Annotated in this window: 46 protein-coding genes and 3 pseudogenes; 22 read left to right on the top strand and 27 right to left on the bottom strand. The window is 65.5% G+C overall.

All coding sequences use genetic code 11. From position 1 onward, the window contains the following. The 4 genes and pseudogenes from VNW74_RS09215 to VNW74_RS09200 all read left to right on the top strand — a co-directional run. Positions 1-452, top strand: a pseudogene (locus VNW74_RS09215) (amino acid permease); the annotation flags it as partial. Between the two features lie 306 nt (positions 453-758). Then, positions 759-1,154 carry an STAS domain-containing protein gene (locus VNW74_RS09210; protein ID WP_325676288.1) on the top strand — a complete coding sequence of 132 codons (396 nt, stop codon included), beginning with the start codon at positions 759-761 and terminating at the stop codon, positions 1,152-1,154. 271 nt (positions 1,155-1,425) lie between these two features. Then, positions 1,426-1,830: a heme-binding protein gene (locus VNW74_RS09205; protein ID WP_325676287.1), complete on the top strand. Its 405-nt coding sequence runs from the start codon at positions 1,426-1,428 to the stop codon at positions 1,828-1,830. Positions 1,831-1,906: 76 nt separating this feature from the next. Beyond that, entirely contained in the window at positions 1,907-2,203 is a 297-nt protein-coding gene (locus tag VNW74_RS09200; RefSeq protein WP_325676286.1) for a hypothetical protein, read from the top strand. Here VNW74_RS09200 and VNW74_RS09195 read toward each other — a convergent pair. Together VNW74_RS09195 and VNW74_RS09190 are read right to left on the bottom strand one after the other, a co-directional pair. Next, positions 2,200-2,469, bottom strand: a pseudogene (locus VNW74_RS09195) (GMC oxidoreductase); the annotation flags it as partial. The gene VNW74_RS09200 and the pseudogene VNW74_RS09195 overlap by 4 nt on opposite strands. 15 nt (positions 2,470-2,484) lie before the next feature. Continuing rightward, entirely contained in the window at positions 2,485-5,463 is a 2,979-nt protein-coding gene (locus tag VNW74_RS09190) for an AMP-binding protein (protein WP_325676294.1), read from the bottom strand. Between the two features lie 196 nt (positions 5,464-5,659). Here VNW74_RS09190 and VNW74_RS09185 point away from each other — a divergent pair, with 196 nt between their 5' ends. The 4 genes from VNW74_RS09185 (at position 5,660) to VNW74_RS09170 (ending at position 9,367) form a co-directional block, all read left to right on the top strand. Beyond that, positions 5,660-6,553, top strand: coding sequence for an alpha/beta hydrolase (locus tag VNW74_RS09185; RefSeq protein ID WP_325676285.1), 894 nt, complete (start codon positions 5,660-5,662; stop codon positions 6,551-6,553). Between the two features lie 9 nt (positions 6,554-6,562). Next, positions 6,563-7,687 carry an acyl-CoA dehydrogenase family protein gene (locus tag VNW74_RS09180; RefSeq protein ID WP_325676284.1) on the top strand — a complete coding sequence of 375 codons (1,125 nt, stop codon included), beginning with the start codon at positions 6,563-6,565 and terminating at the stop codon, positions 7,685-7,687. Positions 7,688-7,690: 3 nt separating this feature from the next. Then, positions 7,691-8,851: an acyl-CoA dehydrogenase family protein gene (locus VNW74_RS09175; protein ID WP_325676283.1), complete on the top strand. Its 1,161-nt coding sequence runs from the start codon at positions 7,691-7,693 to the stop codon at positions 8,849-8,851. A gap of 66 nt (positions 8,852-8,917) precedes the next feature. Further along, complete coding sequence (locus tag VNW74_RS09170) at positions 8,918-9,367, top strand: hypothetical protein (RefSeq protein WP_325676282.1); 450 nt, start codon at positions 8,918-8,920, stop codon at positions 9,365-9,367. Between the two features lies 1 nt (position 9,368). Here the strand turns inward: VNW74_RS09170 and VNW74_RS09165 are convergent, their stop codons facing one another. Genes VNW74_RS09165 through VNW74_RS09155 form a run of 3 tightly spaced genes read right to left on the bottom strand, consistent with a single transcriptional unit; the run spans position 9,369 to position 12,864 of the window. Continuing rightward, entirely contained in the window at positions 9,369-10,670 is a 1,302-nt protein-coding gene (locus VNW74_RS09165; RefSeq protein WP_325676281.1) for an amidohydrolase family protein, read from the bottom strand. Then, a complete protein-coding gene (locus VNW74_RS09160) occupies positions 10,664-11,857 on the bottom strand; it encodes a CoA transferase (protein WP_325676280.1) in 1,194 nt (397 codons plus the stop codon). The genes VNW74_RS09165 and VNW74_RS09160 overlap by 7 nt, the downstream gene beginning before the upstream one ends. 23 nt (positions 11,858-11,880) lie before the next feature. Further along, positions 11,881-12,864, bottom strand: coding sequence for a MaoC family dehydratase (locus tag VNW74_RS09155; RefSeq protein WP_325676279.1), 984 nt, complete (start codon positions 12,862-12,864; stop codon positions 11,881-11,883). A 35-nt stretch (positions 12,865-12,899) separates the two neighbouring features. Here VNW74_RS09155 and VNW74_RS09150 point away from each other — a divergent pair. Then, positions 12,900-13,052: pseudogene (locus VNW74_RS09150) on the top strand (acyl-CoA dehydrogenase family protein); the annotation flags it as partial. A 25-nt stretch (positions 13,053-13,077) separates the two neighbouring features. Here the strand turns inward: VNW74_RS09150 and VNW74_RS09145 are convergent. Continuing rightward, positions 13,078-13,686, bottom strand: coding sequence for a hypothetical protein (locus tag VNW74_RS09145; protein ID WP_325676278.1), 609 nt, complete (start codon positions 13,684-13,686; stop codon positions 13,078-13,080). Then, a complete protein-coding gene (locus tag VNW74_RS09140) occupies positions 13,671-14,180 on the bottom strand; it encodes a DUF4352 domain-containing protein (protein ID WP_325676277.1) in 510 nt (169 codons plus the stop codon). Before VNW74_RS09140 ends, VNW74_RS09145 begins: the two co-directional genes overlap by 16 nt. Before the next feature lie 214 nt (positions 14,181-14,394). Between VNW74_RS09140 and VNW74_RS09135 the strand changes: the two genes are divergently transcribed. Both VNW74_RS09135 and VNW74_RS09130 read left to right on the top strand, forming a co-directional pair. Next, positions 14,395-14,823: an MmpS family transport accessory protein gene (locus VNW74_RS09135; protein ID WP_414686636.1), complete on the top strand. Its 429-nt coding sequence runs from the start codon at positions 14,395-14,397 to the stop codon at positions 14,821-14,823. Then, entirely contained in the window at positions 14,820-17,717 is a 2,898-nt protein-coding gene (locus tag VNW74_RS09130; RefSeq protein WP_325676275.1) for an MMPL family transporter, read from the top strand. Before VNW74_RS09135 ends, VNW74_RS09130 begins: the two co-directional genes overlap by 4 nt. A gap of 8 nt (positions 17,718-17,725) precedes the next feature. Here VNW74_RS09130 and VNW74_RS09125 read toward each other — a convergent pair whose 3' ends face one another. The 6 genes from VNW74_RS09125 to VNW74_RS09100 form a co-directional block, all read right to left on the bottom strand. After that, positions 17,726-18,673 carry an enoyl-CoA hydratase/isomerase family protein gene (locus VNW74_RS09125; protein ID WP_414686635.1) on the bottom strand — a complete coding sequence of 316 codons (948 nt, stop codon included), beginning with the start codon at positions 18,671-18,673 and terminating at the stop codon, positions 17,726-17,728. Next, positions 18,670-20,208: a fatty-acid--CoA ligase FadD4 gene (gene fadD4, locus VNW74_RS09120; protein WP_325676274.1), complete on the bottom strand. Its 1,539-nt coding sequence runs from the start codon at positions 20,206-20,208 to the stop codon at positions 18,670-18,672. The genes VNW74_RS09125 and fadD4 overlap by 4 nt, the downstream gene beginning before the upstream one ends. A 64-nt stretch (positions 20,209-20,272) precedes the next feature. Beyond that, positions 20,273-21,553 carry a sodium:proton exchanger gene (locus VNW74_RS09115; protein WP_325676273.1) on the bottom strand — a complete coding sequence of 427 codons (1,281 nt, stop codon included), beginning with the start codon at positions 21,551-21,553 and terminating at the stop codon, positions 20,273-20,275. Between the two features lie 214 nt (positions 21,554-21,767). Further along, entirely contained in the window at positions 21,768-23,597 is a 1,830-nt protein-coding gene (locus VNW74_RS09110) for a phosphoenolpyruvate carboxykinase (GTP) (protein WP_325676272.1), read from the bottom strand. A gap of 155 nt (positions 23,598-23,752) precedes the next feature. Continuing rightward, positions 23,753-25,429, bottom strand: coding sequence for a hypothetical protein (locus VNW74_RS09105; RefSeq protein WP_414686634.1), 1,677 nt, complete (start codon positions 25,427-25,429; stop codon positions 23,753-23,755). Continuing rightward, the gene (locus VNW74_RS09100) at positions 25,402-26,436 is read right to left on the bottom strand and encodes a hypothetical protein (protein WP_325676271.1); all 1,035 of its coding nucleotides are present in this window, start codon (positions 26,434-26,436) and stop codon (positions 25,402-25,404) included. Before VNW74_RS09100 ends, VNW74_RS09105 begins: the two co-directional genes overlap by 28 nt. 225 nt (positions 26,437-26,661) lie before the next feature. On the opposite strand from VNW74_RS09100, the gene trmB reads away from it, so the two are divergent. From trmB to VNW74_RS09085, 3 genes are read left to right on the top strand one after another with little or no spacing between them, the layout of a single operon-like run. Continuing rightward, complete coding sequence (gene trmB / locus VNW74_RS09095; protein ID WP_414686633.1) at positions 26,662-27,468, top strand: tRNA (guanosine(46)-N7)-methyltransferase TrmB; 807 nt, start codon at positions 26,662-26,664, stop codon at positions 27,466-27,468. Continuing rightward, on the top strand, positions 27,465-28,181 hold the full coding sequence (locus VNW74_RS09090; RefSeq protein WP_325676270.1) for an NYN domain-containing protein: 717 nt from the start codon (positions 27,465-27,467) through the stop codon (positions 28,179-28,181). Before trmB ends, VNW74_RS09090 begins: the two co-directional genes overlap by 4 nt. A gap of 48 nt (positions 28,182-28,229) precedes the next feature. Then, positions 28,230-31,226: an MMPL family transporter gene (locus VNW74_RS09085; protein ID WP_325676269.1), complete on the top strand. Its 2,997-nt coding sequence runs from the start codon at positions 28,230-28,232 to the stop codon at positions 31,224-31,226. Positions 31,227-31,253: 27 nt separating this feature from the next. Here VNW74_RS09085 and VNW74_RS09080 read toward each other — a convergent pair whose 3' ends face one another. Next, positions 31,254-32,408: an AI-2E family transporter gene (locus VNW74_RS09080; RefSeq protein ID WP_325676268.1), complete on the bottom strand. Its 1,155-nt coding sequence runs from the start codon at positions 32,406-32,408 to the stop codon at positions 31,254-31,256. Positions 32,409-32,511: 103 nt separating this feature from the next. On the opposite strand from VNW74_RS09080, the gene VNW74_RS09075 reads away from it, so the two are divergent. Continuing rightward, positions 32,512-33,783 (top strand): YbhN family protein, encoded by a 1,272-nt coding sequence (locus tag VNW74_RS09075; RefSeq protein WP_325676267.1) that lies wholly within the window; start codon positions 32,512-32,514, stop codon positions 33,781-33,783. An 8-nt stretch (positions 33,784-33,791) separates the two neighbouring features. On the opposite strand, the gene VNW74_RS09070 is transcribed toward VNW74_RS09075, so the two are convergent. Next, positions 33,792-34,319, bottom strand: a complete 528-nt coding sequence (locus tag VNW74_RS09070) for a hemophore (RefSeq protein ID WP_414686637.1) — start codon at positions 34,317-34,319, stop codon at positions 33,792-33,794. A gap of 312 nt (positions 34,320-34,631) precedes the next feature. Here VNW74_RS09070 and VNW74_RS09065 point away from each other — a divergent pair, with 312 nt between their 5' ends. Genes VNW74_RS09065 through VNW74_RS09055 form a run of 3 tightly spaced genes read left to right on the top strand, consistent with a single transcriptional unit; the run spans position 34,632 to position 38,580 of the window. Continuing rightward, positions 34,632-37,613, top strand: a complete 2,982-nt coding sequence (locus VNW74_RS09065) for an MMPL family transporter (RefSeq protein WP_325676265.1) — start codon at positions 34,632-34,634, stop codon at positions 37,611-37,613. Continuing rightward, complete coding sequence (locus VNW74_RS09060; RefSeq protein WP_325676264.1) at positions 37,610-38,161, top strand: XRE family transcriptional regulator; 552 nt, start codon at positions 37,610-37,612, stop codon at positions 38,159-38,161. The genes VNW74_RS09065 and VNW74_RS09060 overlap by 4 nt, the downstream gene beginning before the upstream one ends. Beyond that, on the top strand, positions 38,161-38,580 hold the full coding sequence (locus VNW74_RS09055; RefSeq protein ID WP_325676263.1) for a CoA-binding protein: 420 nt from the start codon (positions 38,161-38,163) through the stop codon (positions 38,578-38,580). The genes VNW74_RS09060 and VNW74_RS09055 overlap by 1 nt, the downstream gene beginning before the upstream one ends. 6 nt (positions 38,581-38,586) lie before the next feature. On the opposite strand, the gene VNW74_RS09050 is transcribed toward VNW74_RS09055, so the two are convergent. Next, entirely contained in the window at positions 38,587-39,276 is a 690-nt protein-coding gene (locus tag VNW74_RS09050) for a hypothetical protein (protein ID WP_325676262.1), read from the bottom strand. Continuing rightward, positions 39,273-39,899 carry a hypothetical protein gene (locus tag VNW74_RS09045; RefSeq protein ID WP_325676261.1) on the bottom strand — a complete coding sequence of 209 codons (627 nt, stop codon included), beginning with the start codon at positions 39,897-39,899 and terminating at the stop codon, positions 39,273-39,275. Before VNW74_RS09045 ends, VNW74_RS09050 begins: the two co-directional genes overlap by 4 nt. A 43-nt stretch (positions 39,900-39,942) precedes the next feature. Here VNW74_RS09045 and VNW74_RS09040 point away from each other — a divergent pair, with 43 nt between their 5' ends. Further along, complete coding sequence (locus VNW74_RS09040) at positions 39,943-41,937, top strand: M13 family metallopeptidase (RefSeq protein WP_325676260.1); 1,995 nt, start codon at positions 39,943-39,945, stop codon at positions 41,935-41,937. Positions 41,938-41,953: 16 nt separating this feature from the next. On the opposite strand, the gene VNW74_RS09035 is transcribed toward VNW74_RS09040, so the two are convergent. From VNW74_RS09035 to VNW74_RS09020, 4 genes are all read right to left on the bottom strand, one after another. Further along, positions 41,954-43,282 carry a hypothetical protein gene (locus tag VNW74_RS09035; RefSeq protein WP_325676259.1) on the bottom strand — a complete coding sequence of 443 codons (1,329 nt, stop codon included), beginning with the start codon at positions 43,280-43,282 and terminating at the stop codon, positions 41,954-41,956. Positions 43,283-43,379: 97 nt separating this feature from the next. Beyond that, a complete protein-coding gene (locus tag VNW74_RS09030) occupies positions 43,380-44,417 on the bottom strand; it encodes a L,D-transpeptidase (RefSeq protein ID WP_325676258.1) in 1,038 nt (345 codons plus the stop codon). Positions 44,418-44,556: 139 nt separating this feature from the next. Further along, positions 44,557-45,798: an MFS transporter gene (locus VNW74_RS09025; protein ID WP_325676290.1), complete on the bottom strand. Its 1,242-nt coding sequence runs from the start codon at positions 45,796-45,798 to the stop codon at positions 44,557-44,559. A gap of 98 nt (positions 45,799-45,896) precedes the next feature. After that, entirely contained in the window at positions 45,897-46,187 is a 291-nt protein-coding gene (locus VNW74_RS09020) for a metal-sensitive transcriptional regulator (protein ID WP_325676257.1), read from the bottom strand. Positions 46,188-46,433: 246 nt separating this feature from the next. On the opposite strand from VNW74_RS09020, the gene ilvD reads away from it, so the two are divergent. Beyond that, a complete protein-coding gene (gene ilvD / locus VNW74_RS09015) occupies positions 46,434-48,149 on the top strand; it encodes a dihydroxy-acid dehydratase (RefSeq protein WP_325676256.1) in 1,716 nt (571 codons plus the stop codon). A gap of 66 nt (positions 48,150-48,215) precedes the next feature. On the opposite strand, the gene VNW74_RS09010 is transcribed toward ilvD, so the two are convergent. Further along, positions 48,216-48,653: an SPW repeat protein gene (locus tag VNW74_RS09010; protein ID WP_325676255.1), complete on the bottom strand. Its 438-nt coding sequence runs from the start codon at positions 48,651-48,653 to the stop codon at positions 48,216-48,218. Positions 48,654-48,846: 193 nt separating this feature from the next. Further along, positions 48,847-49,503 (bottom strand): O-methyltransferase, encoded by a 657-nt coding sequence (locus VNW74_RS09005; RefSeq protein ID WP_325676254.1) that lies wholly within the window; start codon positions 49,501-49,503, stop codon positions 48,847-48,849. A 141-nt stretch (positions 49,504-49,644) separates the two neighbouring features. Between VNW74_RS09005 and VNW74_RS09000 the strand changes: the two genes are divergently transcribed. Beyond that, a complete protein-coding gene (locus VNW74_RS09000) occupies positions 49,645-49,785 on the top strand; it encodes a metallothionein (protein WP_325676253.1) in 141 nt (46 codons plus the stop codon). Positions 49,786-49,809: 24 nt separating this feature from the next. On the opposite strand, the gene VNW74_RS08995 is transcribed toward VNW74_RS09000, so the two are convergent. From VNW74_RS08995 to VNW74_RS08980, 4 genes are all read right to left on the bottom strand, one after another. Next, complete coding sequence (locus VNW74_RS08995) at positions 49,810-51,873, bottom strand: beta-glucosidase (RefSeq protein ID WP_325676289.1); 2,064 nt, start codon at positions 51,871-51,873, stop codon at positions 49,810-49,812. 117 nt (positions 51,874-51,990) lie between these two features. Next, positions 51,991-52,503 carry a TIGR04338 family metallohydrolase gene (locus VNW74_RS08990; protein WP_325676252.1) on the bottom strand — a complete coding sequence of 171 codons (513 nt, stop codon included), beginning with the start codon at positions 52,501-52,503 and terminating at the stop codon, positions 51,991-51,993. Beyond that, the gene (locus tag VNW74_RS08985) at positions 52,500-53,249 is read right to left on the bottom strand and encodes a DUF2786 domain-containing protein (RefSeq protein WP_325676251.1); all 750 of its coding nucleotides are present in this window, start codon (positions 53,247-53,249) and stop codon (positions 52,500-52,502) included. Before VNW74_RS08985 ends, VNW74_RS08990 begins: the two co-directional genes overlap by 4 nt. A 43-nt stretch (positions 53,250-53,292) precedes the next feature. Continuing rightward, positions 53,293-54,132 carry a lysophospholipase gene (locus VNW74_RS08980; protein WP_325676250.1) on the bottom strand — a complete coding sequence of 280 codons (840 nt, stop codon included), beginning with the start codon at positions 54,130-54,132 and terminating at the stop codon, positions 53,293-53,295. Between the two features lie 222 nt (positions 54,133-54,354). Here VNW74_RS08980 and VNW74_RS08975 point away from each other — a divergent pair. Further along, positions 54,355-54,788: SDR family oxidoreductase (locus VNW74_RS08975; protein ID WP_325676249.1), on the top strand; the 434-nt coding region annotated here is incomplete at its 3' end.

Here is a 54,788-nt window from a genome sequence, read left to right as displayed (position 1 = left end):
TCGCCGAACAGTTGGATCTGGGCCGGCTGCCACCCAAACCCGTTCCGGGGCCTTCCGGGGAAGCGATGGTCATTGTCCCGGTCGTCACGATCAGCAAGGTCGCCGGACATGCGTTGCAGGTCGCGATGCGGCTTGGCGGCGAAGTGGTCCCGGTGGCCGTCGACACCGACCCCAACGCCACCCACCGGCTCTGCGAGCTCTGGAAACAATGGGACCCCGGGGTTGACCTACGGGTCCTGCCCAGCCCGCACCGCACCCTGGTGGCACCCACCGTCGGTTTCGTCCGAACCCAAGTCGAACAGGGACGCTTCGTTATCGTCTTGCTCGCCTACATCGAACCGAGGCGCCGACGCTACCGAATCCTGCACAACCAACGAGGCCCGTTGCTCGCCACAACAATTCGCGCACGCACCGACGCTATCGTCGCCACGCTTCCGATTCGCTTGGACTGAGCATCTGCCCACCCGCTCCCAAGGCTGCAGATCTCCGATCGACGCACCCAAAGGTCTGATCCACAGGACTTGACAATTGCCCCCGCGCGGTGGAACGTCAACTGAGTTGAGACTCTCAACCAGTCCGGGATGAGGTCAGCCGTCCGCCGCTGTCCTCGCAGAGCGTTAGCTCGCGCCGAACACACCGGTGACAACCGCATGTCGGGGATCACCATGAATGCTCGTCCTACCACCTCCATGCCGCCGGTCGGCGGCTTTCTTTCCCAGCCAAGAGAGCGTCACACCACACGGTTAGCACATCGCCGGGTGACGTCGTCGGTAGCCGTCATCAGCGCCCACGGCCACATCGACGCATCCAACGGTGACATTGTGACCGAGTACACGCTGGGGCATCTGATGCGTTGCCGCGGGCTGATCCTTGATCTGCGCGGCCTGGATTTCTTTGGAACCGACGGTTTCTCGGCGCTGCACAGAGTCTCCGTCTGCTGCGCGCGCGCCGGCATAGCCTGGGCAGTAGTGTCCGGTGAGGCAGTCTCCCGGGTGCTGCGGATCGTTGACCCACAGGGCTTGCTACCCACTGCCAGCACCGTCGAGGCCGCGATAGCTATCGTCAAAGACCAGCCCCACCGTCCACCACGCCCATCGCGAGCCGCAGGGATCCCCGACAATCCTCGACGAGATGCGAACGCACGGTGTGCTTAGTGCAGACCCTGACACCAGCGATCGCCAAGCTCGATGGTCCTGCGTTGACGGTGGTTGACCCTGGAGTTTGAAGACGCGAAATCTGAGGTTGCGGAGTGCGGCGCCGGCAGGGAATGTCGAGACCGCGCCGACCCTGACGGTTAATGTGTTGCGAGGGTTGGTGGCTCGCGCGACGACGCCGCTGATTGTTGCTCGCCACAATGTCTTATTTTGTTGTGCTTAGCTAAGTGGTATCGATAGCCGCTCGGACACTGGATGAGAAGGAGCAAGCATGATGCTGTCAAGGCGTGCCATGCGTAGCGCACTGGTGGGAGCGATCGGCACTTCGGCGATGACCGGTGCAATGCTGTTTGGGGGCGCCTCGTTGGCGTCTGCTGAGCCCACGCCTGCACCGCCACCTCCGGCCCCTGCGGCCCCGGCGCCTGGGTGCACGGCCGCCGATTTGGCGCAGGCGTCGGGTACAGTCGGGACCGCGATGGCGGGCTATCTGTTTAGCCACCCGGACGTCAACAACTTCTTCACCGGCCTTCGTGGGCAGCCGAACGAGGAGATTCGCGGCGACGTCAAGAACTACATGGACGCCAACCCCCAGGTTGAGTCCGAAATCAACGGGATCCGCCAACCCCTCACCGACCTGAGCGATCGCTGCGATTACCATCCTAATTCGGCTCAATAGTCACCTAAGTGGTGTTATGCCCGACCATCACCTTCGACATAGATAGGCCAGTCACGCCGGTGAGGAGACAAGCAAGATGAGTCATTGGTTACGGTCAGGGACTATCACGGCGGCGACCGTCTTGGCGCTCGCGACCGTCCCCGGGGCGATCGTCACTATTCCCGCACCCGGCGTCGCTAACGCCGACGTCTGCGCAAGCGCCGGACGCCGGGTATCGGTCAGTGGCTGCGCGAACCTCGCCGACGCCGTTGCGCCGTACGTTCCGCCGCCGGCGTACTACGCTCCCATGCCGAACGATCCACCGCCGCCCCCGAACGTCACCGGATGTGTCGGCTACAACGGTCGGTGGGTCAACGCCTCCGGGTGCCATTAAGCCCTTCCCCTATCGCAACCAACCACATAGCCACCGGATCGCTTTGGCGTCCGGTGTGCAGCGCCGAGCGGGTCGGGGTGCGCACGCTCACACCGCTGCCGGTTTCGGGAGATAAATCTCGCGCGGGGGGTTGTCGTCTGGGTACCCGGCTCGACCGGGATGGCTGCCATTGCACGCTCGGCCATCGCCGTGATCGTGAGGCTCGGATTTACGCCGGGATTGGCCGGGATGACCGCACCATCGCAGACGAGGAGGTTCTGATAGCCGATGGGGTGGCCCGCCTAGAGGCTCAGCGGCTCACTGAGATTGGACGGTACTGACTTGCCGACGGCGGTGGACGTTTGTCGATAGTGACCGTCGGTGAGGTCCTGATACCAGGTCCTTTCCCCCGGAGCGGGCAGCCCGGCCTGTTGTAGTGCGGTCGACAGTGGGCGGTAGGAGGGTGTGAGCGGTATGCGGTCAACAACGTGGACCATGGCGGGACGCTGGTCCCGGGGGAGGCCGCCCAACGCGGTGGTCAGGCTAGCCGCGGTGAGGACGCCGCCTTTGCCAAGCGTCACGGCCGCGACCGCGACGTCGTGCGTGTCGGTCGCAACCGGATAGACCACGGCCAGGTCAATCACCGTGATGTCGCCAAGGGCGTCGCAAATCGGCTGGCAGAAGACCGGTCCGCACACCGACTGGATCACGGTGTTCCTGTTGTCGACGAACCAATAGTCGCCGTCGCTGTCGCGGCGAAACAGGTGGTCCGTGCTGATCCAGGTGTCTCCCTCGGCGAATACCCCGCGCATCGACACCCTCGCGGCATCGTGTCCGGAGCGCGGCTTTGCGAGCAGCACGCCCACCTCGCCGACCGCACAAGGACGCACGAAACCGTGGTCATCCTCGATGAATCGGCCCATCGTGGCGTCGTAGCCGCCGAGCCGAATCTCGGTGCTGCCCGGCAGCGGCCGACCCTTGGCCCCGATCTTCGTGCCGGCGACATTGGCCAGCACCGCGTCCCCCTCGGTGGATGCATAGAATTCCAGCACTCGGGCCGGGGCGAATCGGTCGGTGACCTTCTGCCATAGCCCGATCGGCATTCCGGCTCCGATGAACAGACGGATCGGATGATGTTCGGCAAGCTCGGGCGACGTCGCGTCCACCAATTCGAGCAGCATGGCCCAGGTGTAGGACACCACCGTGACCCCGTAACGGTGGACCTCGTCGGCGAACCGCATTGGGTCGACGCCACGGGTCAACGCGATGCGCGCCCCGCCGGCGACCGCGCCGCCGAGGCCGACCATCAGACCCGACGGATGGTGCAGCGGGGTCAGGCAATAGATCGTGTCACGGTGGCCTAGCGCGGCGGCAGTGGCCGTGCCGTAGGCCGACAGCGCCCACCGATGATTGGTGACCTCCTTGACCACTCGGCGCCCTCCCGTCGTGCTGAAGAACACGAAGGCGAGATCACTTGCCCGGCCCGGGTTCGGCCGATACCACTGCGGCAGCCGCTCCTCGGCCAGGTCGAGGCGGTCCAGCTCGACGACCCGGTCCGACTCGGTCCGGCCGAGGTCCGCGGTGCGGCCGTGACCGAGGACGAGCACCCTGGCGCCGATCGCGGCCGCCGCCGCCAGATGGTTTGGGTCCGTGACGATGTCGGCCACCTCGCACAGCCGGACGGCGGCGGCGAGGTCATCGTCCGGGGGTAGCAACACCGCCACCGCGCCGAGCCGCGACAGTGCCGCGATCGCGGCTACTGCGCTGGGGCTGGTATCCATCAACACACCGACGTGGGCTCCCTGACGGATACCGACGGCGATGAGGCCACGCACCACCTCGTCGATGCGGCAATCAACCACCGCGTTGGTGTGGACCCGATCCTCGAAGAGGAAGCATTCCTCTTCAGGCGCTCTGTTCGCCTGTTCGGCCATCAACCCGCCCAGCGACACCCGGGTATGGGGTTGCAGCCGACCGAGGCGGGCGAGCCGAGGCAGGGTACGCACGGCCTCCCCGGCGACCTCCCTGCCGCTGCGCGCCGCGCCCATCGCGGCGTCGGCCAACCCCAGGCTCACGCCGATGCCCAGCTCGGCCAGCGCACCCGCCGAGTGACCGATACGCGACGACAGCCCGACATCGCCATCGATCCTCACGCTGGGGTCGGCCTCCATCGCATGCACGCCTTCCGGCCTGGGCCCTTGACCGTCTCGCCACAGCACCCAATTACCGACGGTGGGCCACGTGTGCGTGGCGGCGGTCGATCCGACAACGAGCCCGAAATGACCTGCCCGCAATAGCACCTCGGACACCTCGGCGCGGGGGGCGGCCCGCCGGATTCCTCGCACGGACGCGGGTTGGCCGATGTTATCGATCTCGCCGACGAACGCAAGGACCGGACAGCTGATTTCCGCGAGCGTGATCAACGTGCCATCGATCACGGCGCCGCCGGCCATCATGCGGTTATGGACCACGAACTGCCGTAACAGTTCGGCGACCGCGGGACCCGACCATGCCACCCAGCCCTCCACTTCGAGGAAGCGGCGTTGCTGTTCCCTGGGCAGCAACGCCTCTCGGTCATGGAGTTGACGTAGAAAGTCCCACCGCGCCCGGACCGTTTTGATCGGGTCCAGAAGTTGAAACCCGGTACGGGCCATCCATCCGGACACCGAGAGGCGGTTAAAGACATGATCGGCGATCAGCTGGGCGCCGCGGCCCGCCAGGGCCGCGGAAATTCCGAACGGCAGACCGCTGAGCGAATCGACGGCGGCGCCGAATGTGATGACGCTGGCCAGGCCCTCGGAACGTCGGTAAGCCGCGGTTTGATAGCAGAACATGCCGCCCTGTGAGTAGCCCGCCAAATGCACCTCGCGGCCGGTGTGTGCCTGTACCGAGTCGATGACCCGGCTCAGCGCGACGACATGGTCGCTCAACGTGCGCTCGAGCCCACCGGTCTCCCGGTCCGGTGAGCCGAAGTCCACCACCCACGGGTCTACACCTAGATCATGCAGGACTCCGACCGCGCCCTGGTCTCTGGTGACGTCGAACACGTTGGCTGACATCATCATCGGCGGCACAAGTACTACCGGCGGCCGCGACGGGTCATTCGCGCCGTCGGGGAAGTAGCGTCGTAGCCGGTACATGTCGCATCGCTCCATGATCTGAAACGGCGACGGACGGGACCCAGTCTGAAGGCCACCGAACCGCAGCACCTCGACACCGGTCCGCGTGGTCGCGACGATCCGGTTCACGGGACCGGCGATCAGGTCGCTACCCCACGTCACCGGTACCACACGCCACACCGACGCTCGCGCTGATCACACAGCTGCCGAGGTCATAAATTCGACACTACGCGCAGCGAGGGTGCCGCGGCGGCAGGCCAACACCGGGAAACCCTTGTCATTCGGACACACGTATGTCTCGTCCGTCAACGGCGGAGCCCGGGACCTGGGGCCGGTTGCCGTTGGCGATACTGGACGAATGCCGAGCACCGATTTCCACCCCGATCTCCGCAGAGTCGCCCGCCTCGCCCCCCGGGGAATGATCGGTCCGCGGACGTTGCGGCTCATCCGGGCGCTGAGCGGCCTGCAACCCAGCAGGAGCCACGACGGCCTCGAGGTCCTCATCCTGAGCTCCGGTGTCGGTGTACGGCTGCACCGACCGATCGACGTCAGCCAACCCACACCCGCAATGCTGTGGATGCATGGCGGCGGTTATGTGATGGGGAACGCACAGCAGGACGACCGGCTGTGCCATCGCTTCTGTCGCGAGCTGGGTATAACCGTCGCGGCGGTGGACCATCGACTGGCGCCCGAGCATCCGTACCCCGCACCGTTGGAGGACTGCTACTCGGCGCTGACCTGGCTGGCCGCGCTGCCCGCGGTCGACCCCGCACGGGTGGCGATCGGCGGGGTCAGCGGGGGCGGCGGGCTGGCGGCTGCGCTGGCACTGCTGGCGCGCGACCGCGGCAAGGTGACGCCGGCGCTGCAGCTGCTGGCCTACCCGATGCTCGACGACCGCAGCGCGGCGGGGCCGAACAATCCGAACTACCGGCTGTGGGGCCCGAAAAGCAATCGCTTCGGCTGGGCGTCGTACCTCGGTAATGCCGACCCGCAGGTCGCGGTCCCGGCGCGCCGTGACGATCTGAGCGGACTGCCCCCGGCGTGGATCGGCGTCGGCACCAACGATCTGTTCCACGACGAGGACCTCGCCTACGCCGAACGCCTCACCGCGGCCGGTGTGCCGTGCCATGTCGAAGTGGTCCCCGGAGCTTTCCACGGTTTCGATCAGGTGGTACCGAAAGCTGCTGTGTCACAGTCGTTTTTCGCCAGCCAGTGCGCCAGCCTACGCACCGCCCTGGCTCAGAAGAGCTGATCGGCGACCATGCGCACCAGCGCACCGTTTGCGGTGAGCGACGAACAGCGGGCACTGCGCGGCGCGGTCGCCGACTTGATGACACGACACTCCAGCGAGGCGCAGGTGCGGACACTGATGGCCAGCGACACCGGTCTTGACCGCAAGGTGTGGCAGGACCTGGCGGCCATGGGGCTGACCGGATTACTGATCACCGAGGAGTACGGCGGCGCCGGTGCGAGCCCGGTGGAAATGGGCATCGCGATGGAAGAGATGGGCCGGGTGCTGCTGGTCAGCCCGTTCCTGTCGACAGCGGTGCTGGTGCCCAGCCTGCTGGCCGCAGCCGGCGACGCGACCGAATGCGCCGCGGTGCTGCCTCGGATCGCCGCAGGTGAGCTGGTCGCCAGTGTTGCCTTCGCCGAGGACGACTCGGCTCGGTTGCCGGCGACGATCGCCACGTCCGCGGGCGCCATCGGCAACGCCTGGCATGTCACCGGCTATAAGCACTTCGTGCTCGACGGGCAGTCGGCGGACCTGTTGTATGTGTTGGCCGGAACCGACGCGGGGCCAGCCGTATTCGCCGTCGACGCCGGTGCTGCCGGCTTGGACATGACACCGCTGACCACGGTGGACCCCACCCGAAAGCAATGCCGCCTGCAGTTCGTCGACACCCCGGCACGCCTGGTCGGGCGGCTGGGTGCCGGCGTCGAGGTCTTCACCGCAGCGCTGGACTGCTCGGCGGTGGCATTGGTCAGCGAGCAGGCCGGCGGTGCGCGGTACGCAGTCGAGATGGCCGCCGAGTACGCCAAGACCCGCTACCAGTTCGGCCGTGCGATCGGCAGCTTCCAGGCGGTCAAGCACATGTGCGCCGACATGCTGCTGGAGGCCGAATCGGCGGTGTCCGCGGCGCGCTTCGTCGCCGGATCATTCGCCGAGCAAGCGCCCTCGCGCATCGCGGATCTTGCACTGGCGCAGGCGTATTGCTCGGACGCATTCGTCTTCGTCGCTGCGACCAACATCCAGGTACACGGCGGCATCGGATTCACCTGGGAACATCCGGCGCACCTGTATTTGCGTCGGGCCCGCAGCGACGCCCAGCTGCTGGGCAGCCCGTCGTGGCACCGGGAACGCTACCTGCGGCAGATCGGGGCCTGAACGATGAAGGAAGATGAATTGCGCGACGAGGTCCGAGACTGGTTGGCGGCCAACTGGAATCCCGGAATCGATCGCTCCAGCTGGCACAAACTTGTCGTCGACGCCGGATGGGCGGTGCCCAGTTGGGAACCAGAGTGGTACGGCCGCGGTCTCTCGGAGATCCAATCGCGCCTCGTCGCAGCGGAATTCGCGGCTGCCGGTGCCTCCGGCTGCGGCCACGACCGCGCGAACCTGTTCGCCTGTATCCTGCACGACGCCGGAACCGACGAGCAGAAGCGACGGCTGATTCCGCCGTCAATACGTGGCGAGAGCAAGTGGTGCCTGCTTTACAGCGAGCCCGGTGCGGGATCGGATCTAGCCGGCCTGCGCACCCGCGCCGAACGCCACGGTGACGAGTGGGTGATCAATGGCCAGAAGGTGTGGACGTCGTTCGCCAAAACCGCCGACTACGGCATGCTGGTGGCGCGGACCAACTGGGACGTGCCTAAACACCAGGGCATCAGCTTCTTTATGTTGCCGATGCGTCAGTCCGGCGTGGAAATCCGGCCGATCCACCAGATCACCGACGAATCGGAGTTCAACGAGGTCTTCATCGAAGACGCCCGCGTTCCCGCCGAGAACTTGGTCGGCGAGCTGAACGCCGGCTGGTCGGTCCTGCAGATCGCGCTCGGGTATGAGCGCCGGTTCATGGGCGATCTGGCTCGCACCGCCAAGGACAGCACACGGCCCCAACCCGAAAAGGCCAACCTTCTGGTCGAATTGGCGCGGGAAGCCGCCCGGCTGGACGATCCATACATTCGTCAGCAGATTGCCCGGGTCGACGCGCTGGCCACGGTCAACCGCTGGAACACCCAGCGCTCGAAGGCCGCCGTCGATCGCGGCGAGGCGGCGACGCTGATGGCGCTCGGCAAGATCGCAATGTCGCGGATCCTGCACGAGACGGCCCGCGTCGAGACCGAAATCGTCGGCGCCGAAGCCATGCTGGCCGGACCGGAGAATCCCATCGGTGACGCGGTGACATTCCGGACGATGAACGCCTACTTCACCTCGATCGGTGGTGGGACCGATCAGATTCAACGCAACATCATCGGCGAGCGCGTACTCGGACTGCCCAAAGAACCTGAGCCGTACCGCAACACACCGTTCCGCGATCTACCGCACTGATTGGCCCCGCGGCGACGCGCCGGGTCGATGCTTGAAGTTCGTCGACGTTGCGGTCATCCTGGCAAGATGGTTCCTGGCGAAAAGGCTGTGCGCGGGATCCTCGACCCGGTGGCACGTAAGCTCCGGTTGCCATTCGGGACCCCGGACTTCATCGACCGGATCATCCGCGGAGGCGTGAACCAAGCCGGCCGTCGTACGCTGCAAATGCTGCTGACCACCTGGGATGCCACCGGTGGCGGGCCATTCGCGGCCAGTGCAATCGCCACGGCGGGACTGGCCAAGACGGTTGATATCGCCCAGGGTCTGTTCATCGGCCCGGTCTTCGACCCGCTGCTCAAGGCGCTGGGGGCCGACCAAGTAACCTTTCGCGCCTCGCTGTGCGCCTCTCAAGTCGTCGGTGTGAGCATCATGCGCTACGGGGTGCGGGTCGAGCCGATCGCCTCCATGGATGTCGACGCGTTGGTTGACGCGGTGGCGCCCACGTTGCAACGCTACCTTGTCGGAGAAATAGCCTGATTCACCCTGCTGCGTAGGCGATTTCGCCGCCGATGACCGTCGCGGCGACCATCCCGGCGTCCAGTTCGGCCAGTGCCGTTTCGGGCGATACGCTCAGCACGCAGAGGTCGCCTGGCTCTCCGGGTTGCAGAGTTCGCGCCCGGGTGGGTTGCTCCGGGAAACCGGAAAACATCGTCAAAGCGGTTCGCGCCGATATACGTTCGTCGTTCCCCAGCACGGCTCCGCTCGGTGTGGTGCGGTGCACCGCCGCCCGCATGGCTGCCCACGGGTCAGGCTGGCCGAACGGCATATCGGTGGACAAGGCGACCGGCACGCCGGCCCGAAGCAGCGACGCCACGCGCCAGAGTTGGTCGTGCTCGACGGCGGGAACCTCGTCGAGATACTGATCGCCGCGCTCGGCGACGAAGTTGGGCTGGGTTATCACGGTCACCGCGAGTTCGGCGAGATCGGTCAGGCAGTCCGGCGGCGCCACGGCGGCGTGTTCGATGCGGTCGCGCGGGTGTGTGCCGGCTTGGCGCAGCGCGGCGATCGTCACCAGCAGCTGGGCCGCGGTCACGCAGTGGATGGCGACCGGGGCGCCGCGGCGGTGCCGGTCGGCGATCCACGCGGCGAGGTGGTCGAGGTTCAGGTCGTCGTCGTGCAGGATGCGCTTGCCGGGCGCCAGGCAGTACACCTGTTGGCGCAGTTCGCCGCGCCGGTGCAGCTCGGCCAACCGCACCACATCGCCCACATCGAGATCCGGTGTGGCATCAGTGATTCCGGTGACTCCGTAGCAGCTCAGCCGATCACTGAGGCCGGCCAGGTTGGTTGCGCCGCGGGTCAGCGCAGCCGACCAGGAGTCGGCGCTGCGCAACCGCCCGTCGGGATGCCCGGCCAGACCGACCCGCACCAAACCCGCCGAGTTGAGGATCCACAGCACGCCGCTGCGGTGCTGCATGCGCAGCGGCACGGTCGGGACCATCGCGTCCAGCGCTGCCCGGTCCAGCGGTCCGGCGACCGAGTCGTGGTAGCCGACGGCGCGGATCCAGCCGTCGTCGCCGGGCTCGGCGCTGGCCAGCACGGTCGCCAGCGCGACACGGTCGCGTACCTGCGGCGGCCCGACCGGAACCGAGGTTTCGACGGCCGCCGCGGAGTGCAGGTGCACGTGGTGATCGTGCAGCCCGGGCAACACGGTTCCGCCGGCGGCGTCGAACACGTCCTCGCCGCTGCGCGGCGCCAATGTCTCGGCCACGTCGTCGATCTGTGTCCCCACCCGCAAGTCGACGATCGCGCCGTCCAGTGTCGTTGCACTCTGAATCAGCATGGTGCACAGAGTCTCTCGGACACAATGTGGCGCACTGCGGCGTTGTCGGCGCCCCGCGGCGACGCCGCCGGGCCGGGTGGTGGCGGCCGGGGCCGGTCGACAGGCAAAGCGGAGGTCTGGGACGTCCGCGGCAGCGCGGCATATCTCGCCGCGACCTGGGCCATCGACACGTCGATCACCTCGCCGCCGCCGCGGCGCACCGACTGTCCCACCGCTCGCGCCGCCTCCAATCCGGTCAACGGGTCGGCGATCGCGTCGGCGCAGAACACCGGTCCGTGCGTGCCGGTGCCGACCAGGCCACCCGCCACCGCGGCGTCGTCGCCGAATGCCGAGCGGTGCGGCTGACCGCGGTAACCCCTGATGCGCAACCAGATTCGTCCCGGTCGGCCGGGCACGTCGTCGGCGCTCAACTGGCGGCGCCGCAGTGCCGCGGGACGAGAGCCCTCGATAACGATGTCGGCAGCGGTGAGCAGCCGGCGCAGCGCGTCGGTGTCGTTGTCGAAATCGACCGCGTAGGAAAGCTTTCCAAAATTCATCCAATTGAAGAAGGCAGGCTCCCCGGCACGGGTGCCGTCGGGCCGGCTCGGGCTTTCCACCTTGACGACGACGGCGCCCGCGCGGGCAAGTAACTGCGCGCACAACGGTCCCGCCCACAACGCCGACAGGTCGGCCACCAGCAATCCGTCCACCCGCCGCGGCCCGACCTGGCTGCGACACCGTCGCAGCGTCGGCGGCTCCGCGCACGTTTCCCCTAGTCTCGCTATGGCGATATCCAGCAGTTGGCCGCGGGCAACCACGGCTTCGGTCGAACGCGTTGCTGCCCAACCAGAAAGCGCCATCCACGGGTCGCCGGGAACCGTGTCGGCTTCCAGCAGCGCCGGCACTGTCGCGATGTCATCCGCGCGCGGCAGCGCGATCGCACACCAACCGTCGGCGGTGGCCAGCAGTCGGGTAGCGCCGCCCGCCGAGACGCGGCCCCGACGGGTCAGGCCGAGGATCGCCGCACGGCCGGCCAGCGTGGTGGCGGCGTCCACCTCGACACCTAACAACCGGGCGATGTCGGCGGCCACCCGTCGGGCTTCGGTCAGCACTACCGCGCGTGAGAAGTCCGGCTGTCCGTCCGGCTCACCCGTCAAATAGGCCATTCCGGTGTCCGCCCAGTCCAACGCCGCGTCCACGCTCACCATTGTGCGCGCCGCCGGTCAGCGGCTTAGAACTGCAGGGCGGTAAAGCGCCAGTCCAGCACCTGGCGCGGTGGCTCCGGGTCAGATACCGCGTATACCAACGATCGCAGTCCCAACACCCCGCCGTTGTCAGTGGGCTCGGCGGAATCGATGCGCAACTCGCTGAAGAGGGTGTCGCCCTCATATACCGGCGCGGTGTGGTCGCAGGACTGCCAGCCCAGCACCGTCGCCACATTTGGCAGCAGCCGGGTGGCCTGCGCCAACGCCAGCCCGATGGTGTGCCCCCCGTAGACCAACCGACGACCACCGATACGTGAATCATGATGAACGGCAGCGATATTCAGCGTCAGGCGGGCCAGTTCTGGTGCGCTGCTGACCACATCGGCAGTGCTGTGCAACACCGTGTCCGCCAGATCGGTATCGAAATGCGGTCCGGGGATGCGCTGACGGAACACATCGCCGTTCCACTCGTCGACAGCCGACGGCGGCGGGGCCAGATCGGCACCGACTTTCGACAGGTCGTCTGCGTGATCCGCGTCGTTCGGATCGGCGCCGGGGCTTAGCGGCATCATCGCGCAACGGTAGAAGTCGAGGATCAACCGATCGGCCTGGTCGATGGTCGTCATCCGCAACGCGACCAGCCCGGTGGGCGCCCGGCCCGGCTTGGCCGAGTTCTTCTTCAAGCCCACTACCTCGGTGCGGGTAAAGAGGGTGTCGCCGATGGCCGGGAATCGATAGAACACCAGCCCGCGGTAGAACAGGTTGGCCTTGACGTGCTGGGTCACCAGCGTGGACTGGCCGATCGCCACGTCGCACACCAGGCCGGGATGGGCCAGCGGTGCGGTCGACCCGGTGACCGCCGCCGACAGCTCGGCGTCCAGCGGCAACCGCAACCGGTCGCCGAGGATGCTCTGGTGCACGGCGGCCAAACCCGCGGTCAGCGTCATCGCGGGCGCGCCGGCGAACACCTGGCCGGTGTGCAGCTCGTCGAAGTAGGGGCCGAAGGTCATCGTTGCCCTCTTTTCGGGCACGTCAACATGGCCGCATGACCATTCAGCTGAACGACGACGAGGCGATGTTGGTTGAGACGGTTCGCGGCTTCGTCGATAAAGAGGTCAAGCCGACGGTCCGTGAGCGAGAGCATGTCAATGAGTATCCCGAAGCGGGTATTGAGCAGATGCAGCGCATCGGTATCTATGCCAGGAGTCCGCATTAGGACACGATCAGCCGTGCGGGCAGACCAGCTCGAGCCGGTATTTGTGGCCGACTAGCGCACTTGGCAGAACGGCCCCGATCTCGAGCTCACCGATCACGTGATTCACTGCGGCAACGTAGTCGTCATGGCGCAATTTGATCACCCGCATGCTTGAATCCCGAACGGCGTTCTCCACAACGGGGTCCCCACCGGCGCTGTCGATCTCGCGGGTGCCGGCCTTCACCTGTTCCGTGATGTCCGACTGGGTTTGGATCAAGACAGCGCCGAGAAGTCGGAACCTGCCAAAGATGAACTCGTGCTCGCCGGTTGCGGTAACGCCAGCCAATCGCGAGGTGACATCGGCGATGTTCGGCCACATCCCATCGTCCACCAGGTGGTAAGGATCGGCGGGCACGTCGCTGACTCCTTGCGGATGGTCACACGGCGATGAATGCGTCTCCCACAGCCGTGCCAGCTCCGGTCCGGACACCGTCGGCGGGACTGGGAACACCGCGGTCGTGGGATGGCGCGTCGCCCCATGACCGTATTGCGCCCAACCCCCGCAGCCACTCACCAATGCCGCCGCCGCGGTTACGACGAAGGCCGCGGTGACGAGTCGTGCTACGGGTTCAGCCACTCGCCGACGTCATGGGAGATGCCCGACGACGGAACGTAATTGACCTTCACCGGCGTGACGCCCGGCGGAAATTTGAACACAACGCAGCCGGTGGTGGAGGCGCCCGCAGCGAGCAGGAACCACCCGTCGACAAAGTCCTTGCACTCGGTCACGGTCGCGAAATCGGCCCGGTAACTCTGGTTGTCCGATCCGACCACTGAAACATCGCTGTTGGTGTTGCCCACGATGGTCGACGTTCCGGCATTGGTGATCTTCAGCTTGGTTGCCATATAGGTTTTGCCGGCGTCGGCCCAGCCGTTCGGAACTGTCGCCGGGTTGATGATCTGCAGCAGCGTCACCGTGATCTTCTGCGCGCCGATGCGCATGAGGTTGAGCGTGTCGCCGACGTGCGCGACCGGTTTCGACGCGGGCGGCTGTTGCGTCGGCGGGGAAGCCGCGTGATCGCTCGCGGTGGACTTCTGCGTCGAACAGGACGCAGCCAGCAGGGCCAACATCGACAGTGTCACCACGGACCGTTTCATGTCGCCTACCTCGCAACCGAAAACCGCATGCCGTTCATAGAGTCCTCCACGTGCCCAGTCTGCCGCAACCAGAACCGAACCGACCGGACACCGACGGGAATGGTTTACGCACCTCTGGCGTTCTGTATACGCTGCTAGCGATCCACGGGTTCTGACGGCCGCGCAACGGCGAGTGCGGAGGATTCGAGTGACTAGGGTGCTCAGGCGACACTGGGTACCGCTGGTTTTTGTGGTGGTGCTTGCCGTATCGGGCGTGCTCATTGGACGGCTGCACAAGATGTTTGCGTCTGCGGACCTCAACGCCAACTCCGGCGCGGGGGTCGAGATTGTGCAGTTCAACCCGAAGTACATCGGCTATGAGGCCTTCGGCCCGCCGGGGACTACCGCCGATATCAACTATTGGGATGCCGAGGCGAACGTCCACCAACTCAACGACGTGCCGCTGCCCTGGTCATACACCGTCGTCACCGTCCTGCCGGCGGTCGAGGCCACCATGATCGTGCAGGGCAACAGCGGCCAAATCGGCTGTCGGATCAAAATCGACAATGAACTCCTCGACGAACGACGCGCCGTCGGCGGCAACGCCCAGACCTACTGCCTGGTGAAATCCGGATGACGGAAAACACCGACGCGCACGGCAAGCGACCGTTCGTCGCGCACGCGCTGCGAATTTTCGCGCTGCCGATCATCCTGTTCTGGGTGGCGCTCACCGTCATCGTGAACATCTTTGTCCCCCAATTGGAAGTGATTTCCGAGCAACACTCGGTACCACTGGCACCCATGGATGCGCCGTCGATGCAAGCGATGGCGCGTGTCGGTTCTAATTTCAAGGAATACAAATCCAACAGCACGGTGATGATGGTCGTGGAAGGCCAGCAACCGCTTGGCGAAGCCGCGCACCACTATTACGACGCGATAGTAAAGAAACTACTCAACGATCACGAGCATGTCGAGCACGTCCAGGATTTCTGGCGTGACCGATTGACTGCGGCGGGCGTCCAAAGTCCCGACTCCAAGGCCTCCTACGTCCTGCTGAATATCGTCGGCAACCAGGGCGAAACGTTCGCCAACGAATCCGTGAATGCGGTCCGGAAGGCGATCACCGACACACCGGCACCTCCCGGGGTGAAGGCGTATGTCGCAGGACCGGCGGCGCTCACCGCGGACCTGCGCGCAATTGGCGACGCGAGCCTGGTGAAGATCACCCTGTTTACGATCGGCGCGATCGCGATCATGTTGCTCATCGTCTACCGGTCGCTCGTCTCGATGCTGATACAGCTTTTCTTGACGCTGCTCGAATTGACTTGCGCTCGGGGAGTTGTCGCGTTCCTTGGGTATGTCAATATCATGGGGTTGACGACGTTCGCGGTCAATATCATGGTGATGCTGGCCATCGCAGCCGGCACCGACTACGGGATATTCCTCATAGGCCGCTACCGAGAGGCGCACCTGGCCGGTCAAGATCCGGTAACCGCCTACTACACAACCATTCGCAGTGTCACGCCCGTCATCGTGGGTTCGGGGTTGACCATTGCCGGCGCCTCGGCAACTCTCTACTTCACCCGGTTACCCTACTTCCACAGCATGGCGATACCCGTTGCAACAGGCATGATCGTCGTTGTCGCTGCCGCGCTCACCTTGGGACCCGCCGTGGTTGTGGTGGCCAGCCGTTTCGGGCTGCTGGTACCGAAAAACTTGAAGCCAGGGAGATTCTGGCGCCGGACCGGCATCGCTGTCGTGCGGTGGCCCGCGCCGATCATGGTGGGCAGCGGCGCGGTCATCCTGGTCGGTCTCGCCGCCCTGCCGGGGTTCAAGCCCGGTTACGACGACCGCCACTATCTGCCGAAAGATACCCCCGTCAATGTCGGCTACGCCGCCGCAGAAAGGCATTTCACGGCCGCAAGGATGGCCCCCGATATCACGATGGTCGAGGCCACCCATGACATGCGAAACCCGGCGGACATGTTGGTTCTGGATCGGGTTGCGAAGAATATTATGCGGGTTGTCGGTATCGGGATGATACAGGACATTACGCGGCCGTTGGGAATTCCACTTCAGCACAGCTCGGTACCGTTTCAACTCAGCGCGTCGAACCAGCTGATCATACAGAATATGAAGTCGTTGAAAGACCGCGTTAAAGATATCGACACCATATCGCTTCAGCTCGACAGGGATATTGGCCTGATAACGCAGATATATACCCATCTGGAGGAGGTCGACAAGACCACGCACGATCTCGCCGGCGTGACACAGGACACCACGGCTGTTACCGATGAGATCCGAGACCATTTCGCGGATTTTGACGATTTTTGGAGGCCGCTCCGCAGTTACTTCTACTGGGAAAAGCACTGCTTCGATGTCCCCATGTGCTGGTCATTCAGATCGTTATTTGAGTCGCTGGACGGCGTGGACAAGCTGAGCGAAAAACTGCACATGCTGTCGACCGACGTGAACCGCCTGGATTTTCTCCTACCGCAAGTAACCGAGCTGCTCCCAGCGGTAATCGACACCCTGAATATCATGCGGGGCCTAGTGGTAACTGTGCACAGCACGCTCGACGGATTCGTCAACCAATTGGAGGACCTGAGCGATACCCAGATCATGATGGGTCAAAGCTTTGACGACTCCAAGAACGACGATTTCTTCTACCTGCCGGCCGAGGCTTTCGACAACAAAGACTTCCAAACCGGGCTCAGGCTCTTCATGTCGCCGGACGGCAAGTCCGCCCGGTTCTTTGTCACCCAGCAGACGTACCCGGCCACGCTGGAGGGAATCAAGCGAGTCGAGCCCGAGCGAACGGCGGCGCAGGAGGCCGTCAAGCAGTCCTCCCTGTCCGACGCAAAGGTGTATGTGGGCGGTATGGCCGCCCTCTACGAGGACATGCAAGAAGGTGCCAAATACGACCTGATCATGGCGATCGTGGCATCGCTGACCTTGATCTTTTTGATCATGACCTTGATCACTCGAAGCTTTGTGGCCGCGGTGGTGATTGTCGGCACCGCGTCCAGCTCCATCGCATCGTCGTTCGGCATTTCGGTGCTCATCTGGCAGGACATACTCGGCCAGCACATCTACTGGGTGACGCTGGTGTTGTCAGTCATCGTGCTGTTGGCTGTCGGGTCCGACTACAACCTGTTGCTGGTATCCCGATTCGAAGAGGAAATCCACGTCGGACTCAAGACCGGGTATATCCGGGCGATGGGCGGCAGCGGTGGAGTGGTGACGTCGGCGGGCATGGTGTTCGCCTTCACGATGCTCGCGATGCTCGGCAGTGATCTGCGGGCGATCGGAATGTTCGGCTCCACCGTCTGTATCGGGCTGCTGCTCGATACTTTCGTGGTGCGCGCGCTGTTCATGCCGTCGATCGCGACCCTGCTGGGTCGCTGGTTCTGGTGGCCGCAGGTTGTCAACCCCCGTGGCCCCAACAAGGTGCGCGGGATCGCGGCCCATGCTCCGTCCGGAGACGAGGACACCGACAAGCTGGCGCTCGGATCGCCGTCGCAGCGATAACCGGCCGCTTACCGAATTTTCGCGTCTACCAGCCCCCACGCCAAAGCGATGTCGGCGTCGATCGTGCGACCGCTGAGCACCAAATACGCTGTGCGCCAGCGGCCTATCCGCCGTGTCACACTGACGGTGCCACCCGCTCCGGGGATGAGCCCCAGACTCAGCTCGGGCAGCCCGAATACCGCGTCGGGCCGACAGAGCACGCGCCCGCAAAACGCCGCCATCTCCAATCCGCTGCCCAGCACCTGACCCTGAACTTCGGCGCGGCACGCCTGCCCGAGCCGGGCGGTCAGCGCGTCGAGCACCAGCGCCGGGCTGTAGCGGGTGCGAGCCAAATGTGCGCTGGCGGGGTCGCTCAGCGTGCCGAACTCATCGAGGTCGCCGCCGCTACAAAACGACGGCCCGTTTCCGGTCAGCACCACCTCGTCGACCGACGGATCGAGTTGCGCGACCGCTAAGGCCTCGAGCAGCGCGGCGCGGGCATCGGTGGAAAACGCGTTGTGGCGTTGCGGTCGATTGAACGCGATCCGCAGCGTATTGCCGTCGCGGTGGGCCTGTACCGGATCGGCGATGTCGGGCTGGCGCGCCGGGCCGCGCTCGGCCAGCCATTGGGCGAACTCCGGACCGCCCTGCAGGGTGGAGTAGGCCAGCGACTCGGTCACCACGCCGACGAGCGTTGGGCCAGCTGGATCGACCGAGCGCAGCACGTCGTCACAGACCGCGGCGGCCAGCGGCCACCGGTCCGCCCGCGCGGCCAGTTGGGCAATTGCCGCGTCGATCGACGGCACGGTGATTGCCCGGCGGTCGTCGGTGTCGTCCTCGGTGAGGGTGAATGTCGCGTGCTGCAGCCAGAATTCAGATGCATGCGTGAGCGGCCCGACGGCCACAACCGGGACAACGAACGGTGCAGCGTCGACGTCGGAGACCGGCTCCGACACGTCGAGGATGCGCAGCGTCACACCGAATACTTCTTCACCAGTTCGTTTTTGTACAACTTGCCGGTATCGGTGCGCGGCAGCTGCGCTTCGAATGAGATCGATCGCGGACACTTGTAGTGCGCCAAGCGGTCTCGCAGCCATACCAGCAGGTCGTCGGAAAACTCATCGGTGGCATCCGCCGGGTCGACGGTCTGCACCACCGCCTTGACGCTTTGACCCATCTCGTCATCGGGAATGCCGAACACCGCCGCGTCCAGCACCTTCGGATGGGTGACCAGGAGGTTCTCGGCCTCCTGCGGGTAGATGTTGACGCCGCCGGAGATGATCATGTGGTGCCGGCGGTCGGTGAGGTAGAGGTAGCCGTCGTCGTCGATGTAGCCGACGTCGCCGACAGTCGTCCAGCCGTGACTGTCGCGAGAGTCCGCCGTCTTCTCCGCGTCGTTGAGGTACTCAAAAGAGAACCCGCCCTCGAAGTAGATCTCTCCCGCTTGGCCCGACGGCAACTCGTTGCCGTCGGGGTCGAGGATGTGAATCTGACACATCATCGGCTTGCCCACCGAGCCGGGATGCGCCAGCCACTCCTCGGCGCTGATCAACGTCGACCCGATCGCCTCGGAGGACGCGTAGTACTCGTCGACGATCGGCCCCCACCAGTCGATTATCTGCTTCTTGATCTCCACCGGGCACGGCGCGGCCGCGTGCATCACCCGCTCGAGGGTGGACAGGTCACACGAATTGCGAATGGAGTCAGGCAGTTTCAGCATCCGGGTAAACATGGCCGGTACAAATTGACCGTGCGTGATCCGGTAGCGCTGGATGGCCTCGAGACAGCCCTCGGGATCGAACTTCTCCAGGACGACGGTCGTGATGCCGCCGGCCTGCGCGCTCATCGACCACACGGACGGCGCAGTATGGTAGAGCGGCGCCGGGCTCAGATAGACCGCATCGGGGCGCATCCAGAATCCGACCAGCGCCGACATCATGCCGGGCGCCTCGGCCGGCGTGACGTGCGGCAACTCGCGCTTGATCCCCTTGGGCCGACCGGTGGTGCCCGACGAGTACTGGAGCAGATCGCCTTCGGATTCGTCGTCGATCGGCGTATCCGGTTGATCGGCAACGCATTCGGGGTAGCGCTGCCAGCCGTCGAGGTCTGCCTCTTCCTGCTCTTCCTGGTCTATGGCAATCAGCAACATTGCAGGCAGTCCGCCGGGGAGGTGCTCGCCGAGGTTTTCACAGGTCTTGCGCAGCGCGGCCGAGCCGATGATCGCCTTGGCCGCGCTGTTGTCGACGATGTAGGCGGCCTCCGGCGCGGTCAGGTGCGTGTTGATCGGCACGTAGTACAGGCCACTGCGCCGGGCCGCCCACATCACCGCGTGGATGTGCTCGTTGTTCTCCATCAGGATCGCGACGGCGTCGCCTTCGACCAGACCGGCGCGGCGAAAGTAGTGCGCCAGCCGGTTGGCGCGAGCTTCGAGTTCGTCGAAGGTGATGACGGTGCCGGACGGATGAAGGATGACAGCGGGCGTGTTGGTGCCCAGATGCTCGCGAATCTGCATGCGCAGACTGTACCGTCGCCAAACTTGACAGGTGTCAAGGGCCTGGGTTGAGCGTCGCGGATAGTTATTGCGCGGGCAGCTGTTCGGCCGGCTGATGCGGGTGTCCGCCATGCCGCTTGGCTCGACCGGCGAACGGCGCCAACAGCGTTGGGACCAACTGGCGTCGATTGACTATCAGCGCGACGGCGGCCACCACCGCATAGGCAGCGCTGAGCAGTAGCCGGCCCTCGGTCGAGGTGATCGGGAATTGCACGATGAACATGCCGAGTAGCGCCCAGGCGGCCCAGCGGCGGAACCGCAGGCCGAGGATCAGTGCCACACCCATCAAGGTCTGCGTGGCGGTCAGCACCATCTCCTCGATCTGGCGGCCGTCCAGTTGGATCGACGTGCCTCCGCCGCCGATCACGAACGCCACCGGCAATGACCCGACGAGCAGGGTCCATTGGTTGACCTTCGACGAGATCAACGTCGCGATCGCGATCGCGCCCTTACCCCTCGCCGCGAAGATGGTGGCGATGATGAATTCCGGCGCCTCCGAAGACAATGGCGCCAGCCACTGCACTAGCAGGAAGCGATCGATACCCAGCTGTGTGCCGGCGTCGATCAGGCCCTCGGCGAACGGTTTTGCACAGGTCACGATCACCGACGCGGCGAAAATGAACAGCACGGATACCGCGATGCGCCGTGCTCGGTCGGGAAGTGCGCCCAACGCCGCCGCGGTGCCGACCAGCTCAGGTTCCTCGACCTCGCCGCGGCTCAGCTTGTACAGGTAATAGCCGAACCAGCCGAGCAATATCACCCCGAACGCGATGTGGATGCGGCCGGTCGCGGGTACCAGGAAGGCGGCCACCCCGGCGAACATCAGGAAGCCGATCTCCACCCGGTTGCTGACGTCGAGATCCAGTTCGCCGACTTTGCGCCCGGTGGCCCGCCGGGCCACCAGCACGCTGACCAGAACGACGACCGGCCACCCAACACCCATCAGCAGCCGATTCGAGCCGGTCATGTTCGCCGCGGCGTATTGGGTGTACTCGGGCACATGGCCTGCCGTGTAGGCGTAATACAGGTCGACCGCGTACTCGGGCAGCACCGCGATGACCCCCAGCACCGCAACCGCCAGACCACCCGAGACGTCGATCTGGGCAGCTTCTGCGGCCCACGCCAGCAGGAAGCTGGCCGCGACCACAGCAGCGCCGTAGATGAGCAGCGCCAGGATCGGATTCGGGTGGATACCCGCGACGCGCACCACCAGGGCCGGGAGGATGAAGATGGCGACGGTCCCCAGTGAGCGGAACAACGGCCGCGACGGCGCGGTCGTAACGGGGCCGGTGGCCGCGGTGGTCATATGGACGTCGCCTGCATCGTCGAAGCTGGAAGGGCCTACCTTCACCCCCGTGAAAAGATACCGGCCGAGCGCTAATCCAGCAACATAGCCCGGCTACCGATCCATCCAGCGTCGTGACTTGAATTTGCCGGTCAGCCCGGTCACAACGGAGAGTTCGGGCGGCCGACACTTAGAATGTGGCTACCCTGCCGCAGTAGCGGCCGCGGTTAGGAAATCAGTCGGCTTCAGCCAGCCGCTGCTTGAGCGCCTCGAACTCGTCCTTGACGCCGGTCGGCAGCTTCTCGCCGACGAATTCGAACCACTCCTCGATCAGTGGCAGTTCCTTGCGCCATTCGCTCGCGTCGACCACGAGCGCTTTCTCCACATCGGCGACCTCGATGTCCAGCCCGTCCAAATCCAGATCGCTAGCGGAAGGCACGATGCCGATCGGGGTTTCCTGGCCGCTGCCCTTGTGCTCGATGCAATCGACGATCCACTTCAGCACCCGGCTGTTCTCGCCGAAACCCGGCCAGAGGAACTTGCCACCTTCGCCGCGGCGGAACCAGTTGACGAAGAACACCTTCGGCAGCTTGGACTCGTCGGAGTTCTTGCCCAGGTCGATCCAGTGCTGGAAGTAGTCGGCGACGTGGTAGCCCAGGAACGGCAGCATGGCCATCGGATCGCGGCGAACGGTGCCGACCTTGCCCTCGGCGGCCGCGGTCTGCTCGCTGCCCATGGTGGCGCCCATGAAGACGCCGTGCTGCCAGTCCCGCGCCTGCGTCACCAGCGGCACGGTGGTCTTGCGGCGCGCGCCGAACAGGATGCCGGAAATGGGCACACCCTGCGGGTCGTCCCACTCGGGAGCCAGCGTTGGGCACTGCGACATCGGCGTGCAGTACCGCGAATTCGGATGCGCCGCTTTGGTTTCCGTTTCGCGAAGCTCCCAGTCGTTGCCCTTCCAGTCGATCAGGTGATCCGGCTCGCCTTCCAGACCCTCCCACCACACGTCGTCGTCATCAGTGAGCGCGACGTTGGTGAAGACCGTGTTGCCACCGGCGATGGTGCGCATCGCGTTCGGGTTGGATTTCCAGTTGGTGCCCGGTGCAACCCCGAAGAAACCGAACTCCGGATTGACCGCGTAGAGCCGGCCGTCCTTGCCGAACCGCATCCAGGCGATGTCGTCGCCCAGCGTTTCGGCCCGCCAGCCGGGAATGGTCGGCTGCAGCATCGCGAGGTTGGTCTTGCCGCACGCCGACGGGAATGCCGCCGCGAAGTAGTAAGCCTTGTTCTCGGGGGAAATCAGCTTGAGGATCAGCATGTGCTCGGCCAGCCAGCCCTCGTCGTGAGCCATGGCCGAAGCGATTCGCAGCGAATAACACTTCTTGCCCAGTAGCGCGTTGCCGCCGTAACCCGAACCGTAACTCCAGATTTCGCGGGTCTCCGGGAAGTGGGTGATGTATTTGGTGTCGTTGCACGGCCACGGGACGTCCGTTTGCCCGTCCTCCAACGGAGCGCCGACGGAATGCAATGCCTTAACGAAGAACCCGTCGTCACCGATCTTCTCCAATGCGGCCTTGCCCATGCGAGTCATGGTGCGCATCGAGACGACGACGTATTCCGAGTCGGTGATCTCCACGCCCAGCTTGGGGTCGTCGGCACCAAGCGGACCCATGCAGAACGGCACCACCCACATGGTGCGGCCCCGCATGCAGCCGCGGTACAGATCGGTCATGGTCGAGCGCATCTCGCTCGGTTCCATCCAGTTATTGGTCGGACCGGCGTCGATCTGGCGCTCGGAACAGATGAAGGTCCGCGATTCGACGCGCGCCACGTCAGACGGGTCGGACAATGCCAGGTAGGAGTTCGGCTGCTTCTTCGGGTTCAGCGGCTTGAAGGTGCCCGCTTCCACCAACTGCTCGCACACGCGCCGCCACTCCTCTTCGGAACCGTCAGCGAAGACCACCCGGTCCGGCTGGGTGAGCTCGGCGACCTCCTCCACCCAGGACAGCAGGCCCTGATGGTTAGTCGGGGCGGTATCCAGACCTGGAACGGTCGCTGACGTCATCGAAATCTCCTGCACTCTTCTGCGTAGGCGGCTGCTCTAAGGCTCAGAGCGGACCATTTCGCCCGTGCGGCTTTGCGGTGGCCCGTTATACAGGTTATCGCGGGGAATATCGCCAGGGCAGGTCGGGCGGGTATTGAATCACTCACACGAACGATTCAGATGACGTTATCCGCGGTATTCGTCGACGGGGTTTCGTCAATTTCATCGGTGCCGGCATCGGTCGGGATGTCGGGGTCATCGGTCCCCGGTTCACTGGTCTCCGCCCCAGCCAACTGCTCGGTTCCTTCCCGGGTCGTCCCCTCGCTACGCTGCGGTACCCCCCCGGGGCCCGCATCGTCGCCGGGCGGAGCCGGTTCGCCAAGTTCCGCCCGAACCGCCTCGAGCGCGGCCTGTAGCGTCGGCATCTCCCGGCCTCGCAGCGCCGCCGCGCGCGCCCCGACGACGGCGTGCTCGCGCAGCTCGGTATCGATCACGCCGACCTGTTCGTTGACCCGCGCACTCTCGACCTCATCTTGCTCGCCCAGCGCCGTGGTCAGCGACGACTCAGCTCCCAGCACCCGAGTTGCGACCAACTGCTCGAGCGCGGACCGCAGCAGACCGGTCGCCTCGCCGGCCCAACGGTCCAGCAATGCGCGATCGCGCAGTAGGCCGCGAGTGCCGACCACCCAGACGGTGAGCGCAAGCCCGATCGCCGCACATGCGACGGCCCCGGCCACGGTCAGTCCCGGGGCCAGGTCGGCCAACAACCGACTGAGCGTCAACGCGACGCCCAACCCGAAACCGGCACCCACCAGCATCATCAACCGAGTCTCCAGTCGCCGGGACTTCAGCTGTGGCGGCGGTATCTCGATCGTCGGGAGCGCGGCCGGTGCCGGCGGGCCGGTCGGCAGCCCCAGACCGTTTGCCATCTCGGTTAAATGCTCGCTGGTGCCGCTGTCCACTTCGCCGACCACCGTGTCGATGCGCCCGCGGGCGTACGCCTCGAACTCCGGCAGTTTGCGTCGGGTGAGACTTCCCAGATCCTCCTGCAGCTCTGAACGCACCGTGGCGCAACGGTTGCGGGCGTAGTAAGACAGCTGGACCCGAGCCTGCTGGGTTTGGCTGCGCAGCGCGATCGTGCGCTCGGATTTCGACAGCCGTCGCTGCCGCAAGATAGCGGTGCGCTGCTCACGTAATGCCTCGACCCGCGCCCGCCGACCCGCGCCGTCGGCGTCACGATCGTACCGGTCAGCGACGGTCTGCAACCGGGATTCCCACGCGCGCAACCTGTTTCGTCGCGGAAGATCGTTAGCGGCGAGTTGTTCGCGTACCGCGACGACGAGGTCGTCAACGAGTGGTTCACCGCGCTCTGGCAGGGCAGCCACGCCGACCCAGGGCACGTCACGGTAGCGCGGCGCGTGGGCCGACAGCACCTCGCGGTCGGTGGCCAGCACATCGCGCCAGGCGCGATGCACGTCGATCTTCGACACCACGCCGATCACCGCGTCGGTATCGGCGCTCGCGGCGTCCAGCAGCGCGCAGTCGGATTCGGTCAACGCGGCCGCCGCCGAGACGACGAACACCACCGCCGTCGGCGCTTCGCCGGCCGCCAGTTCGGCCGACTCGATGAACGTGTGCGCGGGCAACCGCTCGCTCAGTGCCGCGACGACGCCACTGATCCCGGCCAGCCACGGCCCGGCCACCAGGACCACGTCGCGGCGCTGTGTAGTCGGTGCACCCAGCCGCGGCCCGATCGCCGCCACCATTGCATCGATCGCGTCTGTTGGGCCTTCTGCGGCGATTGCGCCGCTGCCTGCCTGCTCGGTCACGCTGAACTCCCGACCTTTGACCATAGCCGCAGCGAGCCCCTGACGATGTCCGCGCCACACGCGCGGTGCAGGCCCGCCACGGGCCCACGGCAGTAGCGTTGCCACCCCATGGCGCGGCGCAGATGTGCTGCGCCGCTATCGCAGCGATCGACCTGCATGCCGGCCGCCTCGACGACGTCTACGGCCGCCGCCATCCGGGCGATCACGGTCTCGTCGCAAGACAGGAATTCGCCGACCCGCAGGTCGGTGACGGCCAGCGTCTCCAACTCGGCGACGGCGTCCAGCACCCGGCGGTAGTGCACCGGTGCGCCTATCGACCCGATCGTGTCGACGACATCGTCAATGCAGCTCAGGCAGCGCAACCTGGCGCGGGTCTGGTCACGCGTAGCGCCATCCCGGATCGCTTCCAGTGCCTGCTCGACGCCGAACACGTCGAGGGTGTCGAGCAGCCGCCGCCGCAGCTCGACGGCCACCGGGTGCCCGCCGGTGAGAAAGCTGTCCGGCGAGCTCAGGTCGGCGGGCCGAGTGGCCAGCACCTGCAGCGCGGCCCACAGTTCGTCGTCCAGCACGTCGTCGAGCGCGGCAACCGCGAGCACTCCAACCACCGGCTGGATCGGCAGACCGGTGCGGGCGGAAAGCCGTGCGCAGCGGGTTCTCGCCGCGCTGGTCGGCCCGTTGCGGTGCAGGCCCGGTTGGCCGGTTGCGATCAGATCCGCCTTGTTCAGCAGCGCCACGACCGGCCGGTCGGCCGCCACGATCGCGTCACGATCCTCGGGTTTGACCACGTCGGCGACGACGTAGACGTCCACGTCGACTTCCGGCGACGCGGACACGGTGATCGTCCCGCGCACTTCGGCAGCGCGCGCCAGCGCGCGCGCGACAGTGCTGCGACCCACGCCCCGACGTCCGGACACCGCCACCCGAAGCGGGGCGGCGAGCCGATCAGCGATAGCGGCACAGCGCGAGTCAGCCACCTCGGTGGCAAATCGCTCCAGCTCATCGACGAAAATCTGACGCCCCTGTCCGATCATGTGTTCGCCTGTCAGGTCCAGCCCGGCAAATGCCAGTACTACTGTGACATCGCTCCATTGTGACCGAGCCCTTCTGGTCCTGTTGGCACCTACCGGGCTTACCGGCGAGCCGGCTCTACCGCTGGAATGGTGACATCTGAGTCGCCGCGATGCGAGCCACCCGCTAGCAGCGGAAAGCAACTGTTGGGTATCAATCTGGTCCGCGGGCGGCAACATCGTCGTTTCATGGGTAACGATGAACGGATGCGTGCGCAGCCATCGGTGGACGCGGTCACACCGCCGCCACCGCCAGACGCCCGGCCTGCGGCGCACACTGCCGGCCGGTATCGCCGGACCACCAGCTTCCGGTCGCGGCGATCGGCGTTGTCGCCCGCCCAGCAGCGAACCTGGGAGCGGTTGTGGCCCGAACTGGGCACCATAGCGACGCCGCAACATGGCCCCGACGCGCCGGACGAGCCACTGGATACCCGCGCCTGGTTTGGCCGAGATGCTCCGCTCGTACTCGAAATCGGTTGTGGCACAGGGACTTCTACGCTGGCGATGGCGCAAGACGAGCCAGAAGTCGACGTGATCGCCGTCGAGGTCTATCGGCGCGGGCTGGCGCAACTGCTCAGCGCCATCGATCGAGAAAGCGTCACCAATATCCGGTTGATCCGCGGGGATGCCGTCGACGTGCTGGAATCTCTGATCGTGCCGGGCTCGCTGAGCGGCGTCCGGGTGTTCTTTCCCGATCCATGGCCTAAGGCCCGGCATCACAAGCGCCGACTGCTCCAGCCCGCCACGGTGGCCCTGATCGCTGACCGGCTCCGTCTCGGGGGTGTACTGCACGTCGCCACCGACCATCCCGGCTACGCCGAGCAGATCGCCGCGGTTGGCGATGCCGAACCTCGCCTCAACCGGGTGGATCCGCTCGGCGAACTGGCGATCTCGGTCATCCGCCCGACGACTAAATACGAGAACAAGGCGCAGCATGCCGGCAGCGCCGTCACCGAACTGGTGTGGACGAGCCGCTCCGAAAGAAACCGCCCATGAGCCTGACCGAACAAACGACCGCGGAACCTACCCCACCCGTTACCGCACCGGTGGCACTTTCCGGTGACGCCGCGCCCGATACTGGACCAGCAGTTCAGCGGGTGCTGCTGGTGTGGGACGCGCCGAACCTGGACATGGGCCTGGGATCCATCCTGGGCCGTCGGCCCACCGCACTGGAACGCCCACGCTTCGACGCCCTTGGCCGCTGGTTGCTGGCCCGCACCGCCGAGGTCGGAGCCGGTCGACAAGATGTTTTAGCCGAACCCGAAGCCACCGTGTTCACCAACATCGCGGCGGGCAGCGCCGAAGTGGTCCGGCCGTGGGTGGATGCCCTGCGTAATGTGGGATTCGCTGTTTTCGCCAAGCCGAAACTCGACGAAGACAGTGATGTCGACAGCGACATGCTGGACCACATCGCGCAGCGCAGCGCCGAGGGTCTGGCCGCGCTGGTGGTCGCGTCCGCTGATGGCCAGGCCTTCCGCCAGCCACTGGAGGAAATCTCCCGTAGCGGGGTGCCCGTTCAGGTGCTTGGATTTCGCGAACACGCGAGTTGGGCACTAGCGTCGGATACCTTGGAGTTTGTCGACCTGGAGGACATCGCGGGTGTTTTCCGGGAGCCGCTGCCGCGAATCGGCCTCGATTCGCTGCCTGAGAAGGGGGCGTGGCTGCAACCGTTCCGGCCGCTGTCTTCATTGCTGACCTCGCGTGTCTGACAACTGAAACCAATGCGCGGGTCGCCGCAGATCCAGTAAGGAGCTTACGTGTTCGCCTGGTGGGGTCGAACTGTGTACCGCTACCGGTATGTCGTCATCGGCGTCATGGTGGCGCTGTGCCTCGGCGCAGGCATCTTCGGGGTCAGCCTCGGCAAGCACGTCACGCAGAGTGGTTTCTTCGACGACAGCAGTCAGTCGGTCAAGGCGTCGGTAATGGGCGACGACACCTACGGCCGCGACCGAACCAGCCACATCGTGGCGACTTTCACGGCTCCGCAGGGCAAGACGGTCGACGACCCGGCCTGGTCGAAGCAGATCACGGATCAACTCAACAAATTCAAGGCCGATCACCCCGAGCAGGTACTGGACTGGGTCGGCTACCTGCGGGCACCGAATGCCGCGGCAGTCAAGGGCATGGCGACCGAGGACAAGAAGCACACCTTTGTGTCCATCATGCTCAAAGGCGACAGCGACGACTCGATTCTCAATAACTACAAGACGGTCGCGCCCGACCTGGTGAAGCTTGATGGCGGCAAGGTCGGCGTCGCCGGCCTCGAACCGGTGGCCAGCGGCTTGACCGGCACCATCGAAACCGACCAACGGCGAATGGAAGTTCTGGCGGTGCCGCTGGTGGCGGTGGTGTTGTTCCTGGTTTTCGGCGGGGTTGTCGCGGCCTGCCTGCCGGTGATGGTCGGCGGCCTGGCGATCGCCGGCGCGCTGGGCATCATGCGTCTCGTGGCGATGTTCAGTCCGGTGAACTTTTTCGCCCAACCCGTGGTGACCATGATCGGCCTCGGTATCGCCGTCGACTATGGCCTGTTCGTGGTGAGCCGATTTCGGGAGGAGATCGCCGAGGGCTATGACAGCGAGGTCGCGGTTCGTCGCACGATGATGACGGCCGGGCGCACGGTGACCTTCTCGGCGGTGCTGATCGCGGTGTCGGGGGCCAGCATGCTGGTGTTCCCGCAGGGCTTCCTGAAATCGCTGACCTATGCCGTCATCGCGGCGGTCATGCTGTCGGCGATCTTGTCTATCACCATCCTGCCGGCCGTGCTCGGAATCCTGGGCCACCGCGTCGACGCGCTGGGCGTGCGAGACCTGTTGCGGGTGCCGTTCTTGGCGAACTGGAAGCCGTCGCGCGTGTACCTGAACTGGCTGGCAAACCTGCTGCAAAAGACCAAAACCCGCGAAGAGGTCGAGCACGAGTTCTGGGGCAAGTTGGTCAACCGGGTGATGAAGCGCCCGCTGGTGTTCGCCATTCCGATCGTCGTCGGGATGATCCTGCTGATCATCCCGCTGGGAAACCTGAAGCTCGGCGCCTTCAGCGAAAAATACCTTCCACCGGATAACCCGGTCCGGGTGGCCCAGGAGAAATTCGACACGCTGTTCCCGGGCTACCGCACCCAGCAGCTCACCATGGTGATCCAAAGCAATAACGGCGGCAAGGTCACCGATCAGCAGGTTGCCGAAATCCGCAACGATGTCAGCTCAATCAGTGGGTTCGCCGACAAGAACTGGCAGGACCGGCCGTGTCCGACGATCGCCGATAATCCCTGCGTGGCAGGCCCCGATGGGGCGAGCCACCCCAAGAACGACTCGGTGCGGGTAATCCAGAACGGGCTGGTGAAACCGAATGAGTCGGCCAAGAAGATCAATGAATTGCGTGCCATCTCCGCACCGAAGGGGCTGACCGTTCTGGTCGGCGGCACACCGGCGCTCGAGCAGGACGCCATTCACGGCCTTTTCAGCAAGCTGCCGCTGATGTTGGTCATCCTGTTGACCACCACCACGCTGCTGATGTTCCTAGCGTTCGGATCGCTGGTGCTGCCGATCAAAGCCACCGTGATGAGCGCGTTGACCCTCGGGTCGACGATGGGCATCTTGACGTGGATCTTCGTCGACGGCCACTTCGCCAAGTTGCTGAATTTCACGCCGACGCCGCTGACCGCGCCGGTGATCGGTCTGATCATCGCGGTCGTCTTCGGGCTATCGACCGACTACGAGGTATTCCTGGTCTCCCGGATGGTCGAGGCCCGCGCACGCGGCATGTCCACCGCCGAGGCCATCCGAATCGGAACCGCGGCCACCGGTCGCATCATCACCGCGGCGGCGACCGTCCTTGCGGTGGTCGCCGGCTCGTTCATCTTCTCCGACTTGGTGATGATGAAGTATCTGGCGTTTGGGCTGATGGCAGCACTTCTGTTGGACGCCACCGTCGTTCGGATGTTCCTGGTGCCGTCGGTGATGAAGCTGCTTGGCGACGACTGCTGGTGGGCGCCACTGTGGATGAAGCGGCTGCAGAATCGCATCGGGCTGGGCGAGATTCACCTGCCCGACGAGCGCAAGAAGCCCGTCCCCCGCCGGGCCGAGCGACCGCCGGTCGCCGCATCCCCCGCCGTCGCTACAAAACCCCGTCCACCGCACGACCCCACCCACCCCGGCGCGGAGACTCCATCCCGGTCAGGCCGACCAGCTGGGCCGGCGCCTCGACCGGACTACCGGCCACCGGCTCAGGACACGCCCTCGGCCGCCGGCACTACGAAGATGCGCGCCCCGGGACACGCTGAGCCCAAAGAGCCGCCGACGACTCGCTTTTCCGCCCAACCGAGCCCTGGAAGCGCTCCCGCACCCGGACACGAGCGTCCACCCCAACCGCCCGCCGTAGCACCGCCGGGGCCGCAGCAGCCGCCCCGCGGTGAAGATCGCGAAATCGAGTCCTGGCTCAGCGATCTGCGCGGGTCGAAGCGCAACGACCGCCCCGCCGATCCTCGCGGCACAGCCACCCCTCCGCCGCCATCGAGGCCGTCCGCCGATCCGACCCGGGCCATACAGGTACCGACCGACCGCTCCCCGGGTCAGCAGCCGCCCGAAGAGGATGCCACTACCGCGATCCCGACCGGCCCGCAGGACGAGAAGGATCCCGACGTTGCGACCCAGAAACTGAACGCCCGCGCAAAGAACGCCGACAGCTCCGACCGTCCCCGTCAACGCCGCGGCGGCGGACTCAGCGCGCAGGATCTGCTGCGTCGCGAAGGCCGAATTTAGCAATCGGGTCTAGCAGGGCGATCGGATCTAGTCCGCGGTTCTGCTTTCGGGCTCCAGCTCATCCGGCTCGGCCTGCATGATGACCGCATCGTCGTCGGTCTTTTTGGCGGCTGCGGACGGATCCTCGGCCAGCAGCACCTGGAACGCATTGTTGAAGAAAGCGACCGTCGGGACCGCGAGCAGCGCGCCGACAACTCCGGCGAGCACACCGCCCGTCGAGATCGCCACCACCACCGCCAACGGATGGATCGATACCGCGCGGCCCATCACCAACGGCTGCAGGATGTGCGCTTCGAGCTGGTTGACGCCGATAAGCACGCCAAGCGTGATGAGCGCGTAGACAAATCCCTTCGTGAGCAGTGCCACCACCACCGCGAGAAAGCCGCTGATGACGGCACCGACCAGCGGGATGAACGCACCGAGGAACACCAACGAGGCCAGCGGCAGAGCCAGTGGCACGCTCATGATCGCCAAACCGATGCCGACTCCCGCGGCGTCGACCAACGCCACCAGGAAGGTGGCCCGCACATAGCCGACCAGCGACCCATATCCCGCGCTGCCCGCGGCGCGAACCCGGTCCCGGACGTCGGTAGGGAAGATCTTGGTGACGTACTGCCAGATGTTGCGTCCGCCGTAAAGGAAGAAGATCAGCGTGAAGAACATCAGAAATGCGGCGGTGAGGATCTCGGTGAAGGTGGCCGCAGTCGACAGCGCGCCGCTGGTTAACTTTGCCTGATTGTTCTGCAGCGCCTGGATGGCCGCGTTCCCGGCGTTCTCAATCTGTTGGCGGCTGAGATGCAGCGGCCCCTCGATCAGCCAATTGCGGGTTTCGTCGATGCTGCGGGTGACCTGGTTGACCAGATCCGGCAAACCGATGACGAATTGGCTGATGACGAACGTCATGATGCCGCCCAGAATCGCGAAGCCAGCCAACAACACCAGGGCGACGGCGCCACCGCGGGGCGCGCCCCGCCGGTCCAGCCAATCCACCGGCTGGACCAGCAGTGCGCTCAGCATCAACGCCAGCAGCAGCGGGACGACGATGATTTCCAGCCGGGCGATAACCCACAACAGCGCCACCAAAGCCACCAGGATGACCAATAACCGCCAGGCCCAGGCAGCGGTTTTCCGAACAATGGGTTCTACCGAATCCCCATAATCCGCGTCGGCCTTCGACGACATATGGTCAAGCCTAACCGCCGGTAGCACACCGTCCGCAAATATAGTGCGGACACCTGCGCCGGGCACCGATCTTGGCGCGACCTGCGCGGCTACGCTAATTCATGTGTCGCACGACGCACCGGCCACGAACGTCAGCGGTCAGCACGAAGAACGTGCCCGCGGCCAGTACTGGTGGGTGCGCTGGGCCATCCTGGGCGTCGTCGCGATCGTGCTGGCCGTGGAGGTGGCACTGGTGCGCGACCAGGTGGCCAAGGCCGCCAAGAGCCTCTACTCAGCGAATTGGTGGTGGCTGTTGGCCTCGGCCCTGGCGGCCGTCGTCTTGATGCACAGCTTCGCCGAGGTTCAGCGGACCCTGCTGGCATCGGCCGGCGTGCACGTCAAGAAATTGCGGTCTGAAGCCGCCTACTACGCGGCCAACTCGTTGAGCACCACGCTGCCCGGCGGTCCGGTGTTAGCGGCGACTTTTCTGCTTCGGCAGCAACGGATTTGGGGCGCGTCGACGTTGGTGGCGTCGTGGCAGCTGGTGATGTCGGGCGTGCTGCAAGCGGTTGGGCTGGCACTGCTGGGTCTAGGCGGCGCGTTTTTCCTCGGTGCGAAGAACAACCCCCTCTCGTTGCTGTTCACCCTCGGCGGCTTCGTCGCGTTGTTGCTGCTGGCCCAGGCGGTGGCGTCGCGGCCGGAGCTGATCGACGGGATCGGATGCCGAGTGTTGTCGTGGGTCAACTCGGTTCGGGGTAAGCCGTCCGACGCCGGCCTGGCGAAGTGGCGCCAGATGCTCTCGCAGCTGGAATCGGTCAGCCTGAGCCGCCGCAACCTCGCGGTGGCCTTCAGCTGGTCACTGGTCAACCGGTTCGCTGACGTTGCCTGCCTGGGCTTCGCCGCATACGCGGCGGGCTATCACCCGTCGGTTGGCGGGTTGACGGTGGCCTGTGCGGCCGCTCGGGCGGTCGGCACGATACCGCTGATGCCCGGCGGTCTGTTGGTCGTCGAGGCGGTGTTGGTGCCCGGTTTGGTGTCCAGCGGATTGCCGTTGTCCGGCGCTATCTCGGCGATGTTGATCTACCGTCTGATCAGCTGGTTGTTCCTCGCCGCCGTCGGCTGGGTGGTGTTCTTCTTCATGTTCCGCACCGAGAACGACGCCGATCCTGACGCCTTCGAAGCTGGCCCAGAACCGGGCACGGACACCTCCGCAGAGACCGACATGGCAACAGGCCTTGCCGGGAACCCGGCTTCGACACACCTCAAAAACGGCAACGGGGCGACGCCCGTCGACCCGGCCGACGCCGCGCTCCAGGGTCCGGTGCCACCGGATCCGGGCGCCAAGACGGGCGAGACTTCGGCGACACGCAGGCGCCGCGGGGCTGCCCAGAACTAGCCGGGCGACTACTTGATCGCGCTGAGCCCCGGCATCACTGCGGCGCCAGGCGCGGCCGCAACCCCGCCCTGGGCCCCGGAGATGGCCTGCGCCGCAGCATTCGGCAGCCCGCCGGGCAGGCCGCCCGGCAGCCCGCCCTGTGCGCCTTGCATGAAGCCGAGCACCTGAGGAAGGCTGATCGGCAGCCTGCACTGGGCGGACAGGCCGGTGAGCGGTTGCGCGATCGTCTGCAGATCGAGGGCTGCCTTGGGGTTGGCAGTGAAATAGCCCTTCAGCGAGTCGGCCGACTGCGGTCCCGCAGGCTGTTGCAAGACGGTGGTCATCGCCTGGTTGGTCTCCGGGTGCCCGTCCAGATAGTCGCCGGCGGACCGGGCGACGTTGCCGATCGTCCTTGCCATCTCACTGGCAGCACAAGGGTCAGACGCGCCGACCGCTGACGGCGCAGACAGCAGCACCGCCGCGGTCGCACCACCCATCGCGGTGGCGGTCAGGACACCGAACAGTCGTCGGCGCAATGTCGCAGTATCCCCAGTCAGGGAAGTCATAGATAGCTCCTTATGGCGTGCGATAGGGCTTGCGAATCTCGGTGGGCCTCGCAACCAGCTGCGGTCCGCGGTTTGTGAAACCGAATCGTGACCATCCACCGGCCATCCTGCCATCCACTGCGCGGGCGCGGCCAATTCAGCCAACAGGAGACTGCTCACACTCGATCAGCTTCGACATCAGGCCCCCGCGAATCCCGACATCGTTGCGGAGTTGTTGCAGCTCAGCGGCATGTGCACATAGCTTGCTGGGGTAGGCTGGCCTGCACGCAAACCTGATGCGGGGAGACCAAAATCCAGCACTTCATGATGCGCCTAAGCAGCAACCTGCGCAGATTCCGCTGGCTGGTCTTCACAGGTTGGTTGCTCGCGCTGATACCCGCCATCTACCTGACGGTGACCCAGTCGGGTCACCTCACGGGTGGTGGCTTCGAGGTGGCCGGCTCCCAGTCCCTACGCGTCCATGACCAACTCGAGGCCCACTACCCCGACCAGGGCACGTCACCGCTGGCGCTGGTGGCGGCGCCGCGCGCGGACGCGAGCTACGAAGACATGAACGCCGCCGCGACATTTCTGCAGCAGGTCGCCGGCCAAGTCTCCGATGTGGCGGTGGTGAAGAATCCGTCCCAGCCGGCACCAGAGCCTGACCGGCCGTACGTGGTGTCATTGCGACTGGACTCCTCCAACAACAGCAGCGCCAGCGACGCCGCCAAGAAGTTGCGGGCAAAGGTCGGCGTCCAGGGCGAGCGGCCGGGACAAATGGCGAACGGCAGGGTCCGGCTCTACGTCATCGGCCAGGGTGCGCTGAGTACGGCCGCGGCTGCCAACACCAAACATGACATCGCCGCGGCGGAACGCTGGAACCTTCCGATCATCCTGATTGTGTTGCTGGCGGTGTTCGGTTCGCTTGCCGCCGCTGCGATTCCGCTGGCATTGGGCATCTGCACGGTCGCAATCACCATGGGACTGGTCTATCTACTGTCGGCCTACACCACGATGTCGGTCTTCGTCACCTCGACGGTGTCGATGTTCGGTATCGCGCTGGCGGTCGACTATTCGCTGTTCATTTTGATGCGCTTCCGCGAGGAACTGCGTGCCGGGCGTCAGCCGCAGGAGGCGGTCGACGCGGCGATGGCCACGTCCGGCCTCGCGGTGGTGCTGTCCGGGATGACCGTCGTGGCCTCGCTGACAGGTATCTATCTGATCGACACCCCGGCTCTGGCGTCGATGGCCACCGGCGCAATCCTTGCGGTCGCGGTCGCAATGCTGACCGCGACGACCATGACACCGGCCGTGTTGGCGACGTTCAGCCGCGCCGCCGCCAAGAGATCCGCGGTGCTGCACTGGTCGCGGCGACCCGAGACGACGCAGTCGCGGTTCTGGAGTCGTTGGATCGGCTGGGTAATGCGCCGGCCGTGGGTCTCGGCGTTGGCGGCATCGGCTGTTCTCATTGCCATGGCGGTGCCGGCCCTGTCGATGGTGCTGGGCAACAGCCTGCTCCGGCAATTCAACTCGTCACACGAGATCCGCGCCGGAGTGTCGGCGGCCGCAGAGGCGCTGGGTCCCGGCGCGCTGGGCCCGGTGCAGGTGCTGGTGACCTTCCCCGACGGCGAGGCGTCCTCGCCCACGCACACTCAGACACTCGCGGCTATCCGTCAGCAGATGGGGCAGGCGCCCGACATCGTCTCGGTGGCGGCGCCGGTGTTCGCGGACAACAACACCAGCGCCTTATTTTCCGGGGTGCCGTCGGTCGATCCCGAGGACCTGGGCGCGCGCAGCAGCATCGCGTGGATGAGGGCCCACCTACCCGCGGCGGCAGGCTCGGCGCAGGTGGACGTGGGCGGACCGACCGCGCTGATCAAAGACTTCGACGACCGGGTGTCGCAGACCGAGCCGCTGGTGTTGGTTTTCGTCGCTCTGATCGCCTTCGTCATGCTGCTGATCTCGATCCAGTCGGTGTTCTTGGCGTTCAAGGGCGTGCTGATGACCGTGTTGTCGGTGGCCGCCGCCTACGGCAGTTTGGTGATGGTCTTCCAGTGGGGCTGGCTGGAGAAGCTCGGGTTCCCGCCGATCAGCTCCATCGATTCCACCGTCCCGCCGCTGGTGCTGGCCATGACGTTCGGCTTGTCGATGGACTACGAGATCTTCTTGCTGACCCGAATCCGGGAACGGTTCCTGCAAACCGGTCACACACATGACGCCGTGGCCTACGGAGTGAGCACCAGCGCGCGCACCATCACGAGCGCCGCGCTGATCATGATCGCCGTGTTCATCGGTTTCGCGTTCGCCGGCATGCCGCTGGTGGCCGAAATCGGGGTGGCGTGCGCGGTCGCGATCGCGGTGGACGCCACGGTGGTGCGGCTGGTGATGGTGCCCGCCCTGATGGCGATGTTTAGCCAGTGGAACTGGTGGCTGCCGGCTTGGCTGGAGCGCATCCTGCCCTCCGTCGACTTCGAAAAACCGCTGCCCACAGTCGATCTCGGCAATGTCCTGATGATCCCCGAGGACATCTCGGCGCCGGTGGTGCCCAGCGCCGACCTACGAATCGTGCTGAAATCCGCAGCCAGGCTCAAGCACCTGGTCCCGGACGCGATTACCGTGGCCGACCCGCTGGCCTTCACCGGATGTGGGCGCAACGACGAACTGCGCTCACACGTCAACGGCGACGACGATGCCAGTGCCACCACGCACGGGTTGGCGTTGGCCGGGACGGCGGCCCCGACCAACGGTCACTCAGCGGGCAAGAGGTTCGCCGGCGGCTTGTCCCACCGCAATGGCACCAGCCGCTCCGCACCCCGGACGGTCCGGCCCGTGCATCCGGTCACACTGTGGCGCGGCCGGCTGTCGGTCGCCCTGGACGCACTGGAAACCGCGGCCGAGACCGACCACCCCACGTTCGAGCGGCGCAGTCCGGTGGAAACCACCCACGTGCAGTTGTCCACCGGTGACCGGTTGCAAATCCCGACCGGCGCCGAAACGTTGCGACTCAAGGGCTACCTGATCATGTCGCGCAACAGCAGCCGGGACTACACCGAATTTGCTGAGCTGGTCGACACGATGGAAGCCGAGACAGCCGCATTCGTATTGGCCGGGATGGATAGGTATTACTGTAGTCAATCACCCAGGCGGCAATGGATCGCTACCCAGCTGGTGCGACGGCTCGCGGATCCACATCCGACGGATCTCGACGACGAAAGTTGGCCCGGTCCGGATGCGAAGGCAGACTGGGAGGAGGTCAGGCAGCGCTGCCTGTCGGTGGCAGTGGCGATGCTGGAGGAGGCGAGGTGACGTTGGCAGCCGATCGACGCCACGGACCGGCGCCGCATCGTCCCCCCGTCCGTCCTCGCACTGTCGAGCAGCCCGTGGAGTTCTGGCCGACGTCGGCCATCCGCTCAGCGCTGGAAGGTGGCGACATCGCCACCTGGAAGCAGATCGCGGTCGCGATCAAACGCGACCCCTACGGGCGCACGGCCCGTCAAGTCGAGGAAGTTCTGGAGACCTCGCGACCCTACGGCATTTCCAAGGCATTGGCGGAGGTGCTGGACCGCGCCCGCGCACATCTGGAGGCCAACGAGCGCAACGAAGTGGCCCGCCACGTGCGGTTGCTGATCGAACGGTCGGGACTGAAGATGCCGGAATTCGCGTCCCGGATCGGGGTGCCCGTCGACGAGGTGGGCGCCTACCTGGATGCCACGACGAGCCCGTCGGCGTCGTTGATGATCCGGATGCGCCGGCTCTCTGACCGGTTCGCGAAGGCCAGAAGCCAACAGCCCCCGCAGCGCCCGTCCCAGCAACCGGCTCCGCGGGCTGCGCAGCGGCCGCGCCGCAGCAACTGATGCTCGGCCAGCCCGACGACCTGACGCTGCGCCGCATCCTGGCGGAGACCCGCACCATCGCAGTGATCGGAGCATCGGACAAGCCGACTCGGCCGAGCCACGAGATCTATTCCTATCTGGTCGCGACGGGTGACTACCAGGTGTACCCGGTCAACCCGACGATCACCGAAATCGACGGCGCGCCAGCGTATCCGCGGCTGGCCGACTTGCCGGTGGTACCCGACATGGTCGATGTGTTCCGGCGGCTCGACGAGTTGCCGTCGGTGTTGGCCGACACGCTCGCCCTCGATCGACGGCCGAAAACCCTTTGGCTGCAGGAGGGGTTGTGGCATGAGCAAGTGGGCCGCGACGCGGAGGCAGCCGGTTTACAGGTGGTGATGGACCGTTGCCTGATGGTCGAGCACGCCCGGTTGTGCTGATTGTCGTTAGCGAGCGTTGATCGGCGATACGTCCAGCACCAGCCAGTGGTCGCTCTGCTTGGTCAGCGCGATGCGCAGCGCCAGCACCGCGTTACCGGGCGGCTGACCCGGCGCGTTCTGAGTAGCGCGCAGGACCACCGCCACGGCGGCCGCAGCCGGCCCGATCGCCTCGAGACCGGCTTCCAGCGTCGAAGCGGACGCGGTGACGTTCCGGTGCGCCAAATCCGCTGTGGCTTTGCCGAAATTGTCCTTGAACGCGGTCGCCTGTTCCGGCACCATCATGGCCGCAGCCCGGTCGATCGACGCCGTCGGTTCTTGCGGCGAGAAGGTGGCCGTCGCCTCTGCCATCCCGGTCGCTATCCGCACCACCTCTGCCGAATCGGCCTTCAGCCGGCGGTCCGGCAACGTCCAATGGGTGTAACCGGTCAGCACCGCCGACACCACCGCCACCGCGCACAGCGCGACTACGGCCAGCCGCAGAGCGGGCGCGTCGTCGTCGGTGCCGATGGTCACCGAATCCCGGCGCAGCAGCCAGACATTCACCATCACGCCTTCGGCGATCAGCAACACCAGCACCGAGCATGCCGACACCCACCACCGCGGCCAGCCCAGGACGACCCCGATCGCCAGCAGCGCACAGATCGCGGCCAAGGGTGCGGCGATGTCGAACGCCAGCACCCGCCAGGTGTTCCTCATCGAATCGACTCGAGCCGCGAGATCATCAGCTTGCCGTCCACGTCGGAGACCCCCAACCGCAGGTTCCAGTGCACGGTCTGCGGCTTGCCACCCGCGTTCTCGCTGACCGACGTGGCGACCACCATGACCATGTCGGTGCGACCGGCGACCGAGGCCGGCAGTTGCTCCGGCGGAGGCCGACCGCTGCCCGGCTGGAGGTCCAGATCGTGGTGCACGGCTTCCAATGCCACTCCCTCGACCTGACCGTGGGTGGTCGATTGCAGCCGCTGCACCACCTGCTGGTAGGGCTGCATGGCGGAGTCGAAATCGGCGTTCAATTCGCCGACGGTCCCATCGTGCAGTCGCTGCAGGCTGGCCGTGACGTTGCCGGTGTTCATGTTGATCAGCACGCCGGTCCAGTCGACGGCGGCCTGCATGACTCGGCTCTGGTAGCCGCGTTCGTCGACGTCATTGCGGTGCGCCACCCAGACGGCCCCACCCAGCGCGATCGCCGCCACGGAAACCAGCCCCAACGCCGCTGAGGCCACGCCGTAGCCGGAGATGGCCGGCCCGTCGAACTCGTCGGGCGCCGCTCCGTCATCGCCGTCGTCGGCCGCTGGTTCCGTCGGGTCGGCGTCGGGCATGGCCGTGAGGGTACCTGGCGCGGCGATAGGGAAGGATGGTGGCGTGACGGTAGAAGCTATCCGCTCGGGCATCGACCTGAGCAATGTCGACGCTGGTGCCCGCCCCCAAGACGACCTGTTCGGCCATGTCAACGGCCGCTGGTTGGCCGACTATGCGATCCCGGCCGACCGCGCCACCGACGGCGCCTTCCGCTCGTTGTTCGACCGGGCAGAGGTCCAGGTGCGCGACCTGATCACCGAAGTCAGCGAGAACGCTGCGTCTTCTGAGGCGGCCGGCACCGACGAGCAACGCATCGGCGACCTGTACGCCAGCTTCCTGGACGAGGAGACGGTCGAACAGCGGGGTGTGCAGCCGCTGCTCGACGAGTTGGCGGCGATCGACGGCGCCGCCAACGCTGACGTGCTGGCGACCGTTGTCGGCGCCCTGCAACGTACCGGCGTGGGCGGTGGGGTCGGTGTGTACGTCGACACCGACTCCAAGAACTCCAGCCGCTACCTGGTGCACGTCAGCCAGTCGGGGCTGGGACTGCCCGACGAGTCCTACTATCGCGACGAGCAGCACGCCGAGCTGCTGGCCGCCTACCCGGATCACATCGCCCGGATGTTCGCGCTCGTCTACGGCGGCACGCCCGACGATCATCGCCAGACCGCGGCACGAATCGTGGCGTTGGAGACCAAACTGGCTGCCGCGCACTGGGATGTGGTCAAACGCCGCGATGCCGACCTGACCTACAACTTGCGCACCTTCGCCGATCTGCAGGCCGACGCAGCGGGTTTCGACTGGCCCGGCTGGGTGGACGCGCTGGGCGGCACGCCCGATGGAGTCGCCGAACTTGTGGTGCGCCAACCGGATTACGTGACCACCTTCGCCGAGCTTTGGCGCAGCGAGGATCTCGACAACTGGAAGAGCTGGGCACGCTGGCGCCTTATCCATGCCCGCGCCGGATTGCTCACCGATGCGCTGGTCGCCGAGGACTTCGCGTTCTATGGCCGCAAGCTCACCGGCACCGAGCAGATCCGCGAGCGCTGGAAGCGCGGCGTCGGGCTGGTGGAAGGCATGCTGGGCGACGCCGTCGGAAAGCTTTACGTGCAGCGCCATTTCCCGCCAGACGCCAAGGCCCGCATCGACGCGCTGGTCGCCAACCTGCGTGAGGCATATCGGGTCAGCATCAGCGACCTGGACTGGATGACCCCGGAGACCCGGCAACGTGCGCTGGTCAAACTGGACAAGTTCACCGCCAAAGTGGCCTACCCGAAGAAGTGGCGGGACTACTCGAAGCTGGTGATCGACCGTGGCGACCTCTACGGCAACTACCGGCGCGGTAACGAGGTCAACTCCGACCGGGAGATGGCCAAGCTGGGCGGGCCCGTCGACCGCGACGAGTGGTTCATGACCCCGCAGACCGTCAACGCCTACTACAACCCGGGGATGAACGAAATCGTCTTCCCCGCAGGCATTTTGCAGCCACCATTCTTCGACCCCGACGTCGACGACGCCGCCAATTACGGCGGCATCGGCGCGGTCATCGGCCACGAGATCGGGCACGGTTTCGATGACCAGGGCGCCAAATACGACGGCGACGGCAATCTGGTCGACTGGTGGACCGACGACGACCGCACCGAGTTCGGGGCACGCACCAAGGCGCTGATCGAGCAGTACGACGTCTACACGCCGCGCGGGCTGGACAACGGCCACCACGTCAACGGCGCCTTTACCGTAGGCGAGAACATTGGCGATCTGGGCGGTCTTTCCATCGCGCTGCTGGCCTACCAGCTGTCGCTCAATGGCGCGACCGCTCCGGTCGTCGACGGCCTCTCCGGCGTGCAGCGGGTGTTCTTCGGCTGGGCCCAGGTGTGGCGCACCAAATCGCGGGACGCCGAGGCGCTCCGGCGGCTGGCCGTCGACCCGCACTCGCCGCCGGAGTTCCGCTGCAACGGTGTCATCCGCAACATCGACGCCTTCTACGACGCTTTCGACGTCGCGGATAGCGACGAGCTATACCTGGACCCGCAACGCCGGGTCAGGATCTGGAACTGAGCCCGCGAGCGCTAGATCAGGGCAGAAGGCGCCAGCCTCGCCACGTTTTCCATGCCGGCAACTTTGTAGTCGGCCCCGCGGGGACCGCGTAACTTAGCCCGAGGAACATACAGGCGGGGTACAAGCCGCCGAGTAAAAGGGACGTGGTAGTCATCCCGGGCCAGAACGATCCCTGCGTCAATCCCGCGGCGAACAGCGTTCCCACAATGGCAAAGATGACAACGTGGTAGGAAGTCGTGCCAAGCCTTCGAACCGAGTACTTGATTCGGATCGCGTCTTCCGGTATTTCAGCGGAGCGCGTTTTTTGAACCCTGGCATCGGCATCGGCGAATCTCTTATCCGCCGTTTGCTCTGGAAGCGCACGACCGAAGAAACTGGCCACACCCCAGTAAGCCAATCGAGCAATAATATATCCACCGAGCAAAAGGCCGATAATGCCGCAGGTCGCCGCGACCGAAAACTTCTCGTGAACGGCTTGTCCCGTCAAAAAAAGCGCAAGCAGCGTCAATAATCCTATAGCGACGGCGATGCAAATTTCCTGGCACAGGCGCTCTGCGCGTTTGTATTTCCGGACGTCGAGTGGAGTGCGGGACTCCAAGACGGCAGGGGTAGGACCAGTGTGTGAAGCAACATTCTCCCGCGTGGTATCAAGCGGGGTATACCTAATGCATGAAGCAACATTTTCCCACCTGGCGGCACGCGTGCGCGAGATAACAAGATAGGCAGAACGGACGACGACGTAAAGACCGAAAAGGAACACAAAGAACATCTCATACCATTTGATCTGAAGGAATTCAAAAGACGGGTAAAACGTTTTGCCCCACCAATCCTTGCCGGTGGTGGCTTTAAGGTAGACAATTGAGGCGGCAATTAGCCAACATGTCATCGCTGTGGTACCGCCGAGCGAGAGGCATCCGCTCAAACTGATGAAGAATCTGCGGGTTTCCTCGACCCTTTTCATTGGACGGTTCAATTCGAGTTGCTTCACCGCCAGGTTGTCGCTGTAACTTACGAGCGCCCATCCTAATCCACATAAGAGGACGGCAGCGCCGATCAATAGCAGCGCGAATGCCGGAAGCCATTGGCCCCACATTTGGCTACAATATCCCGAGACAGGTTGCGAGCCCGCCAATACGGTAAAGAGATAGCTGGATAGCGTGAGGGCCGGCACCCCAGAAGCGAACAACGCGAACGTGTCGGGACCGGAACGGTCATTCCATTGCGTCAGTAGCGCCGTCGCGGCGACGATCAGAAAGCCCGCTAACACTCCGGCTAGTGTCGAATCGGCACTCGCACCCGCCATAATGCTCCAGCCCACGTTGACGCTGCATGGGTCATCGGCCATGACGGATTCTTAGCAGCAAAATAAAGGCGCGGTACGAAAACTGCACATTTATTGCCGCGGGCATCTTTCCCGCGTCGATTTCGCCGTCTCGACTTGTTTAAAGCTGCCAGTCGTTAGAGCCGTCGTTCTTCGAGTAGGTCCCGACGGAGTTCTTCACGATAATCGGATCGCCGGTGCCGAAGTTGGTAAAGAACCACTTCGCGTTGGACGGGCTGATGTTGATGCAGCCGTGGCTGACGTCGCGCTTGCCCTGGTCGGCCACCGACCACGGCGCGCTGTGCACGTAGTCGCCACTGTTGTCGAACTGCACGGCGTCCTCGACGTTGACCTTGTAGCCCCAGCTCGAGTTGACCGGCACACCGTAGGTGGATGAATCCATCACCACCTTGGCTTTCTTGTCGAGCACGTAGTAGGTGCCGTTGGGCGTCTGGTGACCGCCCGCCGCCATACCCATCGACATCGGGAAGGTCTGTTCCACCGTCCCGTTGCGCGTGACGGTCAACGTGTGGGTCGCGTCGTCGGCGGTGGCCACCAGCGAATCGCCGGTGACAAAGTTCTCCTGAGTGCCCGCCGCGTCGACGTGCACCGCGGTGTGCGCGGGCCAGAAGCTGAGCGGACGCCAGCGCACCTGGCTGGGGGTCAGCCAATAGAACTTGCCGGACACCGGCGGGGTCGACGAAATATGGATCGCCTGTTGGGCCATCGGCTGGTCGGCGATCGGCCGCGCGAAGTTGATGATGATCGGCTCGCCAACCCCGACCGTTGAGCCGCTGACCGGATTGAAGGTCGGGGGCACGAACGGCGGCGCGCCGGTGAACGGCGCGGGGTTCTGCCCCACAACAGGACCCGCCGGAGCGGCGGCCGGTGTGGCCGCGGGCGGCGCCAACGGGTCGCCCGCCGGTGGCGGAGGTGCAGCAACCCCCGGCAGTGGCGGCGGCGGCGCCGCGAGCGGGTCAGCGGGGGGTGGCGGTGCCGCGGCCGGGTCGACCGGAGGCGGTGGGGCGTCCGCACCGGGCGCGGGCGGTGGCGCCGGCTCCGGGTCAGCCAGGGCCAAGCCGCTCGCCAAGGTCAGCACAGCGGTCATTCCCGCTGCGCTCAACACAGCGACGAGCGGACCCTTGGTCCATCGCGACATAGTTATCCCTCCAGTCACGTTCTCACCCCAGTATGCATAGCGGTTACACCGGCTTCTGCTTCGGCAATCTCGATGCAGCCGGGATGCTGGCCCGTTCTGAGCCGTTGACCTGCGGTGTTGTCGATCGTTGAGAAGAATTCTACCGGTAGCCGGTGGCGGGGACGTCAAACAGCTGCCGCTCGGCGGTCATCCCGGCTGCTCCGGCGCCGATCAGCACCGCTGACGCGATCAACATCGCCAGCACACTGCGTTCGTAAAGCAGCCCGCCGGCGAAGGATCCGGCCATGATTCCGATCTGGAACGCCGCCATGTACAGCCCGGACGCGCCGTCCGGGTCGTCCGCTCCGGCGCGCATCGCCGCAGCTTGCAGCATCGGCGATACCGCGTTAGCGGTGGCACCCCAGAACGCGATCGCGGCGATCCCGATCACAATGCTCGCCGGGGTGGGCGAACCATGGAACACCAGCGCGATCAGTACCAAGAAGGTCACCCACAGCGCTGCCATGCAGCTCATCACCGCCGCCCTGGGCCGATGGTCCGACGGCCCGGCCACCAACGGCATCGCCAACAGGCCCGCGACGCCGTAGGTAGCCAGCAACCAGGCCAGAGCCGGTCCTCGCACCCCGACGACGTCATGGATGATCACCGCGATGAAGGTGTAGGAGATGTAGTGCCCGGTGACCGCGACCATGGTGAGCAAGCTCACGACGACCAGCCGCCTGTTGCGGTGATGTCCGGCCCCACGGCCGACGCGGGCCAGCTGCTCCTCGGTCAACGTCAGCACCGGCAGCACGACCCAGGCGGCTAAGGTGACCACGGCGGCCACCACGGCCACCGATGCGACGGCAACCCGCCAGCCCCACAGCAAGCTCATTGCCGCCGTGGCGGGGCTGCCCACCACCACCGCCAAGCTGATACCCACGTAGACGACCGTTGTCGCGCGTCCGGAGTGGCTGGCCGGGACCAGTCGGGTGGCGATCGGCGCGATGACCGACAACATCAGGCCGTGCGTGATCGCCGAGAGCACCCGGCCACCGGCCAGGACCACGAAGTTTGGCGCCACCGCCGAGATGAGCTGGGAGGCGGTCAGGCACGCCAACGAAAGCAGCAGCGCCCGGCGCCGCGGCCACTGCGCCGTCCAACGGACCAGCGGAATCGTGGTGACGGCCGCCACCAGGGCATACCAGGCCAGCAACGTACCGACCATGGGAACGCTGACGTGCAGGCCTCGCGCGATCGCAGGCAATGCGCCTACCGGCAGAATTTCGGCGGTGACATAGATGAAGGCCGCCGCGGCCAGTACCGCCAACTGCACCAATATCCGGGGCGTCCACGGTCCGCCCGATGCGGGTTGGGCTTCGCTCCCGGGGTCCGGTGGCAGCGGGTCATTCCACCAGCGGCGCGATCGCGCTGCTCCGTCGGCACGGGCTGGCCCCACGGCCCCTACTCAACCATGCAATGCGCGTATCGCGTTAGCCATCAGGACCGGACGAGTCGCGCGATCGCGGCGGAGGCTTCGGCGAGCTTCTCCTCCGCCTCGGTTCCGCCTTCGGCGACCGCACGGCTGACGCAGTGTCCGAGGTGCTCGTCGAGCAGGTTGAGCGCCACCGACCGCAGTGCGTTGTTGGCGGCGCTGATCTGGGTGAGGACGTCGATGCAGTATTTGTCGTCTTCGATCATCTTGGCGATACCACGCACCTGGCCCTCGATCCGCCGCAGTCGTTTGGCGTAGTTGTCCTTTTGCGAGGAGTATCCGCGTGCGGGTGTCATCTACCCTCCAGCATTCTGGTCTTCTGATCGATCTCGGATTGCCGCGCCGCGACGATGTTGTGGGTCTTCGTGACGGCGCGGGTGTTAGCACCATTGTCAACGCCGAGTTGAGCCATCGCCAACGCGCCCCCGGTCAATCGGCTTCCTGTCAGCATCTTTTATACCCCACTGGGGTATAAAAATGATTTTGGGCCGACATGGCAATACGCGCATACTTGGGCTGTGCCCCAAACCGAGCCTCAGATCATGACCCACACCAACGATCCGTCGCCCGCCGTCGACATCAAGCCCCGCAGCCGTGAGGTCACCGACGGCCTGGAGAAGGCCGCCGCGCGTGGCATGTTGCGGGCGGTCGGCATGGATGACGACGACTTCGCCAAGCCGCAGATCGGAGTGGCGTCGTCGTGGAATGAGATCACGCCCTGCAACCTGTCGTTGGACCGACTGGCGAAGGCGGCTAAGGACGGGGTGTTCGCCGCGGGCGGCTATCCGCTCGAGTTCTGCACGATTTCGGTGTCCGACGGCATCTCGATGGGCCACGAGGGCATGCACTTTTCACTACCGTCTCGCGAACTCATCGCCGACAGCGTCGAGACCGTGATGCAGGCCGAGCGCCTGGATGGCTCGGTGCTGCTGGCCGGGTGTGACAAATCGCTGCCGGGGATGTTGATGGCCGCGGCGAGACTGGATCTGGCGGCGGTGTTCCTCTACGCGGGCACGATTCTGCCGGGTCGCGCCAAGCTGTCCGACGGCAGCGAGCGCGAGGTCACCATCATCGACGCGTTCGAAGCGGTCGGCGCTTGCGCGCGCGGTTTGATGCCGCGGGAGGACGTCGACGCCATCGAGCGGGCGATCTGCCCGGGCGAGGGGGCGTGTGGCGGCATGTACACCGCCAACACCATGGCCTGTGCCGCCGAGGCGCTGGGCATGTCGCTGCCCGGCAGCGCGTCGCCGCCGGCGACCGACCGCCGCCGCGACGGATTCGCGCGCCACAGCGGAGAAGCCGTCGTCGAATTGCTGCGACGCGGCATCACCGCCCGCGACATCCTCACCAAAGAGGCTTTCGAGAACGCGATCGCGGTGGTGATGGCGTTCGGCGGGTCGACCAACGCGGTGCTGCATCTGCTGGCGATCGCCTATGAGGCCAACGTCAAGCTGGCGCTGGAGGACTTCAGCCGGATCGGCGCACGCGTGCCGCATCTTGCCAACGTCAAGCCATTCGGCCAACACGTCATGTCCGACGTCGATCACATCGGCGGCGTGCCGGTGGTGATGAAAGCCCTGCTGGATGCCGGCCTGCTGCACGGCGACTGCTTGACGGTGGCCGGGCGGACGGTCGCGGAAAACCTCGCGCACATCGCCCCGCCGGATCCCGACGGCAAGGTGCTGCGCGCTCTCGACCATCCGATCCACCCCACCGGGGGAATCACCATCCTGCACGGGTCGCTGGCGCCGGAGGGCGCGGTGGTCAAGACGGCCGGTTTCGACGACGATGTGTTCGAAGGCACTGCAAGGGTTTTCGACCGCGAGCGGGCCGCATTGGACGCATTGGCCGACGGCACCATCACGCACGGTGACGCGGTGGTGATCCGCTACGAAGGCCCCAAGGGCGGTCCAGGGATGCGTGAAATGCTCGCCATCACCGGCGCCATCAAGGGCGCCGGCCTGGGTAAGGACGTGCTGCTGTTGACCGACGGCCGGTTCTCCGGCGGCACCACCGGCCTGTGCGTGGGGCACGTCGCGCCGGAGGCAGCCGATGGTGGACCGATCGCGTTCGTGCGTGACGGCGACCGAATCCGGCTCGACGTCGCCAAAAGTGCCTTGGACGTGCTGGTGGACCCCGACGAGTTGGCTTCCCGGCGTGAGGGTTTCACTCCGCTGCCACCGCGCTACACCAGCGGTGTACTGGCCAAGTACGTCAAGCTGGTGGGTTCGGCCGCCATCGGAGCGGTCTGCGGTTAGATTAGAGCAGCAAACGCCTCTCCCGGCCGGCATCCTGCGGCCGAGTCAGTGAATTGTGCGCCCGCGTCAGGCTGATGTTGAGCTACGCGCGCGCATACCGAAGTACATCGCGTTCAAGCCCAGCACCGTCAGCACCGCACCCGCGATCACATTCGACCAGATCATGGCGCCGTGCGGCGAGACGTGGTGAAGCACCCAGGGCGAGACGATGAACCACACTCCGAAGACCGGCAGCGTCCATGTCATGCCGTGGCTGCGATCTAACGCCATCGCGAACGTAAACGCTAGCGCCACGCAGACGATTCCGACGATGAAATCATTGACAGCAAGCGATCTCGTCCCGTCGAATCCGACGATCCATGGCGACACAGCCGCATAAACCGCCGTCAGCAGTGTGAGGCCGAATGTGCCGTGCGCGGTCATCGACTCTGCAGCGCGCTCGTAGCGCTCACGTAGAGCCAATAGATCCGGGTGGTGATCGATTGATGAATGGACCGTACTCATTTTGTGACCTTTCTGTTATGCAGCAAGCCTTTTGGGCCCGCTGCAAACCATCGATCTTCTGCAAGATTACGCTCGTCAGTGGCACGCCAGCAACGGAAATTGGCCGTCATCGCGACCGTCGAATTCCGGGCGTGTGAGCCGAGCTGATCTCGGTCAAGCGGGCCGTTAAAGACCCGCCGCTAGCAACCTCCGCTTACTTCACCAGCGCCAGCGCGAAGCCGTCCCAGTGCTTCACCCCGACCGTCTGGAGCACCGCGGTGTCAAGCGCCGGGTGTTCACCCATGAGCTCCAGCGTCCGCCGCGTGGCCCGGGCAGCGGCGTCGGGATCCGGTGACAAGATGGTGCCATCGCGAATGACGTTGTCCACCACGATGACTGAGCCAGGGCGGGTTAGCCGGACAGCCCATTCCAGGTAGCCGGCGTTGTTTTCCTTGTCGGCATCGATGAATACCAGGTCGAAAGGGCCTTGCGTCACGGTGGGAAGTGTCTCCAGCGCGGGGCCGACCACCACTTCGACCCGGTCACCGACACCGGCGCGGTCGATGTTGGCCCGCGCCACCTCGGCGTGTTTGGGCTCGTATTCCAGCGTGATCACCCGGCCGTCGGGACCGGCGCCCCGGGCCAGCCAAATTGTGCTGAAGCCGCCGAGTGTGCCGATCTCCAGAATGCGCCGAGCTTTGGTCGCACCGGCCAAAAGGCTCAGGAACTTACCTTGTTGGGTCGACACCGCGATTTGCGGCAATCCCGCCGCATCGCTGGCCTCGCGCGCTGCGGACAATGCGGGATCGTCACCGACCACGGTGGTGTCCAAAAATTCGTCAACGTCGGCGGGGCTCGGATTCTGAGTCATGAGCCAAAGCTAGCCCGCCGCCTTCGTCGACCGCCACCGGATAAAAGTGTCGTGGTCTATACCCCTGGGGGGTATGCTACCTTTGTGGGTGTCCACTGGATCCCTTTCCTCAGGGATCTCGAGATAGATAAGGCGGAGTAGATGGCAAACGAGGCAGGAACACTACTGACCTGTTCCCACGAAGGCTGTGGCTGTCGGGTTCGCATTGAGGTCGAATGCCACTGCGCGGGCGCGGACCAGCCGTACCGGTGCACCTGTGGCGACGAGATGGTCGCCGTCTAGCGGTTGGTCGCTCGCGCTGGCCGGTCAGCGCCCGAAGATGCGGCCGGCCAGCTCGACCTCGGCAGTCAGCTCGAGGTCCACCGCCGAGGCCCCCACCGCCACCGTGTGAGTGCCCTCGGCGATCCGCCAGCCCCCCGCAACCCCGTCATAACGGGCGAGCAGCCGCGGATCCGCCTCGATGGTCACCACCCGAGAATCGCCCGGCTCCAGCTCCACCCGCTCGAATCCGAGCAATCGCAGCCGCCGCTCGCCGGGAGCCGCGGTCAGGTATAGCTGTGGGACGTCGACGCCGCCGCGATCGCCGGTGTTGACCACGGTGAAGCTGGCGGTGAGGGTGCCGCTGCCGGCCACAGTCAGGTCACGGTGTTCAAAGTTGGTGTAGGACAAGCCGTGACCGAACGCGAACATCGGGATGTGGCCCCGTTTGGCGAACCCCCGATAGCCGACCTCGGCGCCTTCGGTGTAGTGGATCGTTGTCGGAGAACCCCACGGGACATCGACAACCGGCAGCTCGGGACGGGGCGTCTGGCCGAGATCGATCGGAAAGGTGACGGGCAACCGGCCGGACGGGTTGACCCGACCAGCGATGACCTCCGCGATCGCTTGACCGCCGGCCTGACCCGGATACCACGCCTGGACGATCGCTTCGACCGCGTCCCGCCACGGCATCGCAACCGGGTTGCCGGTTTCCAGCACCACAACGGTGTTCGGATTGGCATTTGCGACCGCGGCAATCACCGCGTCCTGATCCCAGGGCAGCGACAGGTCGGCGCTGTCGAAGCCCTCTCCTTCCACCTTGACCGCGAACACGATCGCAACATCCGCGCGGCGCGCCGCCCCCGCCGCCTCGGCCGAGCTGACACCGGGGTCGAATTCAATCTGCGCGTTGGGAAACTGCTTGTTCAGTTCGGCCACCGGCGACGACGGCAACAGGTAGAGGTTGCGCAGACCACCGGGCGAGCCGATCGGTAACACCGCGGCATAGCCACCGGGCGGAACCACGGTGCTCGACCCGCATCCGGCCGGCACACCGATCTGAGCGCAGCCGCCGATCACCGCAATGCGTCGGGTCGTAGACGAAACCGGAAGCACACCAGTGTTTTTCAACAGTACGATGCCCTGCCGCGCAATCTGCAATGCAATCCGGCGGTGCGCGGCCATGTCGGGCGCTGGCATGCGGTCCCATCGGTCGGCGCCGACGGCGAATATAGACCGCAGGATTCGGCACACCATGTCCGACAAACGCTCGCCAGACAGTTTGCCTTCGGCGAAGGCAACCCTCAGCCGGTCGGTGAACGCCTCACCCTGCCAGAGCAGAGCGTCGATCTGCGCACCGGATTCCTGGTCGAGGCCCCGGACCGCGAATTCCCAGCTCGGCGTCGCACCCCAGTCGGACATTACCCAACCGCGATATCCCCAAGCCACCTTCAGCACATCGTTGATCAGCACATCGTTTCCGCCTGCGTACTGACTGTTGACCTGGTTGTAGGCGGTCATCACCGCTCCCGGCGCAGCCCGCTCGATGGCGATTTCGAATGCCAGCAGGTCGGATTCCCGGTGCTCGGCGGGATCGATGACGGCGTTCAGCCAATGCCGGTTGGTTTCATTACAGTTCAGCGAATAGTGCTTGAGCGTCGAGATTACGCCTTGCTGCTGGATTCCGTTGACCGACTCCGCTGCGATGGTAGCGCTCAAAAGCGGGTCTTCCGAGAGGTATTCGAAGTTGCGGCCACCACGCGGATCGCGGACCAGGTTGATTCCGCCGGCAAGCATCACGTTGAACCCGCGGCTGCGCGCCTCTCGCCCCACCGCCTCGCCCGAAGCGCGGGCCAGCGCAGGGTCGAAGCCGGCGGCGAGCGCCAGACCGGCGGGCAGGGCGGTCGCGGTGTCACCCGGCCGGTAGCCGGGATTGGTGACCCCAAGGCTGGCGTCGCTCATCAGCAGGGCGGGCACGCCGAGGTGGGGAACACCGGGAACATAACCGGCGCTGGCGGGGAGCTCCGGCGGTATGCGCGCATCCCGCACCGGCAACAGATCGCTGGCACCCATCACGCTGACCAGCAACGAGAATCGCTCATCGTCGGTCATCTGCGACTCGACCTCGCGTGCACGGACGTCGGCGTCGGTATCGACGGGGAGCGCGGCGCCTGCATCGCTCACCTTGCCAACGCTAGCCCCGATCGGTCGCGCTGCCCACGTGTCTGGCTACCGCACACCCTCTTTGGCGTACACCACCCGCAGGACATGCCCGAGTTCTGGACCCATGACCAGCTCGGCCAGCGTGCACAGCGTCGCGACGTACTGCGATCCGTGCGCCGGTTGCGTATCACACAGGTGATGCGCGATCTCGTGCAGCACCACCAGCTCACGCATCGCCCAGTCCGCAGTATCGAGATCAGGAACCGCGATAACGCCCGTCCCGTCCCGGTTTTCGTAGTGAGCCGCCGTGGCGGCTCGCCGTGACCGCACCGTCAGCGGAGCTACCTTCGGCCACTGTCGTCGTACCGACGGCAACGCCAGCACATCGTTGACGTAACGCTGCACCGCCGGGACCGACCCGAACCGCGCCTCCGGCGGCAGCGTCAACTGCGCGCCGAAGAAATCCACGCTGCGTGAGCCGTGTTCGGCGGCACGGTCGAACAGTGTCCGGACGAATTGCTCAGCGGCATAGACCTTCGAGCGCTGCCAATCCCGCCCAGCCGATTCCCCTGCCTTCACCGCCCCAGCGCGGTCCGCGCCCCCGAGAGCTCTGGACCGGTTCCCAACCGCGCCCGCTTGCCGGCCCGGTCTCCCGCCCGCCGCGCTGCCGACGAATACCCCGCAGAAGCCCGGCTGACCTGCCAAGTGCCTCGCGCCTTGGACGCGCTGCGGTAGTGATCGCGAAGTTCGAGCTCCTTGTCCCGCAACGCGATCGCAGTTCCCGGCGGGCGACGACGATCCTTCTTCGCTTCGCGCTGGGTCTGGTCGCGGGCTTCGACCAACCGCTGCCCGATCCGGGCGCCGAACGCCAGCTGAAAATTCAACCGAGCGGTAATCGTCGGGGTCGGCCGGTGCGCACCCGAAGAGATGTAGCCATCCGACGCGCGCACCATCTGGACTACCAGGCTGGCGTACAGGGCGTGTGTGGCGTCGATGTCTTCGGCAAACCCGTAGGCGTACACGAACGTCGAGTTGGATGCCACGTCGCAGCGCACGTCGTTGGCCGACGCGATGACCACGAATAGCTGCACATACGTCCGCAATCCCCTGGTGCCGGCCGCGCCGATGGTGACGGTGCGCTGGACTGGCGTCTGCGCGGGCGTGCGCTTGTCCGAATGCGACCGCGCCACAGCCAAGTCGATCGACGTCGCCGTGGCCAGCCGCTGCGCGGCTGCCATGAACGCCTCCGCCTCATGGGCGTTGTCGGTGCCTTCGGCCTGACGCAACAGGGCGGCGATACGCGCCAGCATCTTGTCGTCGCTCATAACACCAAAGTAAAGGAACCCTACGACTTTCCGGTGCGGCGCCTCACAGTCTGGCGTTGATCCACGATACGACATCATCGAGCACCTGATCACGCTCCGGCTCGTTGAACACCTCGTGATACAGGCCCGGATAGACCTTGAGCTCGACGTCGGAACTGCCCACGGCCTCGACCAGCTGGCGGCTGCCGTCGACGGGGATCAGCCGGTCGTCGGATCCGTGCACGACCAACAGTGGTGCGGTCAACGCGGCGGCCCGTTGCGGCATCGTCTCACCGACCGTCAGCAGCGCGCGAGCGATGCCGGCGGGAACCTTGCCGTGATGCACCAGCGGGTCGGTGTTGTAGGCGTTCACCACCGCCGGGTCGCGGGATACCGCACTTGCGTCGAGCTCCTCCAACGGCAAGCCCGGCACGATCGCGCCGAGCGTTTTGGCCACCAGCACCAGCAGCGGCGATACGGCGGACTGGGCCGCCACCGCCGGTCCGGACAGCACCATCAGGTCGTAGTCGTCAGGGTGTTCGACGCCGTAGGCGAACACGATCCCGCCGCCCATGCTGTGGCCGAGCACGATGCGCATGCACTCCGGATGTTCTTTGGTGGCGATACCGGCCAAGGTGTCGAAGTCGCCGGTGTACTCGGAGATGTTTTTGACCAGCACGCGTTTGCCGCCCGAGCGGCCATGTCCGCGGTGGTCGAGCGCGTAGGTCACCAGCCCGTCTTGGCCGAACCGCTCGGCGACGTGATCGTATCGGCGGGCGTGCTCCCCCAGCCCGTGCGAAAGGACGATCACCGCACGCGGTGTGACGTCGGGGGTCCAGACGTCGTAGACGATGCGCACGCCGCCGACGCCGTCGAAGGTGTGTTCGGTACGGGTGGTTGTCATCAGGGGCAGCGTAGACCCAATCGCCCGGCGCGGTGGGGCGCGCGTCAGCGATTTCCAGGCAGCCGCGGCGCTCGCGGAGCATCATTAGCTCACCCATGCCAGCGGTGCCCCTGGCACATATCCGTCAGATAAGGACTCGCACTGTGACTGCCTAGACCGTCGTCGACGACCTCGCGGACATCATCTCTTCTACTTGCGAATGTGAGGGATTATCCTTCCGCAATGGCGTCGAGCGTGTCGGGCAAGGTCGCATTCGTTACCGGCGGGGCGTCCGGCATCGGCGCCGCGTTATCCACCAAATTAGTCGACGACGGCGCCGAGGTCTGGATCGCCGATCGTCAGATCGGCGCGGCGCAGGAGTTGGCGCAACGCCTCAACAATGGTGCCGGAAAGGCGCACGCGATCGAACTCGATGTGCGCAGCTACCCATCGTTTGAGCGCGCCGTCGCCGAGGTGATGCAGCAATCCGGGCGGATCGACTACCTGTTCAACAACGCCGGCATCGGGGTTAGCGGTGAAGTCGACTCCTACACGCTCGATGACTGGAACGATGTCTTCGACGTGAACCTGCGCGGTGTGGTGCACGGTATCCAGGCGGTCTATCCGATCATGATCGGGCAGCACTCCGGGCACATCGTGAACACGGCCTCAATCTA

Source organism: Mycobacterium sp. (assembly GCF_035570115.1).
Taxonomy (GTDB): domain Bacteria; phylum Actinomycetota; class Actinomycetes; order Mycobacteriales; family Mycobacteriaceae; genus Mycobacterium.
Note: the sequence above shows the minus strand (reverse complement) of the source record. Positions and strands in the feature narration are given on the sequence as shown.

Bases quoted from the DNA above. Each gene is read 5' to 3' on its own strand.
- VNW74_RS09205 (WP_325676287.1), top strand. From the start codon at position 1,426: ATGATGCTGTCAAGGCGTGCCATGCGTAGCGCACTGGTGGGAGCGATC.
- VNW74_RS09200 (WP_325676286.1), top strand. From the start codon at position 1,907: ATGAGTCATTGGTTACGGTCAGGGACTATCACGGCGGCGACCGTCTTG.
- VNW74_RS09185 (WP_325676285.1), top strand. From the start codon at position 5,660: ATGCCGAGCACCGATTTCCACCCCGATCTCCGCAGAGTCGCCCGCCTC.
- VNW74_RS09180 (WP_325676284.1), top strand. From the start codon at position 6,563: ATGCGCACCAGCGCACCGTTTGCGGTGAGCGACGAACAGCGGGCACTG.
- VNW74_RS09175 (WP_325676283.1), top strand. From the start codon at position 7,691: ATGAAGGAAGATGAATTGCGCGACGAGGTCCGAGACTGGTTGGCGGCC.
- VNW74_RS09170 (WP_325676282.1), top strand. From the start codon at position 8,918: ATGGTTCCTGGCGAAAAGGCTGTGCGCGGGATCCTCGACCCGGTGGCA.
- VNW74_RS09165 (WP_325676281.1), bottom strand. From the start codon at position 10,670: ATGCTGATTCAGAGTGCAACGACACTGGACGGCGCGATCGTCGACTTG.
- VNW74_RS09160 (WP_325676280.1), bottom strand. From the start codon at position 11,857: ATGGTGAGCGTGGACGCGGCGTTGGACTGGGCGGACACCGGAATGGCC.
- VNW74_RS09155 (WP_325676279.1), bottom strand. From the start codon at position 12,864: ATGACCTTCGGCCCCTACTTCGACGAGCTGCACACCGGCCAGGTGTTC.
- VNW74_RS09140 (WP_325676277.1), bottom strand. From the start codon at position 14,180: ATGTTGGCCCTGCTGGCTGCGTCCTGTTCGACGCAGAAGTCCACCGCG.
- VNW74_RS09130 (WP_325676275.1), top strand. From the start codon at position 14,820: ATGACGGAAAACACCGACGCGCACGGCAAGCGACCGTTCGTCGCGCAC.
- fadD4 (WP_325676274.1), bottom strand. From the start codon at position 20,208: ATGCAGATTCGCGAGCATCTGGGCACCAACACGCCCGCTGTCATCCTT.
- VNW74_RS09115 (WP_325676273.1), bottom strand. From the start codon at position 21,553: ATGACCACCGCGGCCACCGGCCCCGTTACGACCGCGCCGTCGCGGCCG.
- VNW74_RS09110 (WP_325676272.1), bottom strand. From the start codon at position 23,597: ATGACGTCAGCGACCGTTCCAGGTCTGGATACCGCCCCGACTAACCAT.
- VNW74_RS09105 (WP_414686634.1), bottom strand. From the start codon at position 25,429: ATGGTCAAAGGTCGGGAGTTCAGCGTGACCGAGCAGGCAGGCAGCGGC.
- VNW74_RS09100 (WP_325676271.1), bottom strand. From the start codon at position 26,436: ATGATCGGACAGGGGCGTCAGATTTTCGTCGATGAGCTGGAGCGATTT.
- trmB (WP_414686633.1), top strand. From the start codon at position 26,662: ATGGGTAACGATGAACGGATGCGTGCGCAGCCATCGGTGGACGCGGTC.
- VNW74_RS09090 (WP_325676270.1), top strand. From the start codon at position 27,465: ATGAGCCTGACCGAACAAACGACCGCGGAACCTACCCCACCCGTTACC.
- VNW74_RS09080 (WP_325676268.1), bottom strand. From the start codon at position 32,408: ATGTCGTCGAAGGCCGACGCGGATTATGGGGATTCGGTAGAACCCATT.
- VNW74_RS09065 (WP_325676265.1), top strand. From the start codon at position 34,632: ATGATGCGCCTAAGCAGCAACCTGCGCAGATTCCGCTGGCTGGTCTTC.
- VNW74_RS09055 (WP_325676263.1), top strand. From the start codon at position 38,161: ATGCTCGGCCAGCCCGACGACCTGACGCTGCGCCGCATCCTGGCGGAG.
- VNW74_RS09050 (WP_325676262.1), bottom strand. From the start codon at position 39,276: ATGAGGAACACCTGGCGGGTGCTGGCGTTCGACATCGCCGCACCCTTG.
- VNW74_RS09045 (WP_325676261.1), bottom strand. From the start codon at position 39,899: ATGCCCGACGCCGACCCGACGGAACCAGCGGCCGACGACGGCGATGAC.
- VNW74_RS09035 (WP_325676259.1), bottom strand. From the start codon at position 43,282: ATGGCCGATGACCCATGCAGCGTCAACGTGGGCTGGAGCATTATGGCG.
- VNW74_RS09030 (WP_325676258.1), bottom strand. From the start codon at position 44,417: ATGTCGCGATGGACCAAGGGTCCGCTCGTCGCTGTGTTGAGCGCAGCG.
- VNW74_RS09020 (WP_325676257.1), bottom strand. From the start codon at position 46,187: ATGACACCCGCACGCGGATACTCCTCGCAAAAGGACAACTACGCCAAA.
- ilvD (WP_325676256.1), top strand. From the start codon at position 46,434: ATGACCCACACCAACGATCCGTCGCCCGCCGTCGACATCAAGCCCCGC.
- VNW74_RS09010 (WP_325676255.1), bottom strand. From the start codon at position 48,653: ATGAGTACGGTCCATTCATCAATCGATCACCACCCGGATCTATTGGCT.
- VNW74_RS09005 (WP_325676254.1), bottom strand. From the start codon at position 49,503: ATGACTCAGAATCCGAGCCCCGCCGACGTTGACGAATTTTTGGACACC.
- VNW74_RS09000 (WP_325676253.1), top strand. From the start codon at position 49,645: ATGGCAAACGAGGCAGGAACACTACTGACCTGTTCCCACGAAGGCTGT.
- VNW74_RS08995 (WP_325676289.1), bottom strand. From the start codon at position 51,873: ATGACCGACGATGAGCGATTCTCGTTGCTGGTCAGCGTGATGGGTGCC.
- VNW74_RS08985 (WP_325676251.1), bottom strand. From the start codon at position 53,249: ATGAGCGACGACAAGATGCTGGCGCGTATCGCCGCCCTGTTGCGTCAG.
- VNW74_RS08980 (WP_325676250.1), bottom strand. From the start codon at position 54,132: ATGACAACCACCCGTACCGAACACACCTTCGACGGCGTCGGCGGCGTG.